The sequence below is a fragment of the Streptomyces sp. NPDC047000 genome, from assembly GCF_040644295.1.
GTDB lineage: Bacteria > Actinomycetota > Actinomycetes > Streptomycetales > Streptomycetaceae > Streptomyces.
Genome location: NZ_JBEYWE010000007.1, coordinates 170,508 through 228,178, shown reverse-complemented (window position 1 = coordinate 228,178; position 57,671 = coordinate 170,508). Strand labels below are relative to the sequence as shown.

Annotated in this window: 34 protein-coding genes and 1 pseudogene (2 of these 35 cut by a window edge); 10 read left to right on the top strand and 25 right to left on the bottom strand. The window is 73.2% G+C overall.

All coding sequences use genetic code 11. The annotated features are described in order from the left end of the window. A protein-coding gene (locus ABZ862_RS14590; RefSeq protein WP_360957094.1) for an aminotransferase class I/II-fold pyridoxal phosphate-dependent enzyme crosses the window boundary here: on the top strand, positions 1-452 show its final stretch. Its footprint begins 766 nt before the window's first position; the window shows 452 of its 1,218 coding nt (coding positions 767-1,218); the start codon falls outside the window, past its left edge; the stop codon is at positions 450-452. Positions 453-519: 67 nt separating this feature from the next. On the opposite strand, the gene ABZ862_RS14585 is transcribed toward ABZ862_RS14590, so the two are convergent. The 10 genes from ABZ862_RS14585 to eccD form a co-directional block, all read right to left on the bottom strand. Then, on the bottom strand, positions 520-1,668 hold the full coding sequence (locus tag ABZ862_RS14585; RefSeq protein WP_360957091.1) for an RICIN domain-containing protein: 1,149 nt from the start codon (positions 1,666-1,668) through the stop codon (positions 520-522). A 60-nt stretch (positions 1,669-1,728) separates the two neighbouring features. Then, a complete protein-coding gene (locus ABZ862_RS14580) occupies positions 1,729-16,656 on the bottom strand; it encodes an EndoU domain-containing protein (RefSeq protein ID WP_360957088.1) in 14,928 nt (4,975 codons plus the stop codon). 6 nt (positions 16,657-16,662) lie between these two features. Further along, positions 16,663-17,016 carry a hypothetical protein gene (locus ABZ862_RS14575; protein WP_360957085.1) on the bottom strand — a complete coding sequence of 118 codons (354 nt, stop codon included), beginning with the start codon at positions 17,014-17,016 and terminating at the stop codon, positions 16,663-16,665. Further along, entirely contained in the window at positions 17,009-17,437 is a 429-nt protein-coding gene (locus ABZ862_RS14570; protein WP_360957367.1) for a YbaB/EbfC family nucleoid-associated protein, read from the bottom strand. The genes ABZ862_RS14575 and ABZ862_RS14570 overlap by 8 nt, the downstream gene beginning before the upstream one ends. Before the next feature lie 89 nt (positions 17,438-17,526). Next, a complete protein-coding gene (locus tag ABZ862_RS14565) occupies positions 17,527-20,349 on the bottom strand; it encodes an AAWKG family protein (RefSeq protein WP_360957082.1) in 2,823 nt (940 codons plus the stop codon). 79 nt (positions 20,350-20,428) lie between these two features. Continuing rightward, positions 20,429-20,875 carry a type VII secretion system-associated protein gene (locus ABZ862_RS14560; RefSeq protein WP_360957080.1) on the bottom strand — a complete coding sequence of 149 codons (447 nt, stop codon included), beginning with the start codon at positions 20,873-20,875 and terminating at the stop codon, positions 20,429-20,431. Positions 20,876-20,955: 80 nt separating this feature from the next. After that, entirely contained in the window at positions 20,956-21,279 is a 324-nt protein-coding gene (locus tag ABZ862_RS14555) for a WXG100 family type VII secretion target (RefSeq protein ID WP_360957077.1), read from the bottom strand. 40 nt (positions 21,280-21,319) lie between these two features. Further along, positions 21,320-21,658, bottom strand: coding sequence for a hypothetical protein (locus tag ABZ862_RS14550; RefSeq protein ID WP_360957074.1), 339 nt, complete (start codon positions 21,656-21,658; stop codon positions 21,320-21,322). 343 nt (positions 21,659-22,001) lie between these two features. Further along, on the bottom strand, positions 22,002-23,558 hold the full coding sequence (gene eccB, locus ABZ862_RS14545) for a type VII secretion protein EccB (protein ID WP_360957071.1): 1,557 nt from the start codon (positions 23,556-23,558) through the stop codon (positions 22,002-22,004). Between the two features lie 63 nt (positions 23,559-23,621). Continuing rightward, positions 23,622-25,022, bottom strand: coding sequence for a type VII secretion integral membrane protein EccD (gene eccD, locus ABZ862_RS14540; protein ID WP_360957069.1), 1,401 nt, complete (start codon positions 25,020-25,022; stop codon positions 23,622-23,624). Between the two features lie 221 nt (positions 25,023-25,243). On the opposite strand from eccD, the gene eccCa reads away from it, so the two are divergent. Beyond that, positions 25,244-29,188 carry a type VII secretion protein EccCa gene (eccCa, locus tag ABZ862_RS14535; RefSeq protein WP_360957365.1) on the top strand — a complete coding sequence of 1,315 codons (3,945 nt, stop codon included), beginning with the start codon at positions 25,244-25,246 and terminating at the stop codon, positions 29,186-29,188. 46 nt (positions 29,189-29,234) lie between these two features. On the opposite strand, the gene ABZ862_RS14530 is transcribed toward eccCa, so the two are convergent. After that, the gene (locus ABZ862_RS14530) at positions 29,235-30,443 is read right to left on the bottom strand and encodes a S8 family serine peptidase (RefSeq protein ID WP_360957066.1); all 1,209 of its coding nucleotides are present in this window, start codon (positions 30,441-30,443) and stop codon (positions 29,235-29,237) included. Between the two features lie 279 nt (positions 30,444-30,722). Between ABZ862_RS14530 and ABZ862_RS14525 the strand changes: the two genes are divergently transcribed. Both ABZ862_RS14525 and ABZ862_RS14520 read left to right on the top strand, forming a co-directional pair. Beyond that, the gene (locus tag ABZ862_RS14525) at positions 30,723-34,058 is read left to right on the top strand and encodes a right-handed parallel beta-helix repeat-containing protein (RefSeq protein ID WP_360957063.1); all 3,336 of its coding nucleotides are present in this window, start codon (positions 30,723-30,725) and stop codon (positions 34,056-34,058) included. Between the two features lie 501 nt (positions 34,059-34,559). Next, positions 34,560-37,550, top strand: a complete 2,991-nt coding sequence (locus tag ABZ862_RS14520) for a glycosyl hydrolase (RefSeq protein ID WP_360957061.1) — start codon at positions 34,560-34,562, stop codon at positions 37,548-37,550. A gap of 78 nt (positions 37,551-37,628) precedes the next feature. Here the strand turns inward: ABZ862_RS14520 and ABZ862_RS14515 are convergent, their stop codons facing one another. The 3 genes from ABZ862_RS14515 to ABZ862_RS14505 form a co-directional block, all read right to left on the bottom strand. Continuing rightward, positions 37,629-38,084 (bottom strand): hypothetical protein, encoded by a 456-nt coding sequence (locus ABZ862_RS14515; protein ID WP_360957362.1) that lies wholly within the window; start codon positions 38,082-38,084, stop codon positions 37,629-37,631. A 201-nt stretch (positions 38,085-38,285) separates the two neighbouring features. After that, positions 38,286-39,533, bottom strand: coding sequence for an FAD-dependent oxidoreductase (locus tag ABZ862_RS14510; RefSeq protein ID WP_360957058.1), 1,248 nt, complete (start codon positions 39,531-39,533; stop codon positions 38,286-38,288). Positions 39,534-39,625: 92 nt separating this feature from the next. Further along, positions 39,626-40,285 (bottom strand): DUF4383 domain-containing protein, encoded by a 660-nt coding sequence (locus ABZ862_RS14505; protein WP_360957055.1) that lies wholly within the window; start codon positions 40,283-40,285, stop codon positions 39,626-39,628. A gap of 100 nt (positions 40,286-40,385) precedes the next feature. Here ABZ862_RS14505 and ABZ862_RS14500 point away from each other — a divergent pair. After that, positions 40,386-40,553: pseudogene (locus ABZ862_RS14500) on the top strand (cryptochrome/photolyase family protein); the annotation flags it as partial. Between the two features lie 69 nt (positions 40,554-40,622). On the opposite strand, the gene ABZ862_RS14495 reads toward ABZ862_RS14500, so the two are convergent. After that, positions 40,623-41,204, bottom strand: coding sequence for a TetR family transcriptional regulator (locus tag ABZ862_RS14495; RefSeq protein ID WP_360957053.1), 582 nt, complete (start codon positions 41,202-41,204; stop codon positions 40,623-40,625). 95 nt (positions 41,205-41,299) lie between these two features. Here ABZ862_RS14495 and ABZ862_RS14490 point away from each other — a divergent pair, with 95 nt between their 5' ends. Further along, complete coding sequence (locus ABZ862_RS14490; protein ID WP_360957050.1) at positions 41,300-42,352, top strand: NAD(P)-dependent alcohol dehydrogenase; 1,053 nt, start codon at positions 41,300-41,302, stop codon at positions 42,350-42,352. A 25-nt stretch (positions 42,353-42,377) separates the two neighbouring features. Here the strand turns inward: ABZ862_RS14490 and ABZ862_RS14485 are convergent, their stop codons facing one another. The 4 genes from ABZ862_RS14485 to ABZ862_RS14470 form a co-directional block, all read right to left on the bottom strand. After that, a complete protein-coding gene (locus ABZ862_RS14485) occupies positions 42,378-42,806 on the bottom strand; it encodes a VOC family protein (protein WP_360957047.1) in 429 nt (142 codons plus the stop codon). 233 nt (positions 42,807-43,039) lie between these two features. Beyond that, positions 43,040-45,574 carry an ABC transporter permease gene (locus ABZ862_RS14480; protein ID WP_360957044.1) on the bottom strand — a complete coding sequence of 845 codons (2,535 nt, stop codon included), beginning with the start codon at positions 45,572-45,574 and terminating at the stop codon, positions 43,040-43,042. Between the two features lie 3 nt (positions 45,575-45,577). Beyond that, positions 45,578-46,321: an ABC transporter ATP-binding protein gene (locus ABZ862_RS14475; protein ID WP_360957041.1), complete on the bottom strand. Its 744-nt coding sequence runs from the start codon at positions 46,319-46,321 to the stop codon at positions 45,578-45,580. After that, positions 46,318-46,560: a hypothetical protein gene (locus ABZ862_RS14470; protein WP_360957038.1), complete on the bottom strand. Its 243-nt coding sequence runs from the start codon at positions 46,558-46,560 to the stop codon at positions 46,318-46,320. The genes ABZ862_RS14475 and ABZ862_RS14470 overlap by 4 nt, the downstream gene beginning before the upstream one ends. 197 nt (positions 46,561-46,757) lie before the next feature. Here ABZ862_RS14470 and ABZ862_RS14465 point away from each other — a divergent pair, with 197 nt between their 5' ends. The 3 genes from ABZ862_RS14465 to ABZ862_RS14455 all read left to right on the top strand — a co-directional run bounded on the left by ABZ862_RS14465 (position 46,758) and on the right by ABZ862_RS14455 (position 50,909). Next, positions 46,758-48,029 carry a sensor domain-containing protein gene (locus tag ABZ862_RS14465; RefSeq protein ID WP_360957035.1) on the top strand — a complete coding sequence of 424 codons (1,272 nt, stop codon included), beginning with the start codon at positions 46,758-46,760 and terminating at the stop codon, positions 48,027-48,029. Between the two features lie 70 nt (positions 48,030-48,099). Beyond that, positions 48,100-48,759 carry a response regulator transcription factor gene (locus ABZ862_RS14460; protein WP_360957032.1) on the top strand — a complete coding sequence of 220 codons (660 nt, stop codon included), beginning with the start codon at positions 48,100-48,102 and terminating at the stop codon, positions 48,757-48,759. Between the two features lie 173 nt (positions 48,760-48,932). Continuing rightward, entirely contained in the window at positions 48,933-50,909 is a 1,977-nt protein-coding gene (locus ABZ862_RS14455) for a sigma-70 family RNA polymerase sigma factor (protein ID WP_360957029.1), read from the top strand. Positions 50,910-50,988: 79 nt separating this feature from the next. Here ABZ862_RS14455 and ABZ862_RS14450 read toward each other — a convergent pair whose 3' ends face one another. From ABZ862_RS14450 to ABZ862_RS14425, 6 genes are all read right to left on the bottom strand, one after another. Beyond that, positions 50,989-51,402, bottom strand: coding sequence for an ATP-binding protein (locus tag ABZ862_RS14450; protein ID WP_360957026.1), 414 nt, complete (start codon positions 51,400-51,402; stop codon positions 50,989-50,991). Further along, a complete protein-coding gene (locus tag ABZ862_RS14445) occupies positions 51,392-53,740 on the bottom strand; it encodes an anti-sigma factor antagonist (protein ID WP_360957023.1) in 2,349 nt (782 codons plus the stop codon). The genes ABZ862_RS14450 and ABZ862_RS14445 overlap by 11 nt, the downstream gene beginning before the upstream one ends. After that, the gene (locus tag ABZ862_RS14440; RefSeq protein ID WP_360957021.1) at positions 53,737-54,957 is read right to left on the bottom strand and encodes a SpoIIE family protein phosphatase; all 1,221 of its coding nucleotides are present in this window, start codon (positions 54,955-54,957) and stop codon (positions 53,737-53,739) included. Before ABZ862_RS14440 ends, ABZ862_RS14445 begins: the two co-directional genes overlap by 4 nt. Before the next feature lie 135 nt (positions 54,958-55,092). Further along, on the bottom strand, positions 55,093-56,184 hold the full coding sequence (locus ABZ862_RS14435; protein ID WP_360957018.1) for a zinc-binding dehydrogenase: 1,092 nt from the start codon (positions 56,182-56,184) through the stop codon (positions 55,093-55,095). A 33-nt stretch (positions 56,185-56,217) separates the two neighbouring features. Continuing rightward, positions 56,218-56,685 carry a DUF4334 domain-containing protein gene (locus ABZ862_RS14430; protein WP_360957015.1) on the bottom strand — a complete coding sequence of 156 codons (468 nt, stop codon included), beginning with the start codon at positions 56,683-56,685 and terminating at the stop codon, positions 56,218-56,220. Between the two features lie 43 nt (positions 56,686-56,728). Continuing rightward, the gene (locus tag ABZ862_RS14425; protein WP_360957012.1) at positions 56,729-56,905 is read right to left on the bottom strand and encodes a hypothetical protein; all 177 of its coding nucleotides are present in this window, start codon (positions 56,903-56,905) and stop codon (positions 56,729-56,731) included. Between the two features lie 82 nt (positions 56,906-56,987). Here ABZ862_RS14425 and ABZ862_RS14420 point away from each other — a divergent pair, with 82 nt between their 5' ends. Then, positions 56,988-57,671 carry the 5' portion of a glycoside hydrolase family 76 protein gene (locus tag ABZ862_RS14420; RefSeq protein WP_360957009.1) on the top strand. The gene runs 777 nt beyond the window's last position, so 684 of the gene's 1,461 nt are visible here — the first part of the coding sequence; its start codon is at positions 56,988-56,990; its stop codon lies off the right edge, out of view.

Genomic DNA, 57,671 nt, shown 5'->3' with positions numbered 1-57,671 from the left:
CCGGTCTGAAGGCGGCGGTCGCGGTAGCGGGCCCTGGCGCGGGCGAGGATCTCGCCCGTGTTCCGTCCTGGGTGCAGGACGGTCCCAGCCATCTCGGGATCATCGCGCACACCGCGGCGCTGCGGCACGGCGGGCCGTGGCTCGACGAGCTGCTCGCCGGTCTCGCCGCCAACCGGCGGCTGCTCACGGAGCTGCTCGCCGCGCGGCTGCCCGGCGTCCGCTACCGGCCCGGCGAGGGGACCTATCTCGCCTGGCTGGACTGCCGTGCTCTGGGGCTGGGTGACGATCCCGCGGCCGTCTTCCTCGATCGCGGCCGGGTGGCCCTCAATTCCGGGCCGTCCTTCGGGAGCGGCGGGGCCGGGCATGTACGGCTCAACCTCGCCACCTCGGCCGAGCTGCTGACCGAGGCGGTGCGGCGGATGGCCGCGGCGGTGGCCGCCGAGGGGCGCTGAGGTTCCGGGCCCGCGTGCCCGGGGCCGGTGCGGTCACGTCGCCGTACCGGCCCGGCAGGCGCAGGGCTCAGTTCTTGGCCCACTTCTGGTTGCCCTGGCCGTTGCAGTCCCAGAGCTGGAGCCGGGCGCCGTTGCCGGTGCCCTGTTCCACCACGTCCACGCACTTGTCGGACGCCGGGTTGACCAGATCGTACGAGGAGTTGAGCCGGAACTGCTGCGCCGAGGAACCGTTGCAGGTGGCCACCTGCACCCTGGTGCCGTCGGAGGTGCCCGCGTCGGCGGCGTCCATGCACAACCCCATGGCACGGATCGTGCCGTCGGACAGGAACCGCCACTGCTGCTGCGGCGATCCGTCACAGTTCCAGATCTGCAGCTGGGTTCCGTCGCCTCCGCCGCTCGGATCGTCGATACAGCGGCCCGAGACCAGGCCGTGCACGGACACCGCCACGACCGCGGTGGTGCCGCCGGTGGACGAACTGCTCTTCTTCGCGGACTTCTTGGTGCCGGACGACGTGCCCGAGGATCCCGAGGTGCCGCTCTTGCCGGACGAGGACCCCGACGACGAGGACGTGCCGCCGCTCGCCGGCTTGCCGTCGGACGAGCTTCCTCCGCTTCCCGAAGCCCGGTGGTCCGATCCCGCCTCGGTGCCGGCAGCGCCGTCCGTCTTCGCCCCGGCTGTGTGCTTCTTCACCGAACCGGCCTTCGCCGGCTGCGCGTTCGGCGTGGGCGAGGCCGATCCGACGGCGCCGATCCCGCTCCCGTCCAGGTCGTCGCCCAGCACCGATCCGGGTGTCGCACCGGCCGACGCGTGGGCGCCGTCCCCGTTCTCGCCGGTCACCAGGAAGGGGACCGCGATCAGCAGGGCTCCCGCGACGGCTGCTCCGGCCAGCACGCTCTTGTGGGGTCTGCCCGGTGCGGCCGCTCGCGCCGCCGCGGCCTCCGGTGCCGCGGCGCCCGACTCGGCCGTCTCCGGCTCGGCGGAGGCGGCTTCGCCGGTTCCACCGGCTTCGCCCGGGTCGGCCTCGTCGGCACCGGCCGTGGCAGGCGCCGGTGCGGGCCCGTCGGCGCCGGTCTCCCCCGCCGCCGCTGCTCCGGCCGCGCCCGTCCCGGCGGCCTCCTCCGGCTCGGCCCCGGGGGCGGTTGCTGCTGCGGAGGCCACGGCCGGGGCGGCCTGAGCCGCCGCGTTCTCCGGACCCGGCGCCTGTGGGGAGGTCATGGGTGCCCTTTCTGGTCTGTGGTGGTCCCGTGAGTGGGGTGGGTCGTCGTCGGGGGGCCGTCAGTCCGGCTGCGCGGAGGCCCCGGTCAGCCGCTGGAATCCGGTGCGCACCGCCTCCGGGAAGAGTTCCGGGTGCCCGCTCAGCAGGGTCACCAGGTCCTCCCGGCCGAGGCGCAGGTCTCCCAGCGGCAACGCGATGTCCTCCAGCATCCAGGTGGCCGCGGCGCCGGAGGACCAGCCGAGCCCCGCCACGTGATCTTGACGCACCAGGGTGGAGAGCAGTTCCCGGGAACCGAGAAGTTCCTCCAACTCCCGCTCGGTGAAGCCCGGTTGTGCCGCTTCGGACTCCGTCTCCCCGGTCTCCGGTTCGTGGGGTCCGGGTTCCTCGGTCGCCGGTCCCCCGTCGTCGGCACCCGGGTCGGTGGCCGGCAGGGCGGCCGGGACCGTCGGCGACGGACGGATGTCGACGACGAGGCCGTCCTCGACGGTCAGATACAGGTCCAGGGTGCCGAAGGTGCCGTGCACGGTCGTCGTCCCCGTGGGCGCGAGGGGCACAGCGGAGGTGCGCAGCGCCACGTACGCGGCGTAGCGCAGGTCCCGCCGGGTCCATCCGCCGGGGAAGGCGCCTTCGGGGTGGTCGGTGCGGGGCGCCTGCGGGGCGAGCACCCTGGCGACGGCCGCGTCCACCTCGTCCTGCATCAGCGTGACGACGTGCTCCTGGTCGCCGGTGTGGGCGGGATCGGGTTCGCGCAGGGTGGTGGGTGTGCCGAGCGGGTCGGACAGGGCGAGGGCCCGGTGGAAGGCGGTGCGCCCCTCCGTCCCGTCGGCGCCCGTGAGCGGTGCCCAGTCGTCCGGGGCCGGTCCGTCACCGCCCAGGTCACGGGCGGCGCCGGCGAGATCCGCACCGGTGGGCCGCACACCGAGGATCTCCGGGAGCCGGGCCAGGATGCGGTCCCGGTCGGTCGCCGGGTCCGTTTCCAGCCGGATCGTGTGATGCGCCGCTTCCGGACCGTCCACGAAGACCGGCGAGATGCGCACCAGTGGTGCACCGTCGGCTCTCGTGACCGCGGAGTAGCGCCTGATCATCTCCGCCCGGACGGCGCGCCGGACGTCGGCGGTCCGGTCGGGGCCGTCGGGAGAGGGCGCCAGGTGGATCCGGACGGCCAGGACGAGCCCCCGCCGGCCGTCGGCGAACAGCACATGGCGGACGTCGAAGCCGAAGGTGCGGTCTCCGCGCGTGAGGTGCCCGGGGCCCGCTGTCGCCTCGCCGACGGGCTCTTCCAGGGGCCAGGGGCCGTCGGAGCGGGGCGGCAGGGTGAGGGCGTGCTCGATCGCGGTGCGGGCGGCCGGTCCGTCCTGAGTGCCGCGGGGCGGCAGCCACGCGGTGGGACCGGGCCGGGTTCCGGTCAGTTCCTCTCCCGCCCGCACCAGTTCGGCGGGAACCGGCGGCACTCCGAGGAGCGAGCCGTCGCGTACGCCGTCGAGGACGTCCGGATCGACCGGGACGACGTGGTGCGGCGCCTGGTTCCTGCCGACCCGGACCAGACGGACCAGAGGCGCCCCGTGCACCTGGTTCGCACCGCCGTAGGTCTGGAACACCATCCGCTGCAGATACGCCCAGACCTTGTCGGCCATCACGTCACCGGGCGGGGCGTCCAGATGGACGCGGGCCGTCAGTTCGAGGCCGCGGTGCCCGTCGGGGAACAGGAAGTGCCGGATGTCGAAGCCGTAGGCACGGCCGTCGCGGGTGAGCACCGCCGGCACGGGCGCCGTCTCGCCGACCGGGCGCAGCGCGGGCCAGCGGATGTGCGGCTGGACCGGCGTGGGCCGGTACGCGACGTGCTGTCCGTCCCTGACCAGACCTTCGATACGGACCCCCGCGGCCTCGCCGACCCAGTGGTCGGTGCGCCCGTCGGGCAGCCGGCGCACCGTGCCCGCGGCGACGGCGGCGGCGTGAGCCTCTTCGACCGCGCTCAGTACCCGGTGCGGTGACCAGAAGGCGGGGAACATGACGTGATCGGTGCCGTCCCGGTGCAGCCGCCAGCGGGACGGCACGGCGGACCGTGTGTCGCTGACGGCGACAGTCGGGTCGAGGAACCAGACCGTGGCGCGGTAGGTGCCGTTGTCGAAGGCCTCGCCAGGCTCGATCCGCAGGCCGTGCTTCGCTTCGTGTCCCTGGCCCGGTGCGTGGTGGACACCGGTGCGGGTGCCCCGGTCACCGAACCGGGCCACCTCCTCGACCCGGGAGCCGAAGCCCGGCCGGGTCGCCGGGACGACGGCCGGAGCGGGCACATAGCCGGGCGGGGAGACGTCCGGCTGGTCACCGGAGGGCCGGAAGCCGGTGAACTCCCCGTGCGCCAGGGTTCCTTCGATCCTCACCCCGCCGTACTCACCCACCCAGGCGAAGACACCCTCACGCCCGTCCACGGGTGTGACGGTTCCCGTCCGCAGCGCGTCCAGATAGGCCTGCTCCGCCGCGTACACCGCGTCGTCCTCGGTCCAGTACGACGGGAACATCACCACATCCCGTGTCCCCGGCACCGGACGCGACCCCACCGCGAGATCACCCGCCGGCGGATGCGACACCGTCTCCGAGAGCGCACCCGGACCCGGCACACCCGGATACACCGCACGGAACGTCCCGTTCCGCCGCTCCGACCACGCCACCCTCACCGGCCGCCGGCGCGACGACAGACCGCTCGGCGGAAGAAGACCTCCCTCTGCCGGATCCCCGTTCCCGTACAGCACCGACCGCCGCACATCGAGCGGGAACACCGCACGCGCCGGCAGCCCGTCCGACCGGGGTGCGAGCGTGTCACGGCCGGTGAAGGTGTCCTGCCCGTCGAAGCGCGTACCTCCCGGACGGCCGCCCAGAGCGGCGTCGACGGCCGAACCCAGCTGTCGCAGATGGCGGGGCGGTATCCAGGCGCGTCCCTTCGTCCTCGTCGGGTCGAGGCCGGGGTGGTCCGTGTCGACGTCGGGGCGGCCCCGGCTGTCCACGTGTGCGGGACCGTCCATGAGGGCGCCGTCGTGATGGACGGGGCGTGCCCCCGGCGCCGCGCCCTCGCGGTACTCGTCGCGCAGGCCGAGCAGGTGGCCCACCTCGTGGGCCAGCACGGTGGCGTCGAGAGCCGTCGACCAGTTGCGGAAGTCGGCGCGTCCGAGCGACTCGTGCACCTGGACGACGTGGGCCCGGGCCTCCGGATCGGACACGAACTCCAGGTCGACCCGGAGCAGGTCGCCGTTGGGCAGACGCGAACCCTGGTTGTAGTGCGTCTCGACACCTTCCCGGGCGAGTGCGGCCACCCGGTCCAGACGCTCCGGGTCCATGGGGCCGGTCGGTTCCAGCCGTACCCGCACCCGCAGACGGGTGGCGGTCCGCCCGTCGGCCAGCACGAAACGGCGGGCCTCGTAGCCGCGCGCGCCGGCCTGGACGAGGGTGCCCGTGCCTCCCCACCGCCTCAGGTTCTCGCCCGGCGGCACCACCTCACCGCGGGCCACCTCCACCGCGCCGTCGAACACCGACGCGGCGACGGGGGACGGCATCCCCTGCGGCTCCGGCCCCGGCCCCGGGTGCAGGACGGCGGGGCCGACCCCGGCCCCGTCGACGGCGCCGGGGTCGGTGCCCGGCCGCGGTGCGGGCGGGGCGGTGGCCGTCGTGCGGTGGTCCACCGCCGGGGTCACGTCGCTGCCCGGCGCGCCGCCCTCCGCCCCGGCACCGTCGCCGGCGTCCAGGAAGGAGAGGAAGCCACCGAGGTCGAAGGCGAGGTCCTCCGCCTCGCCTCCCGGAGGCGGTGAGGGGGGCGCCCAGCCCGCGGCGGCCCAGTCCTGAGGTGCGGGCGCGGGCTCCGGCCCGAACGGGAGCTGGGGCGGCGCGGCGTCCTGAGCCTGGAACAGTCCTCCCCCGGCCCCCGCGAGCCACCCCTGTTCCGCGGCACCGAAGTCGTGTCCGGCCGCTTCGGGGTCGTCGACGTCCAGTTGCCCGGGCTGCCATTCGACCTCCTCGGTCAGCGGGTTCCAGGTTCCGGTACGCCGTTCCCGGGAGTCGTAGACCGTGACCACCGCGGCCGGGTCGACGCTTCCGGTGAAGGCGACCTCCTGCTCGGTGGAAAACGGGCTGGGCACGGCCATCTCTTCGAAGGTGGCGTTGACGTCGACCCCGGTCGGGTCGCCGTTGCGCGACGCGTCGATCTGGTACCGGTAGCGGCTCTGCAGGAACCAGAGGCGGGGGCTGCGGGTCGTCGACACGTAGGGACCGTCGCCGAGGGCCTGCGCCCAGTTCCGCAGCGTGACGACGACCTGGGTGTTCCTGGCCCGGAAGCCTCGTGCGAAGACCGTCTCCGGGGGATCGTCCGTGAAGCGCCAGAGGGTCTCGTCGGCGCCGCTCAGCACCAGGACGGCGTGGTCGGCCGGGTGCACCTGCCGGTAGTTCACCGCCACCGCCCGGTCGGACGCGGAGGCGTGGAGAGCGGTCGGACCGTCAGTGGTGACCTGACCGTGGTGGATGTAGGGCGCGAGGACGTCCGCGATCTGCCGGAGGTGGTCCGAGGTCAGGACGAACCGCTGCTCGTGGGGCGCGGTGAACACGCCCATCAGGCTCGACTCGTCGTCGGTGAGCACCTGTTCGCCCCGGCCGCCGGGGGTGAGCAGGGCCCGCGGGTCGGCATCGTCGTCGATCACACCGAGCCCGTGCACGATCTCGTGGACGTACGCCGCCGGGTGCACGCCGGTGTACCAGGTGTCCTGGCGCATGGTCCTGCCGTCGGGCAGACCGCTTCGCAGCCGGACCACACTGTGCGCCTGCTCGGGCGTGTCCACGAACTCGACCGCCACCTCCAGCCGGGGGCCGGGGCCCTTCGGGGCGGACCCGAGCGGCAACCGGTGGCCGCGGCCGTTGACCAGCCGGTCCAGCTCGGCCGTCAGCCCGCTGCGCAGCGCGGCAACCTGCGCCGGGTCCGTGTCCCCGGTCACCAGGTGCACCCGGCGGGTCATCCGTACCGTCTCCCGCGCCCGGTCGTCGCGCAGCAGTTCCCAGCCGTAGCCCACCTGGGTGCGCTCGCCCGAGCCGGGCCGCCGCCGGATCCGCGGCCGCCCGCCCTCTTCCAGGGTGATCTCGAAGGAGTCCCTGAACGGGATCCACCGATCGGTCCCGACCTGCCCGGATGCCACCGGCGCACCCTGCGGCACGGGGGCGGTGCGGTCCCCGCCGCCGGGCCCGGGAACGGGGTCCGGGGTGCCGGCGTCGTCCGGCGGCACCGCCAGGTCCGCCTCGCCGGGAAAGACGGCCTCGGGCCCGCCGGCCGGTGCGGAGAAGACCGTCGTCCCGGCCGGCTGGGCCCCGTCCTCGCCCGGGAGCGGTTTCGCTGGTACGGGAGCGTCGGTCGCGGCCGGGGCGGAGGGCGGCACATGCTTCACCGCGGGCGGCGGTGTGCTCTCCTGCGACGTGCGGACAGCGGCCTCCCCTCCGATCTCAAGATCCGACCCACCGCTCAGGTCCGACAGGTCCGACAGGTCCGAGACATCCGAGAGGCCGCCCGTGTCGTGCCCCGCCGCACCGAGCAGACCGTCCAGGCCCGCGACACCGGCCTCGCTCAGTTCGCCGGAGTCCTCGATGCTCTCCTTGTCGTCCTCGAACGGTTCGCCGGCGTATGCCGGGTCCGGTTCGCGGAGCGTGGTGGGACGGCTGAGCGGATCAGCGAGGTCGAGAAGGCCGAGGGCATGCCGGATGTCCGCCTGCCCCTCCTCCGGGTCGGCATCGCCGGGCGGCCGCCACGCGTCGGCGGCCGGCGCCGCGGCGGCCCGCAGTTCCCGGACGAGGTCCTCCAGTTCGTCGGCGCCGGGCAGCACGTCCAGGACGGAGTCCGGCAGTCCGCTCAGTTCCTCCGGCCCGGCGGGGAACGAGTGGTGCGCCGCCTCGGCAGTCCCGGCACGGGCCAGCGACACGCGAACCAGCGGTGCTCCCCCCGCACCCGCCACACTCGGAAGGGTGCCGTAGGCGTCGGCCACCTTCTGCCGGAAGAAGTCCCAGACCATGTCCAGCAGGGGGCCGTCGGTATCGGCCGTGCCGGCCAGGTGGATCCGGATCGTGAGGTCGAAGCCCGGCTGCCCGTTGGCGAACAGCACCTGCCGGACCTCCAGGGGAAGGGTCCGCCCGTCGCGGGTGACCGAGGCCGGCGCGGCAGCCGCCTCACCGACCGGCTCGTGCCGGGGCCACCGGGGATGAGGCTGCATCTGCGTGGGCCGGTACGCGACATGCTGGCCGTCCCGCACCAGGCCCTCGATACGGACACCCTTCGCCTCGCCGACCCAGTGGTGGGTGCCTCGGTCGTCCAGCTGCCTGAGCGCTCCCGCGGCGGCACCCGCGGCGTGCGCCTGCTCCACGGCCTCCAGGAGTTCCTGGATCTGCCACCGGTCGGGAAACATGACGTGCAGGTCACCGTCCTGGTGCGGACGCAGGCGGGACGCGGCGCCTGTCGTCAGGCCGGGACGCAGCGCCGGGTCGAGGAACCAGACGGTGGCCTCATAGGTGCCGTTGTCGTGCTGCGCGCCGGGCTCGATCATCAGGCCGTAGAACTTCATCCGCTCGGCCGGCGTCTTCTTGGGCGCGTGGTAGGCACCGGTGCGGGTGCGGCGATCGCCGTACCGGGCGAGGTCCTCGACCCGCCGGCCGAAGGCCGGACCCGGGCGGGGCACGGTCGGCTGCGGGAGGGGGGCGTAGGAGGGGGCGGCCAGACCGGTGGGTTCGCCCTCCGTCCGCCCGGGGCGGCGGTCGGCCTGAGCGGTCTGGTCGGCGGAGGGCCGGAATCCGGTGAACGAGCCGTGCCTCAGCTCCCCTTCGATCCGCACCCCGGCGTACTCGCCCACCCAGGTGTGGGTTCCGGCCCTTCCCATGGCGGGGAGGACCCTCCCCGCGCGCAGGGCATGCAGGTAGGCCTGCTCGGCGGCGTAGACCGCGTCGTCCTCGGTCCAGTGGGCGGGGAACATCATCTGCCCCCGTTGCCTGGCATGCAGGTCGCCCGCGACCGGGTGCGACCGTTCCGCCGACCGCCCTCGGGCCGTGGCGTACTCGGCACGGAACGTCCCGTTGGGCCCGGCCGGCCCCAGTGCGACCGGCCGGGGGCGAGCCGACATGCCGCTGGGCGGCAGGTGCCCGCCCTCCCCGGTGCGGGGATCTCCGTACAGCGCCGCTCGCCGGGTCTCCAGGGTGAAGTGGGCCCGGGTCGGCAGCCCGTCCGCCCGGGACCGGACATCGCTGGAGAAGACGACATCCTCGTCGGCCCGGAGGCGGGCCGTGCCCAGGGCGGCCTCGATGGCCGATCCCAGCTCACGCAGGTGGCGGGGTGGAAGCCATCGCCTGCTCGGGCCCGCGGAATACGACATGTGGTCGGTGTCCAGAATCGGGCGTCCCCGGTTGTCCACGTGCAGGCCGCCCATCAGGGCGCCGTCCGTGTAGACGGGGCGCAGGCCGTACTGGGAACCCTCGCGGTACTCGTCGTCCAGGCCCAGCAGGTGCCCCACCTCGTGGGCGATGACATGTCCCTCCGTGCCCGTCGCCCAGTTGAGGTGATCCTCCCTTCTGGAGGCGGCGTGCACGTGGACGACGTGGTGAGCGTCCCGGCGGTCTCCCACGAACTCCACCTCGACGCGGAAGAGGTCTCCGTTGGGAAGACGTGAGCCGCCGTTGTACCGCTCGTCGACACCGTCCCGGGCGCGCTGTGCCAGCCGGCCGAGTGCCTCCTCGGTGACGGCCGCGTCCTCGGCCGGGCCGGTGCCCGGGGAGGGCGGGGTCACCGGGTCCAGCCAGATACGGACCACCGCACGGGTCTCGAACTCCCCGTTCGGCAGCAGGTACCGTCGGGTCTCGAAGCGCCTGATCAGCCGCGCGTCGTAGTAGCGCTCCCGGAAATCCGCCCAGGCCTCCCCGAGTTCCTTCTCCAGGGGCTCCACCTCGCCTCGGGCGATCTCGACCGCGTCGGCGTCCGCCGGTCGGCCGGGCTCGGCAGACCCGGCAGACGACCTCTCGAGCAGGATGTCGGGTTCCCACTCCACGTCCGACTCGGGCGGCGGCATCTCCGTGGGACCCGACACGGAGTCGCGATTCGGGATCCGCCGGTGCAGCCAGTCCGCGACAGCCCCCAGAAAACGTCCGAACCAGTCGAGCGCGGCCGTGCCCAAGCCACGGACCGATGCCCAGATGCCCCTGAGCGTCTCCGCGAAGCGCTCGGTCCAGGAAGGGGGCGACGGGTCGGGCGACGCTTCCCGGGCGTCGGGTCCGTCCTGGTCCCGCGTGCCGGGCCCCTCGGCGTGCACCGGTACGGGCCCGGTGCTGTCCGGACCGGCCCCGGCTTCGTCCGGCCGCGTCTCCTCCTCGCCGATGTCACCCACCGACGCCTGCCGGTGGTCGTCCTGGTCCGCCGTGCGGTGGTCCACGGCGGGCGCCACGTCGGCCGCCGCCGGTGCACCGGCCGAGGGGCCGTCCGTCCCGCGGGGGACACCGCCGGACGACGTGAGCGACGGCGCGGCCGGCGCAGGGGCCGTATGCAGGCCCATCGAGGCCATGGGCCCGTACAGCCCCCCGTCCGAGTCGTCCGAGTCCGAGCCGCCCAGCTCCGGCTCCCACATCTCCGGCTCCGGATCGGACTCGGACCCCGATTCCGACTCCGAAGAGCTCCCCCCGCCGGCGGCGCCACCCTGCCCGGCTCCCCCGGCAGCCGGGACGTCATGGACGCCGGCCCGCCACTCGACCTCTTCGGTGTCCGGGTTCCAGACACCGGTCCTCCTGCCGATCCGGTCGTAGACGCTGACGACGGCCCGCGGATGGACGGAGCCGGTGAAGGCGACCTCCTCCTCGTCGGGGTAGGGGTGCTCCCATCCCTCGACGAAGGGGACGCGGTGCTCGCGTTCCACGGCGATGGTGGCAGTGACGTCGACGCCGGTGGGATCGGGGTTGAGAACCGAGTCGATCCGATAGCGATAGCGCTTTCTCCGGCCGTCGACATTCGCGAACCACAGGTCGTGATCACGGGTGGTCGCGACGAACGGCGCGTCGGGGTTGTCCTGCACCCATTCCCGCAGGGACACGACGTTGTCGAGGCTGTCGGCGTGAAAGCCGCCCCGGAAGATCTCCTCCGGATCACGGTCCGAGAACCGCCACAGCGTCTCCCCGCCACCGCTCTCCACCACGAAGTCGCGTTCCTGCCCGTGCACCAGCTCATACCTCACCGCGGGCGCCACATCGGGTGCGGCCGCATCACCGGCCGGCGCCTCGTCCACGGTGCCGGGGGAGACAGCGCCGTCCGCGACGCCCGGACCCGCCGCGGACGACGGCGGCGTCCGCGGCGCCGCACCGCTCGTCCCGCTCCGGTCGCCACCGCCTTCCTCGGCCTGTCGGGGGGCGGTCAGGGGTTCCGTACCGGGCGGAGCCAGGTGGGCGGGGACGAGTCCGGGAATGCCGTAGAGGTCGGTGACGTCCCCCTGCAGGGCCTCCGCCTCCTCCGGTGAGGTGACGTCGGCCAGATGAGCGGCACGGATGATCTCGAACAGCGAGTGGTCCTGGCCGGGGAGCATCCAGCCCATCAGCGCCTTGCGGAAGTCGGTGGCGGACGTCTCCGGGACGTTCAGCCATTCGAAGGCCCTCAGCATCCTCAGGGTCGTTCCGGAGACACCGGCGACCAGGGGCATGCCCTTGCCGACATGCCAGTGCTGGTACCAGGGGGAGTCCTTCCGGAGGTCCCAGTACGCGATCCCCTCGACCCAGCCCAGCGGGAATTCCGGTCCCTGGCCGCCGTCGGGGGTGAGGTCACCGGCCCGGAGGTTCTCCGCCACGACGGGCACGCGTTTGACGGCGAAGGCCCTCTCGACCGGGCGCAGTGCCGGAGCAGGAGCCCCGCTTTCCTGCTCCGACGCGGCGTCCTCGGGCAGCGACGGGCGCTGTACCTCCACCGCCACGACGCCTGGCCGCGCCAGAATGCCGGTGACGTCGGGTTTGCCCGTCACCGGGTCGAACTCCAGGGTGCCGAGCGGGATCTCCTCGGTCTCGAAGCCGGTCAGGGACAGCGGCCGCTCGTGGTACCCGAGGAAGATCCGTTCCCGGCCCGTCAGCGGGGCGCCGAGGTAGGCGTAGTCACGCGGCGACTTCTTCGCCGAACCGATGGCGTGCCGGTCGGCCGGGCGGGCCGTACGCGACAGCTGGCTGCGGACGATCTCCAGGGGGTCCTTGGCCACGCCCCTCGTGCTGTGGGCGGCGAGGCTGCCGAGCGCGAAGGGGTCGGACCGGTCGAAGAGGTAGGCCCCGTCCCGTGTCGCGGGATCCGAAGCGACCGTTTCCTGGAGCTCTCTGCGGGCGTCACCGTTCAGGAACGCCGCGTAGGTCTCCAGAGCCGAGCGGTCGAGCCCCAGCTCCTGGGCGAACTCCATTCCGGGGGCGGACACCCCGGCGTCGTCCCCGGGCCTCAGGACCGGCGTGACCACGCCGCTCAGCGAAGGCACCTCCGCGTCCCCTTCGTACAGCGCCTTCTTTCCCACGGCGTTGAAGAAGGCGGTCATCAGTTCGCGTACGGATCCCGTGGCCAGCAGCCGGTCGAGCCAACCGGTGTCGGACGAGGCACCCAGGGATCCGACCTGGCCCGCGCTGGTCGGATCGGTCGTGAAGAACGAGGCGTCGATGACCTCCTGGCTGTGCCGGGGGTATGCCGCCCGCAGCACGGTCCGCAGCCGCACCACGGCCGAACGGGCGGCCTTCAGCGCCGCGGGGTCGGCGTGGTAGTGGGCCCCCAGCCGCTGCTCGAAGACGGCACGTTCCCGGGCGAGTCGCGTCGTGGAACCCGTCTCCGCGGCCGCCGGCTCCGCCGCGTCCTCCTGGTCGTCCTCGGCCGCGCGGTACACGACGGCCGGCGCCTGGTCCGGCTCCCCGGCGTCCCCTTCCCTCTCCCGGGAGTCCGTGTCCGCGGACTCCCCGGGCCCGGTCTCCTCCCCCGTCCTCCGGCTCCCCTCCGGCAGCCTCCTCGCAGGTTCCGGCTCTCCGGCCGGGTGCGCCGCCCCCGGGTCCACGGCAGGCGGCGCGTCGTGGTGGAGGTACGGGGACAGGACATCGGCGATCTGCCGGAGATGATCCGGGGTGAGGACGAAACGCGGTTCTCCCGCGCCCTCGAAGGGCCCCATCAGGCTGGAGTCCCCCTCGGCAACGACCTGTTCGGCGCGACCGCCGGGCGTGAGCAGCACCCGTGGGTCTGCCGCGTCGTCACGGACCCCCAGGCCATGGAGTATCTCGTGCACGTACGCGGCCGGATGCACGCCGGTGTACCAGACGTTCTGCACCATGGGCCGCCCCGGACCGGGCAGGCCGCCACGGACCTGGACCACCGTGTCGGCCTGGTCCGCGGAACCGACGAATTCCACATCGACCTGGAGCAGCGGGCCGGGCTGCCGGGGACCGGTCACCTGATCGGGCTGGAACGGCGGCAACCGGTACCCCCTCTCGTTGACCACCCGGTCCAGGGCCCGGCGAAGGCTGCCCTGCAGAGCCGCGGCCTGCGTCTCGTCGGTGTTCCGCGCATCGATATGCACCCGACGCGTCAGGCGGACCGTGTCCAGCGCCGGCGTCTCACCGCGATGCCACGTCCAGGCGTAGCCGACCTCCGTCCGCTCACCTGACGGACCGTGAGGGCGCCGTACGGCGGGGGCCCGGCCGTCGCCACCGGCCGTGAACTCGAACGCCTCCGGTCCTCTCGGCCGTCCGCCGTCCGGCCGCCCGGTGCCGGGCGCGGAACCGAACGGAATCCAGCGGTCGGTGCGCACTTCGCCCGAACCGAGCAACTCGCCGCGGGCAGCGGCCTCACCCGTCGCGCCGTCCCCCGCGGACCGGGCAGCGGGCCGCACAACGGACGGTGTCAGGCTGACCGTCCCTTCCTCGGGGCGGTGCGGGGGCGGGAGTTCGGTGGCCGCCTGCTCCTCGTCGCCGGCGGAGCGCCGACCGGTCCGCCCGGCGTCCCGTTCCTCCGGGCGCGCCCCGTCGTAGTCCACCGCGGGCGCCGCGTCGAGCGCCGCGCGGCCGCCGTCCGGCTCTTCACCTGCGGTGAGCCGGTAGCGGTGGCGCCGGAAATAATCAGCGATCCAGGGGTCGTCGGCGCGCCGCATGGCCTCCGCAAGGGCGTCCGTCTCCGGCAACTGCTGGAGATGGGGAACGGCGAAGAAGTAGCCCGCGGCGTCCGCCGACATCGCCGCCTGGTGGGCCTCTTCGCTCTGCGGCAGGAGTCCCCCCGGAACCCAGTCGATCTCGTTCGCGCCCGGATTCCAGGTGCCGGTTCGATTCTCCTCTTTGTCGTAGACGCTGACCACGGCCGGCGGATCAACGGAACCGGTGACGACGATCTCCCTCTCGCGAGGGTAGTAGTTCCTCCAGGTCCGGGGGACTACGCCCCTCTCCATTTCCAGGCCGATAGTGGCGTTGAGGTCTATTCCGGTGCGGTTGGGTTCGGAGTTGCGGGACAGGTCGACCTCGTAGCGATAGCGGCTGTTCTTGTACCACAGCCCGGGATCGCGGGTCGTCGCGACGAACGGGGCCCCGCCGTTGTCGTTGTGGCCCCACCACATCAGCGGGGTCGTGGCGTCGCGGACATCGGCTTGGAAGCCCCGCTGGAAGACCTCCTCCGGAGGATGGTTCGAGAACCGCCAGAGCCTCTCGCCGTCGCCGCCCTCCACCACATAGTCACGGTCACTCTCGTGCACCATGCGGTAGTCCACGGCCGGCGCCGCGTCGGGCGCCTCCCGGCTGTCGCCGCTGCCGTCGCCGGCCTCCGGGGTGCGCTCGCGATGCGGTTCGCCGACCTTCCGGGCGAACGACACGTCCGGGGCGACGGTGGTGACCGGGGCGGATCCTTGCTCCGAGGGCGCCGCGAGCAGCTGCTGCGGTCCGCGGGCCCCGCCGTCCGTTCCGTCCTGACCGGCTCCCGGCCGTAAGGACGTCTCCTCGCTCCCGGGCGCACCGGGGGCCGCGCCCCCGGCTGTCCCGGCGACGGTGTCCACGCGGCCCTCACCGGCCGGAGGGCCCGACGAGGTGCCGAGGGCGCCGGGCTGCGGGACCTCGGTCTGCTCGGTCTGCTCGTCGTCGGAGGTGCCACTCGTACCAGCGGACTCCGACACGGTGGAGACCCGGCCGGGGGAGGCCGGCGGCTGTTTCCCGTTCGGTCCGGAGACCGCGGCCGGGGTGGCGGTCCGTGCTGTCGGAGCGGGGGAAGCGACGGCGTCCCGTGAAGGGGCGGCGGAAACCCCGTCCACCGTGTGGATCGGCACGGCGGGCTGCCCGTCCGGGACGGTCTCGCCCGTCCCCGGACGGTTCTCCTCCGCCGCCGGACCGTCGGACGTGGTCCGGGTGGAACGGGGCACGGGCCCGGGACCGTCCGGGGCGGACGTGCCGGGATGCGAAGGAGTGGCGACGGTCGTACCGGGCCGGGCCGGGCCGGCGGTGGCCGGGATGAACGGCGTCTGCGTCACGCCGGTGTCCTCAGGGCTCCCGGTGCTCCCAGGGCTCCCAGGGCTCCCGGTGCTTTCACCGAGACCGCCCCGGTCGGCGTCCTCGCCGTCCCCGGTGGCGGTACGGGTCCGTCCGGCGCCGGTACCGGGCACGTCTCCGCCCGTGCTCACCGTGTGCGGCTGCACGGACGTCCCGGCCGGGTCGTGCTCGCCGGAAGCCGCGTCCGCGGTGTCTCCGTCGGACGACGGCAAGCCGCCCGAGGGCGTCGTGCCCACGGTCGTGGTGTGTGTCCGCGATGCGGGGCCGGTCCCGTCCCCGTCGGTGCCGGCGTCGACGCCGGTGGCCGCTTCGGCCCCGTCCGCGTCCCCGCCCTCGTCCGCGCCGTGGCCGCTGCTCACGGCGGTGACCGGCACACGGGTCTCGTCGGCGTCCCCGCCGGCGCCGCTCGTGTCCGGCCCGGCTTCCTGCGGGCCGACCGTCGGAGGCGGGGCCGTGAAGGTGAAGCCGTTGATCCACTCCCCGGCGTTCTCCGCACCGTGGTGCAGCGACGTCCCGACCTTGTCGCTGATGCCCGCGCCCACGAAGGTGTCCCAGGTCGTCGTCCAGTTGCCGGTGAAGAGCCCACCGCCCAGGACCTCCGCCAGTGCCTCCGAGCCACCGCCGGCGATGAAGGAGTTGACCTCGTGGGGCGCCGCTCGGACGGTGGCCTGCGGGGAGAGCGACGTCGTGGAGGGCAGTGGCGGCGTCGTGTTGCCGACCTTGGAGGTGACGTCGCCGACCACGTTCTTGAGCGCCGGGCTGTGCTTCATGTCCTGCTTGAGGGCGTTGATGAGCGCGCCGCCACCGCCGCCCAGGATGCCGAACAGCCCGGCGGCCAGGCCGCCGAACGCGGCCTCCTGCGCGAGCGCCCCCCAGTCGAAGGTGCTGGGGCTGAACTCGCCCGACGTGAAGGCGATCATGGCCAGTCGCACGGCGAAGGCCTCGAAGGCCTCTTCGAACGCCTCACTCGCGACGGGCAGCAGATGTGTCCTCTTGAGCAGTGTCTCGAGGACGGTCAGCACGACGACACGGCTGCGCGCCTTGGCCACGGCGATCCTGCCCGCACTGGCGCCGGCGCTGAAGACGGACATCGCCATGATGACGGCCAGCTCGGCCAGCAGCCGGATGAGTTCGGCGATGATCTGCCACTTGGCTTCGGTGATGTTCCACGAGGTCTTCAGCCGGCCGTCCGCGATGTCGTCCACCTGCCGCGCGAACTTCCGCAGGTACCCCGTACCGCCCTCGTCCACGAACATGTGCATGGCACGCCGGTAGTCGTTCCCCACCTGGGGCGGCAGCGCCTTGCTCGCGTTGACGACCGAGTCGTCGATGACGTCGGACAGATCACGGAGGTCCTGGGCCAGCTGCCGGTACGGAGCGTGGCTGCTGCGGGCCAGATCCTCGTTCGCCTGCATCAGCTTCTCGCCGATGAGGACGAACAGCAGTCCGTTCAGTGTCTTCGATGCCTCGATCGCCATGGCGTGTCAGTGCCTGCCGCTGGTGCCGCCGTCGGCCGTCACCGACTGCTGGATCGCGTCCAGGTTCGTGGCCTGCGTGGTCAGGATGTTCACCGCGTTGTCGGTGGTGCCCTTGGCGATGGCCATGATCGCCTTGCCCAGCGCCCGCGTGGTCTCCGTCGTCGTCGTGCGCTCCCGTGTCTCGATGGGGCGAGTCGACTTGGCGAAAGTGTCGTCGACACCTTCCCAGCCACGTGTGACGGCGACGCCGCTGACGAAGTTCAGCAGCAGTTTCTGGGATGCGGCGCTGATCCGGTCGATCTGCTGGGCGCTGGCGTGGACCCGGGCCGGATCGGCGGTGTAGGTGTCGGCGTCAGACATGGCGGTCCTCGTCCTCGGTGTCCTCGTTGATCTCGTCATGCAGCCGGTTGCGGGTGCTGTGGTCCGGCGGGACCTGCCGGTCCTCCAGGACGGCGGGGCCGAAGACCTCGGCCCAGTCGATGTCCACCCCCGTCAGCTCGGGTACCGCGGCGCTCGGGCGGGTGAAGGGCTCGAACGTCTCCATCACGCGGCGCGACATCCGCATCCGGGCGCGCTCCGCCGCCTCCAGCACGCTGGCGGCGAGCTCGCCGGCCGCCATGGTGCGGTATCTGCCGTCCAGGAACCTGAGTGCGGCCAGCTCGCCCTGGTGACCGACGGTCACCTCCACGGCCCGGTCCCTGGACCGTACGGTGACCGAGGCGCGCCGCAGTTCCGTCTCGGCCCGGGCCACCGCGGCCTGGACCGTCTCCAGCTCGGTCATCGCGTCGGCCAGCCTCCGCCCCACCGACTCCAGCGGGTCCACCGTCCCCTCGGGCCCGGCTGCCCCGGTCTCCTTGCCGTTGCCGCCGCTCACCGTCCGATCACCGCCGGGGATCCTCCTTCGTCCGTGCCCCATACGTCGTCGTCCTCCGGCAGCCAGCTGGAGCGCTCACGGTCGCCGCTCTCCGTGGAGCGGCCGGCCTGGGTTCCCTGGCCGCCCACGGGCAGGTAGGACGAGGACCCGGTGGTGGGCACTCCGCCCCGGGTGAGGATCACGTCCTCTTCCTCCTCGTCCTCCGCCGAGGCGGCACGTGACCGTGACCGCGACCTGCGCAGGGCGGCGCCGTCGCTCTCGCTCAGCACCGTACGGACCCGCTCGTTGTTCGACTGACCCCCGCCGCTTCCGCCCATGCCGCCCATACCACCCATCCCGCCCATGGCCCCCATGCCGTTCATCGCTGCCGCGGGGTTGAGCGACACGCCCCCGGAGTCCTGCGCGCCGGCCGTGGAGCCGGCCGTGTCGGTGACCGGTGCGCCGAGCGAGCCGCCGTTGTACGGGGTGCTGTCGTACTCCTCGTACGAGGTTCCGTCGCCGCCGGCCGAACCACCGGCTGAGCCGGAGGACCCAAGGGACCCGGAGGGGGAGGAGGAGAGGCCCGAGAGGCCGGACGGGGAGGAGGAGGGGACGCCACCGCGGTCGGGAGAGGTGGTGGGACCGTTCGTCGTGGTGTCGGGCCGGGTGGTGGTGACGGTGCCGTCGGGCTGGGTCGTGGTGATCGTGCCGTCAGGATCCAGGGTCGTTCTGGTGCCGTCCGGGTAGGTCGTGGTGACCGTTCCGTCGGGGTTCAGGGTCGTGGTGCTGCCGTCGGAATTGGTGTACGACAGCCCCGGGCCGTTGAGGCTCCCGCCGCCTGTCGTGGTGTCCGTCGGAGCGGTGCTCGTCGTCGGGTCGAGCCGGTCGGTGGTGACCGTGCCGTCGGGTTGCGTGGTGACCGTGCTCCCGGTCGACGGATCGACCACCGTGCTGCTCCCGTCCGGGTACGTCGTGGTGAGCGTCCCGTCCGGGTTGAGGGTCGTGGTGGCGCCGTCCTCGTCGGTGACCGTCTCTCCCGGGGCGAGCTTCCGGCTGCTCGTCGTCCCGCCGGGGGAGGTCGTGGTCAGGGCACCGGTGAGCGGATCGAACACGCTCAGGCTGCCGTCCGGGTAGGTGGTGGTCAGCGACCCGTCGGGATTGAGCGTGGTGATGCTGCCGTCGGGGTTCGTCAGGCTCGCGGTGCCGTCCGTGCCGGTGTTCAGGTCACTGACGTCGGTGACGGTACCGTCGCCCGGGCCGGAGCCGGTGTCCACCGTCGTCGACCCGTCACCCAGGTCACCCAGGCCGCTGTTGAGGGCCTGGAAGCTCTCGCCCAGCCCCTGGCCCAGGTCGGAGAAGTTGTCCCCCAGCCCCTGACCCAGGTCACCGAGTCCCTGGTTCAGGTCGGTGAAGCTGTTCCCCAGCCCCTGACCGAGGTCACCGAGTCCCTGGTTCAGGTCGGCGAAGCTGTCGCCCAGCCCCTGCCCCAGGCCCGCCAGGCTCTCGTCCAGCCCGCTGCTCAGGCCGTCGAGGCCGTCTCCCAGTCCTTCGAGTGCGGCCTCCATGTCCTGCTGGCTCTGTTCCGCCTCCTCCTGACTGCGTTCCGCCTCCTCCTCCTGCCAGTCCTCGGAGAGGGTGGTGGTGTCCCTGATCTCCGGTGGCTGTTCGAAGATCTCCGCGACGTCCCACCATTCGCTCTCGAGGCCCTTGAGTGCCTTGTCCCCCCAGCCCTCGAGGTCTGCGTCGACGTCGCCGTTCCACTGGTCCACGGCGCTCACGCCGATGTTCTTCCAGGTCCCGATGTCCGAGAGGTCTCCGTAGGTGGGATGGATCTGCGAGAAGCTCTCGGTGCTCCAGTAGCTGCGCTCCTCGCTGCTCGTGGGAGCACTGCCGGTCGAGGTCCAGGTTGTCTTGGTGCCTGCCTTGATCTGCGTGATGTTGTGGGTGAACGTCCACCGGTACACCTCCTGCAGTTTCAGCAGGAGTGCGCCGTGCGGGTGGTTGGCCGCCTGGTACTGGAAGAAGCGGTTCCACCCGTAGCGGAGTTCTCCGGTCCTCTTGCGGAGGTTCCGCTGGGCCTTGGCGAGAGCGTCACCGAAGGTGGACGTCGGTGAGTAGCCGTCGATCATGGTGTGGCCGGCCTGGTAGTTCTTGCCGCCGCACTGCTCCACGTAGCTCTCGTAGTTTTTGTTGATCTTGACAATGAGGTCACGGAAGACCTCGGCCGCCTGCCCCTTCCACGACGCCTGCTCGTCGCCCAGCGACTTCACCCACTGTTCCAGCCTGCCGCTCTCGTCCTCGAAGAATTTCTTCGTCCGGTCGAACGCCTGGGCCGTACGCTTGAACGAGACGAGATCGACGGCATCGGCGTCCGCCACACTCAGACCGTCCGAGTGGAAACCGCGCGTGCTGTAGTCGTCGAACAGCGCGTCGAGCGCCGCTCTGCCACCGTAGATGTACTGGGCCAGCGGCGTGCCGTCCCACTGCGTGCCGTCCTCGTCCGTCCCGGTGGCCCCGTGGTTCGAGCTGTCCGGAAGACCGATGAGCGTGATCGTCGCCCGGTGCATCGTCACGCCGCCGCTGACGCCCTGCCCGCTGCCGGCCGTGTAGAAGACGAAGCTGTACTCCTGGTCGCTCACCACACCGTTGCTGATGGCGTCGTAGTCCCGGAGGTCGATCGCCCTGACGTCGATGGTCTCGAGCTTCACGCGGAAGAGCGGAATGCCGTCGGAGCTCTTGAGCGTGTCGAAAAGGGTCTTCCTGCTGGGCATCGGGTATCCGGTGAACTGGTACACCGCCTGTGCCCAGGCGTCGTCGGCGTCGGCCTGGCTGTCAGCCACAATGGTGCGCTCCTGGATGAGAGGGGCAGGAGAAAAGAAGGCGGCGGAAGGACTCGTACCCGCCTGCCGGGCGGGGCCGCTACTGGGTCGAGCCGCCCGACTCGGACGTACTGCCACCGCTCAGGTCGTCGTCGAGGGGCGCCACGAGATCGATCAGCTTCTGGCCGTCGATGGAGACCAGGCTGCCGTCCTGGGTGTCGAGCAGCGTCGTGATGGTCACCCCCAGCACGTCCTGGATGTCGGTGCCCAGGGTGATCTGCGCCTTCAGGGTGTTGTCGATGCTCGTGGCGCAGGCGGCGACCTGTTTGGGCAACCCGGCCTTGAGGTTCTTCAGCAGGCCGACGGCGAGGAAGGGGTCTTCCCCGGAGTGTCCGGTCAGGGAGTCGCTGACCAAGGTCCGCAGCGCCGGCACACTGCCGCCCTTCGTGTCCTTGCGGATGTCCTTCGCGTCCTGGATGAAATCGGCGACGTCGTGGTCGACGAACGCCTTCAGAGTCTTGGCGTCGAGATGGGTCAGGTCTGTCACCGTCTGGCTCCTGGTCTGCGAGTGCGCCGTCCGGCGGAGCCGGACGGCGCTCGGCGAAGCGAAGGGGACCGGTCGGCCGCTCAGCGGCCGATGCTGACGTCGGACCACATCTGGGACAACGAGTTCTCGCTGTACCTGTAGCTGCCGTGGATGTCGTTGAGCAGGCCGGCGTGCGAACTGAGCAGCCGCTCCATGTTGCCGACCGCCTGGTCCCAGGCCTGCTGCTTCTGCCGGTAGACGTCGGCGTCGGAGCCGTACCACGTCTTCTTGAGCTCGGCGAGTTCCGCCTCCAGGTTCGCCAGGGTGGCGGCGATCGCCTTGGTCTGCGTGACCATGTCGTCGGCGGCGTTGTCCATGTGGTTGTAGTCGACGTAGATGTAGCCGTCGGTCAGGTTCTCGGACATCGGAAGACCTCTTCTCGCGTCGTGGGGCGGCGGGAGCCGGTCAGCCGGCCAGCTGGTCGAACGCCGCCTGGGCCTGGCCGTACGCCTGGTTGATGGAGTCGCTGGCCGACCCCTGGGTCTTGTTGTGCTCCGCCAGGCTGCGGTTGAGGGCGTCGACCATCTCCTCGAGGTTCTTGAGGATGACGTTGGCCTGGTGGTCCCATGCCTCCAGCAGCTGCCCGAACGCATTCCCGTCGGTGCCCTGGTAACCGGTCGCCAGGTGCGCACGGGTGGCGTCCACGTCCTGCCTGCACTTGAGGATGCCGCTGAAGGCCATCTCCAGCGCCTGGACACCGTTGCGCGTCGATACTTCGCTTGACTGCTGTCCGCCGCCTGCCATGGGCCCGCTCCTTGGTCTATGACTCACATGGAGAACCGGCACGAGAATAGCCACAACTCCCGTGAGAGCGCTCTCAGTTAAGGTGAATTTCAGCTACCGGTACGCGAACTTCGGCACACAGAAGAGGTGTTCAAGGACCTGACGGCGCTTCGAGACGCCGTTCAGGGCCGGCTCCGGGAGGTGGACACCGCCGCCGGGGACTGCTCTTCGACAGTTGTCCATCCCCTGTCATGGGCCTGCCATCCATTGCCGGGTGAGTCGCTCGTGAAACCCTTGATCCGGATCGTACGCATGAACTCCCTTACGGGAAAGCTCTCTTGGGTGTGACCTGACCTGCCCGCCCTCACTGCGCACCGCTATTTGTACGTTTGTCCTGACCATCCGGCCCCACGCCCTGCGCCAGGCCCGGTCCGGCTCCGGGCGAGGCGCCCGCGGAGGCTCGCCCGCCGCCGTTCCCGCAGCCCGGAGGCGTGACCGAGACCGACGCGTCACCGGCGGCGGCGTCCGGGTCGAGGTCCGGCCCCGACGCGAGCATGGACAGCAGCGGCGAGGGCAGCGCCACCGCATCGGCCTCCGTGTACCCCAGTGCCTTCAGCGCCGCCGCGGACGGCACCCGGTACTTCACGCCGTCGTCGGCCACGAAGTACGTGGTGGCGCCCACCCTCGCCCCGCCCGCGCCGAGCACCCGCACCAGCGCGCCGTGACCCGGCCGGACCACGACGGCGTCCACCGGCACACACGCCGTAGACGACTCCCCGGACGCCGCCTGGGTGACCGGGGCGAGAGAACTCCGCGGGACCAGCACCGTGGTGACGCGGGTGAACCCGTCGCCGGGCTGCACACGCGCGCAGGCGGCCGTCCCGTCCGGCACCACGACCGCTCGCGGCGGGACGTCCGGCAGCCCGGCAGAGGCCGTGGACCGGCCCTCGCGCCCGGGGGCCAGACGGTCCCTGAGGACGTCGGCGCCGAGCGCCCCGGCCGTGGGTGCCGCGCCACCGTACGCCTTCTTCCGGGTGGCCGGATCGCCCAGCACCAGTGCGGCGCCGGTGGCGGTGAGCGGCACCAGGCCCTCCTTGCGCAGCAGGTAGTACTGCCGGTCCGAGCCCGGCACCTGCACCAGGAAGACCTGCCCGATCGTGCTCCTCCGGCCGTCCATCGACGGTCCGGCGGCACCCCGGCCGGGCACCTCGGGCGAGGCCAGGTCCGGGCCGGACACCAGGGCGTCCAGGAAGGCCGCGGACACCGGACGCGGTGTCACGGAGCCGTAGCCGAGGGACTCGGCCGCGCCGGAGTCCTCGTCCAGCCTGAGCCTGCTGCCCTGCCAGACCAGGTACGTCGCCCTGTCCGGACCTGCCACGACGAGTGCCTGGCCGGCCGCCACCGCCCGGCCCTCCACGGGGGCACCCGCGACGAGGGTGGTCGCCCCGGTCGCGGAGGCGGCGGTGGAGCAGACCTGCCAGGGACCGCCGTCCAGGTCGTCCGCCGCCGGAACGGAGTCCGGGGCACCGGAGATACCCACCGGCGCCCCGACGGGCGTGCCGCGCAGCGAGGCGGTGCGGACATCGGTGGTCGTCAGCTCACCCGCGCCGATCAGCAGGGCCGAGGCGTAGTTGCGGACCGGCCTCAGACGGCCGTCGATGTACAGATAGCGGGCTCCGGTCTGCCGGTTGACGATCAGACTGTCCGAGGTCCGCCAGGAGGTGTTGCCGCCGGGCGAGACCAGCCCGTACACCAGCGCGCCCGCCGAGACCAGAACACACACGACGAGGCCGATGAACGTGCCACGGGTGGTGCGGCTCAGGGGGCTCTCCGGGGAGTCCGGGTCGGCCAGCAGCATGCCGGAGGTGAGTCTGCCCATGACAAAGGTGTGGGCCTGGACCTGGTCGCGTTTGGACTGCATGGGATCGGGTGTCTCCCGGTTCTCGCCTGACCGCTCGTGGACAGGCCTGTGGTCAGCCGATGGTCAGCCGTTGATCGCCCGGAGGGCGCCGAAGACGCCGAGCACCCACAGCGTCAGCGGCAGCAGCGCGATCGCCAGGAGTGAGTGCAGCAACTCGGCGGCACGGCCCCAGTAGGGCAGCATACGGCGGCCCGGGACCGTCCAGGAGGCCACGGCCAGCCCTGCGGCCAGCGCCAGCAGCCCTGCGGCCAGCGCCGGACGGTCGGCCGGGGCGAGCGCCGCCGCGCGGCGCAGGACCAGCAGGAGCACGCCCCACACGCCCGGCACCACCAGAGCCAGACGCTGCCGGACGTTGACCATGCCTCGTCCGTGCAGCAGCAGGAGCGCCGACAGCACCCCCGCGGTGAGCGCCTCGGGAAGAGCGGGCTGCCGGACCAGGGCGAGCAGGCAGCCGGCGGAGACGAGGCCGGTCGCGGTGTACAGGGCGGTCATCCACCCGCCGGCCAGTTCGGTACGGACGGCGACGTCCCGGCCGTCGTAGGGATCGATGCCCTCCTGCAGCTGCTGCGGGCTGGTGGGCAGCGGCGGCATCCGCAGGCCGGCGAGCCGGAAAGAGAGCACGGGCACGAAGCCACCGATGACGACGACCACCGTGGTGACCACGGCGGCGGAGCCGTCCAGGGTCACGTCCAGCAGGCTCATGAGCGCCCCGGCCGCGGCGGTGGCGGCCGCCACCAGGGCGGTGGCGACGAAGAGCGGGGTGTACGCCGCCGTCGCCGCCACCGCCAGCACCGCCGCGCCCGCGCCGGCCGCACCGGCGGCCAGCAGTCGGGCGCCGAGCACATGGTGGACGTCCGGGCCGGACAGGGCGCCGCCGGGCAGCAGCCAGCCGGCCAGGGCGAGGGACGGCGCGGCCAGGAGGCCGAGTGTCGCCCCGGCCGCGGTGTCACCGACCGCCCGGCCGGCCGAGGCGGCCCCGGCCAGCAGCAGCAGTCCGGTGACGCCCGCCGTCACGGCACGGGCCGGGACAGGGCCGCCCGGCCAGGCGAGCATGCCCAGGGCGGCCAGCACCGCGACCACCGTCATGCCGCGCAGCAGGCGGCGGCCGGCCGCGGGGCTCCAGCCGTGCAACCGCTCACGGGTGACCTCGGCCATCCCGTCCACCAGGTCGTCGAGCCGGACCTCGGGCAGGGCGTCGGCGTGCGGCCGCAGATAGAGGACCTCACCGTCCTTCAGGTCCAGCCCCGCCAGGGTGTTCTCCTCGTCCAGCGGGCGGTCGCCCAGCCGTTGCAGCACCCAGCCGCCGTGGTCGAGACCGTTCTCCTCCAGGCTCTCGCCCGAGTAACGCAGCACGGTCGGCAGGAGGTCGGTGACCGGCACGTCGGCTGGGACAGCCAGGTCGATGGTCTTGGCGGGGGCACGCACGGTGAGGTGGCAGAGTCCGGCCACCGAACTGTCAGTCATCGCGAAAGGACCACGCTTCCCAGGAATGTCATCGCTCAACTTGGCTCTGGGTATTGATCAGATGCAGACTACAGAGGCTCTGGGTACGGCGTTGCCCCGGAGATCCTTTCGCTCTCGGCCCCGTCCCGTGTGCCCGGCCCGCGTGCCCGGCGCCACCGTTAAGGAGCCCCTTCTTGAGTGTCGTGCTCTTCCGCCGCCCTGCCCGCCGACGCGGCCCGGACATGCCCGAGGGCGAGCTGAGCCTCCAGGAGCCACCGACCCTCCCGGAGACGGTCCCGGACAACTCCGCGGTGTGGACGTATCTCCCCATGGCGATGATGTCCGCCTCCATGATGCTGGTGTTCATCCGGCCCGGCGGGACCGGCGGCGTCCTCACCTACGTCGCTCTCGGCATGATGGTCATGGCCTCGGGAGCCATGATGATCGGCCAGGTGATGCGCAGGAGCAGCGATCGCAAGCAGCGCCTTCGCGGTGAGCGCCGGGACTACCTGCGCTACCTTTCCCAGACCCGGCGGCGTGTCAGGCGGGCGGTGATCGACCAGCAGTTGGCGCTGGCCTGGCGCCATCCCTCGCCGGTGACGATGCGTTCGCTGGTGCGCACGACCCGGCTGTGGGAGCGCCGTCCCAAGGACGACGACTTCGCCGAGGTGCGGATAGCGGTCGGCGACCAGCAACTGGCACTGCGGCTGTCCCCGCTGTCCACGAAACCCGTGGAGGACCTCGACCCGATATCCGCGCACGCGCTGCGGCGTTTCGTACGGGCCTACAGCACGGTGCCTGATCAGCCGATCGCGCTGTACCTGCGCTCCTGGAGCCGGGTGCTGCTGCGCGGCGACGAGCCGGCGGTACGGAACATGGTGCGTGCCGCCCTGTGCCAACTGGCTCTCTTCCACGCACCGGAGGAGCTGCGGATCGCGCTGTGCGTCAGCGACGGGCGCCGGGGCGAATGGGAGTGGATCAAGTGGCTGCCGCACAACCTGCATCCGCACGAGCAGGACGGTGCCGGACCGGCCCGGATGGTGGCGTCGGTCTTCAACGGCATGGAGGACCTGCTGGGTCCGGAGTTCACCGAGCGTCCGGCGTTCGATCCCGAGGCCCTGCCCGGCCGGGACGAGCCGTTCACCGTGCTCGTGGTGGACGGGGTCCAGATCCCGGCCGGACACCGGCTCGACGGTCAGGGGTACCGCAACGTGGTCGTCCTCGATCTCTCGGACACCCTTCGGTGGCGCCCCGGGCGCGTCACGCTGCGCCTGGACGTGCAGCCGGACGGGGTTCGCCTGGTGCGGACCGACCGGAGCCGCAAGGAGCAGTCGACCCTGCTGGGACGCCCGGACGCGGTCGGTCCGGCCGGCGCCGAGGCACTGGCCAGGATGATCGCTCCGTACCGCATGAGCCTGACCGCCGACGCCGCCGAACCGCTTTCCACCGACGTCCAGTTGACGACTCTGCTGGGCATTCCCGACCTGTACCGGCACGAGCCGGCCGCCCTGTGGCGGCAGAGCGCCGGCGCGGGCCGGCTGCGGGTTCCGGTCGCGGTGGGCGCCGACGGGGTCCCCGTGGAGCTCGACATCAAGGAGGCGGCGCAGGGCGGCATGGGACCGCACGGCATACTGATCGGTGCTACCGGCTCGGGCAAGAGCGAACTGCTGCGCACCCTGGTGCTGGGTCTGGCGCTGACCAACTCCTCACAGACCCTCAACTTCGTCCTGGTGGACTTCAAGGGCGGTGCCACCTTCCTGGGCCTGGACGAACTGCCGCACACCTCCGCGGTGATCACCAACCTGGCGGACGAGACGGCCCTTGTCGAGCGGATGCAGGACGCGCTGCACGGTGAACTGATACGCCGCCAGGAACTGCTGCGGGCGGCCGGCAACTACACCTCGGCGCTGGAGTACGAGAAGGCGCGCGCCGCGGGGACACCGCTGGAACCGCTGCCGAGCCTGTTCATCGTGGTCGACGAGTTCAGCGAACTACTCGCTGCGCACCGGGAGTTCATGGATCTCTTCGTGATGATCGGCCGACTGGGCCGCTCCCTGGGGGTGCATCTGCTGCTCGCCTCGCAGCGCCTGGACGAGGGGCGCATGCACCAGTTGGAGAGCCACCTGTCGTATCGCATCGGTCTGCGCACCTTCTCGGCCATGGAGAGCCGCGGGGTGCTGGGGGTGTCGGACGCCTACCAGCTGCCGTCGCAGCCGGGCTCCGGTTTCCTGAAGAGCGGGGTGGACGCGCTGACCCGGTTCCGGGCGGCCTACGTCTCCGGGACGTACCGGCAGCGCCGGGGCGCGGCGGCACGGGCCAGGGTCGCCAGCCAGGTCGTGCCCTGGACGACGGGCTATGTGGTGCCGCGGGCGCCGGCCCAGCTGCCCGACCCGGGCCCGGAGACCGAGGAGGAGAACGAGAACGGTCCCTCCCTGCTGTCGGTGGCCGTGGAACGGATGCGCGACGCCGGGCCGCCGGCCCTTCGGGTGTGGCTGCCCCCGCTCGGTCTGCCGCCCGCCCTGGACGAGCTGCTGCCGGATCCGGCCCCGGACCCGCGGCGGGGGTTCTGCTGCGTCGGCTGGCCCGGGTCCGGCAGGCTCGTGGTACCGGTCGGGCTGGTGGACAAGCCCTTCGAACAGCGCCGCGACCCCTTGGTGGTGGATCTGTCGGGCAGCGGCGGGCACCTGGCCGTCGCGGGCGGTTCGCAGAGCGGCAAGTCGACGGTGCTGCGCACCCTGATCGCCGCGCTCGCCCTGACCCACACTCCTCGCGAAGTGCAGGTCTACTGCCTGGACCTGGGCGGCGGCACGCTGGCCGGGCTGGCCGGGCTGCCCCATGTCGGCGGTGTGGCGTCCCGGATCGAGACCGAGCGGATCCACCGCACGGTGGCCGAGGTCATCGCGGTGCTGGACCACCGGGAGCAGCTCTTCCTGGACGGCAACGTGGACTCGATGGCCACGTACCGCAGGCGCCGCGCGGCCGGGGAGTTCCAGGACGAGCCGCACGGTGACGTCTTCCTGGTGGTGGACGGCTGGAGCACCGTACGCCAGGACTTCGACTCCCTCGTACCGGCGTTCCACCAGATCGCGGCCAGAGGCCTGAACTACGGCGTCCACCTGGTGGTCTCCACCGCGCGCTGGGTGGAACTCCCGGCTCAGGTCCGCGACCAGGTGGCCACCCGCCTGGAACTGCGGCTGGGGGACGCCATGGATTCCGTGATCGACATCCGCAAGGCGGCCACCGTACCGCGCAGCCCCGGGCGCGGCCTGACGGCCGACGGCAAGCTGCACTTCCTGGCGGCGCTGCCGCGCATCGACGGCAGCGCCGGCACGGACGACCTCGCCGACGGTGTCGCCGGACTGGTGGAACAGGTCGCGCGGCACTGGGACGGTCCCGCCGCGCCCCCCGTGCGGACGCTGCCGCACCGGCTGCCCGCCGCACAGCTGCCACGGCCGGAACTGGCGGACGGGCTGCGGGTTCCGCTGGGCCTCGACCAGGAGACGCTGTCCCCCGTCTGGCACGATTTCAGCCGCACGCCGCACCTGATCGGCGTCGGCGACACCGAGAGCGGGAAGACCAACCTGCTGCGGCTGGTCGCCGAGGCGGTCACCGCCCGCTACAGCCCGGCCGAAGCCCGTATCCTCGTGGTGGACTACCGGCGCGGCCTGGTCGAGGCGGTGCCGGAGGAGTACCGGCTCGGGCACGCGGTGGCGCTCGACGCCCTGCGGGAACTGGTGAGCGGATCGGCCCGTGCCCTCGGTACCCGTCTCCCCGGCCCGGACATCACCCCGGCCCGGATGCGCCGTGCGGACTGGTGGACCGGGCCCCGGCTGTTCGTTCTGGTGGACGACTACGACATGGTCGGCGGCAACACCGTCTCCCACCCCTTCGAACCGCTCTTCGACCATCTGGCCCTGGGGCACGAGGTGGGCCTGCACATGGTGGTGACGCGGTCCGCCACCGGCGCCGGGCGGGGCCTGAACGACCCGTTGCTCAGGCGTCTCGACGAGGCCAACACCCCGGCCCTGCTGCTGTCCTGCCCGCCCTCGGAGGGCTACCTCTTCGGCAGCGTCAAGCCGCGCAGCCTCCCGCCGGGCCGGGCGCTGCACATCGCCCGCCGCAAGGCCGTGCTGGTCCAGACGGCCCTGGCGGAGGGAGGACCGGGAGCGGAGCCGGACGGAGCATGAGCCGGCGTCCGGGACCGGGGCGGCGGGAGCGGGGCCGGAGCCGGGCTCAGTCCGCCGGCGCCCCGCCGCGCGGCGGGCGCCATCCGCGGGCCCGGCCCCGGGGCACGATCGCGGCGGCCCAGACGACGGCCAGGACCACGCCGCCGCCCGTGCCGGCCAGCAGCAGAGCGCGTCGTGTCGCGCGGGCGCCGGCCTCGTCCCTCGCCAGACGCACCGGGGCGGAGCCGTGCTCCGGCGCCACCGGGCCGGCCGGGGCGCCGGTCACCGAGGTGAGGGCGGCGTACGGATCGAGCCGGGGGACGTCCGCCGGGTAGGCGGTGGTGGTCAGCCACCGTCCGGTCTGCGCGGCGGTGAGGCCGGGGTGGGCGGACCGCACCAGGGCGGCCGCCCCCGCCGCGTAGGCAGCGGCGAAGGACGCGCCCGAGCCGATGAAGTGTCCCTTGCCCTCGGGCCCTGTGCCGATCACTCCGTCACCCGGCGCGGCGAGGTCGGCGCTGCGGGGCCGGTACGCGCCTTCCTGCCGCTCGCCGTCGACGTCGACGTCCACCACGGACAGCACCCGGGAGTCGGCCGCGGGCCAGTAGTCCCCGGCAGGCGGCGCGGAGGACGTGGCGTCCCCGGGGGCGTCGGGGACCGCGGCGGCCACGATCAGGGCGTCGTGACCGACGGCGTACGAGACGGCGCTCCTGAGCCCGGCGGAGTCCCGGGTCAGGGCCGGGGACACCTCGATGACCGCGGCCCCCGCGTCCACCGCTGCCCGGATGCCGTGTGCCACCGTGGCGTCGGTCGCCGTGCCCCGGGTGTCCGTGCCCCGTACGGCCAGGATGCGTGCCTGCCGGGCCACGCCGGCGAAACGGACGCCCTGCGCGGGGGCGGCGGCTATCAGACCGGCCACGAAGGTGCCGTGGCCCACGCAGTCCTCACCCGCGGCACCGACCGCGGTCACCCGCCCTGCCAGCGCCGGTGCCTTCAGCGACACACCCGTGTCGACGACGGCCACGGTCACCCCGGCGCCGCTCCCGAACTGCCAGGTCCGGGTGAGCTGCAGGTTCTGCTGCTCCCACGGCATCGCCGAGACCACCTGGGCGGACCGGCCGGTGCACGCGGTCCCGGCGGACAGCCGTGAGGGCATCACGGGCAGTTTCACGGTGCCGCCGGACGCCGCGGCGTCCGCTGCCCCCGCGAGCACGGCCGCGGAGACGGACAGCAGGGCGAGAAGGGCCAACGGCGTGTTCCTGGACCGGGGACGGCGCATGGCAGGCATCGTAGGCCAGCGGCTGCGACGGCCGTCCCGTGGTGATCGCGGAGCGGTGCGGCGTCCGGGGCGCGCGGGCGGTCCGGCGTCGCGGCCCGCAGGCGGGAAAACCGGCTTCGGGAAACTCGCCGCACCGTCGCCCGCGGGGCCGGGGATCGCCCCAACCCGCCTTTTCGCTCACGCCGTTGGATCGTCACGTCGACGCCCGGCATGATTGTGCTGCCCGTCCCCGGCACCCGGTCCCGTGGCCCGGTGGTGCCAGAAAGAGGAGGTAACCGCGTGTCACGCCAGGTACTCACGGTCGACCCGGACCGACCGGGGGGCTTTCGGACCATCGGTGAGGCTCTGGCCAGGTCGCGCAGCGGCGCCATCATCAGTGTGGCTCCCGGTACCTATGCGGAGAACCTGACGATCACCACGCTGGTCACCATCGTGGCGGAGCAGTCCCGCGGCACGGTGGAGATAGCCCCGCGGCACGGCAGTGCGATCGTGCTCAAGGGGGAGGCCGCGATGCTCAGCGACCTCGTGCTGCGCGGCCGTGACGAGGAACTGCCGGTCGTCGACGCCCCGCGCGGGCAGGTGGCACTGGAGGGCTGTGAGATCACCGGCTCGGCCTGGACCGCCCTGCTGGCCCGTGGCAACGGCTCGCTCGCCCTGCGGGACTGCCGGGTCAGCAATCCGCGCGGTGCCGGAGTCGTGGCCACCTCCGCCGTCGGCAGTTCCGTCGAGTCCTGCACGATCGAGAACCTCGGCACCTCAGGGGTGGTGATCAGCGAGCACGGCAGGATCACGCTGCGGGGCTGCACCATCCGCGACGCCCGCGGCAACGGCGTGCTCGCCAACGCGCAGGCGCAGGGCTCGGTCGAGGAGTGCGACATCGCCTCGACCGACAAACCCTCCATCGCGCTGGAAGGACACAGCACGACCCAGGTACTGCGCACCGTCGTGCACGACACCAGCACGGGCGTCCAGCTCACGAGCCAGGCCCGCACGCTGCTCGACGACGTGCGGGTCACCGGCACCACCGGCGTCGGCATCGTGGTCAGCGGCGGCAGCGATCCGCTGCTGCGCCGTTGCCGTGTCACCCGGTCCAAGGGCCATGGGCTGCTGGTCACCGACCGCGCCCGGGGCACGTTCGAGGACTGCCGGCTGGACGCCGCGCAGGCCCCCGCGCTCAGAGTGGCCGGTCTGGCGTCACCCATACTGATCGGCCTGACCGTCCGGGACTGTGCGCACACCGCCGTGCTGCTGGAAGAGGAGTCGGTGGCCGAACTGGACCGGCTGGAGGTCGTCGACGCGCTGGGAACCGGTGTCTCCGTCCGGAGCGGGGCCAACCCCCTGCTGCGCCGGGCGCGCATCGACGCTCCGCGCGGTCACGGTGTGGAGATCACGAAGGACGGGCGGGGACGGCTGGAGGACTGCGTCGTCGAGCGGGCCGGCCGCTGCGGCGTCAGGGTCGAGGACGGCGGCAACGTCTACATCGGCGGCGGCACCATCGGCCTGCCGGCCGAGACCGGCCTGTCGGTCGGCGACGAGTCGGTCCTGACCGTACGGGATCTGGAGATCACCGGGGCCAAGGAGCACGGGATCGCGGTCGGCCAGGGCGGGGAGACGACTGCCACCCGTGTCCGGGTGGGCGGCAGCGGCCGGCACGGCGTCCTGATCGCCGACGGCGGCCGCGGCTCTTTCAGCACCTGCGAGATCAGCGACTGCGCCGAGGACGGCTTCCGCGTCGAGTCCACCGACCCCGTGTCCGTCGTCAACTGCAGCGCCCGGGACAACGGCGGTGGCGGGCTCGTCCGGTCCCGGCCCGGTCAGCGGCTCGCCGTCGAGGGGCTGGTGAGCACCGGCAACGCGAAGCAGGACACCTGGGGCGCCGGTGAGGCGGAGGGCGCCGGTCCTGCCGGGGACGGTGACCCGGCGGCCGGCGACACCCGGCTCCCCCGCGAGGACGGGCCGCTCGCCGCCCTCGACGCCCTCATCGGCCTGGACAATGTGAAGCAGCAGGTCCGGACGCTGGTCAATCTGACGCAACTGGCCCAGCGCCGTGCCCGGCTCGGTATGTCCGCCCCGCCGATGGGCCGCCACCTGGTGTTCGCCGGGCCGCCCGGCACGGGCAAGACCACCGTGGCCCGGCTGTACGGCACCGTCCTGGCCGAACTCGGTGCACTGCGGTCGGGACATCTGGTCGAGGTCTCGCGGGCGGACCTGGTGGCCCAGGTCATCGGTGGCACCGCCATCAAGACCACCGAGACCTTCAACCGTGCCCTGGGCGGTGTGCTGTTCATCGACGAGGCGTACACCCTGCTGTCCGACGGCCGCGGGTCCGGCGCCGACTTCGGACGGGAAGCGGTCGACACCCTGCTCAAGCTCATGGAGGACCACCGCGACGACGTGGTGGTGGTCGCCGCGGGCTACTCCGCCGAGATGCAGGCGTTCCTGGCCTCCAATCCGGGCCTGGCCTCGCGCTTCTCCCGCACGGTGGAATTCGAGAACTACTCGGTTCCCGAACTGGTGGCGATCATGGAGAGCATGTGTGCCGCACACCAGTACATGCTGGACGACACCACCCGCGCCGCACTCACCGCGCACTTCGAACGGATGCCGAAGGACGCCGCCTTCGGCAACGGCCGCGCCGCGCGCCAGGTGTTCGAGCAGATGGTGGACCGGCAGGCGTCGCGGCTGGCCGCGCTCGCGGACATGACCGAGCAGGACCTGCAACGGCTGCTGCCCGAGGACGTCGGGGAGGAGGCCGCCCGTGCGGTGTCCGGTGAGACCGCGACCGGGAAACCGGACGACGACCCGCTGGCCCGGCTCGGCGACATGGTGGGCATGGCCGGTGTCAAACGGGACATCACCGACCTCGTGAACCTGCTGTCCATCGCCCGCCGGCGGGAAGCGGCGGGGCTGCCCGCGCCGCGCATCAGCCACCATCTGGTCTTCACCGGCCCGCCGGGCACCGGCAAGACCACCGTGGCCCGGCTCTACGGTGGGCTGCTGGCCTCCCTGGGTGTGCTGCCGCGAGGACAACTCGTCGAGGTGGCCCGCGCCGACCTCGTCGGCCGGTACGTCGGCCACACCGCGCAGCTCACCCGGGAGGTCTTCGAACGCGCTCTGGGCGGTGTGCTGTTCGTCGACGAGGCGTACACCCTCACCCCGACGGGACCGGGCGCCGGTGCGGACTTCGGACGGGAGGCGGTCGACACCCTGCTGAAGCTCATGGAGGACCACCGCGACGAGGTGGTGGTCATCGTCGCCGGCTACACCGGGGAGATGGAGCGCTTCCTCTCTTCCAACCCGGGCCTGTCCTCCCGTTTCTCCCGCCGGGTGGAGTTCCCCAACTACTCCTCGGACGAATTGGTCACCATCGTGCGGCAGCACGCGGCCGCGGCCGGGTACGAGTGCGGACCCGGTACGGGCCAGGTGCTGCGGAAGTACTTCGACTCGCTGCCGCGGGACCGCTCCTTCGGCAACGCGAGGCTTGCCCGGCAGGTCCTGGAGGGCATGATGACCCGTCAGGCGGGCCGCCTGAGCACGCTGCCCGCTCCCGGGGTGGAGGACCTGCGGCTGCTGCTCCCGCAGGACGCGGTACAGCGGGCCGCGGTACCGGAGTGACCGCCACAGGACGCCGGCACGCCCGCCGGTGCCGTCCCGGCCCTCGTCACCGGGGACGCGGGGCCGCACATCGGCTCGGCGCCCGGCGGCCCGGTGGCCGCCGTCGCCTTCCCTGACCCGCGCTCGCCTCCGGCTCGCCTGGCATCCGCCGTCCGCGGCAGGGACGTCGGGGACGGACGGTACCGGCATCATGCCGGACGGGACGGCATGGGCCAGTGCCGGTCCGGGAGTTGGTCAGAACAAATTGAACCGTTCAAATCATCAGCCTTTTGACCGCCCGGAACCGGCTCGGAGACATTCCCGGAAATTTCCTCTTGCACGTGGGTTGTTTCTCCTCATCACTGTCCCTATGGTCAACGATCACCCCGGGAAAACACACCCCTGGGCGGATTGTTTCGCTTATGAATCGATTCAATCCTTGTCGGCGACGAAGCCGATGAACAGAAAGGCGTGATCGTGTTGAGCCGTAGAAGACCGTCGTCCCGACGTCCTGTCAGAGGCGTGATCCCGGCAGCCCTGGCGCTGCTGGGCAGCGCGTGCGTCGGGATCACCGTGCCGGGCGGCACCGCACAGGCGGCCGCCGGGAACGGCGCCTCGCCGGTTCTCGGAGCGCGACTGACCGCGGCGTCGTTCAGGAACCCGGGCGCGGCGGACCGGCCGTGGGTCCGCTGGACCCTCGCCCCCGGCGCCTCCACCGCCGAACTGCAGGGCGAGCTGCGGGACATGGCGGCGGCCGGGATCGCCGGCGCCGAGATCGGCCAGGGCTCCTTCCCCTCCACCGGCCAGCTGGCCGCTCTCTACTCCACCGCCAACTCCCTCGGCATCACGCTGAGTCTGTCGCACGGGCCGGTGAGCGCCCCGGACGGCTTCTCCGTCAACGACGACCAGGCACGCAAACAACTCGCCTACGGTTCCTCCGTGGTCGGCGGCGGCTCGGCGTTCAGCGGTGCGCTGCCCAAGCCGGCGACGGCCAACCGCACCACCCTGGTCGCCGTCCTCGCCTTCAAGTGCTCCGGCACCTGCGCGGCGGACGGCCAGACCACCCTCGACAAGGACTCCGCCGTCGACCTCACCTCGAAGGTGAAGAACACCGACACCGCCGGTGTCGGGGGCGGCACCACCACCGGAACCCTGGACTGGACGGCCCCCGCGGGCGGTGACTGGGCGGTCCTGGCGTTCTGGAGCGTCGGCGTCCAGGCGCAGCCCGACCTGCTGACCAAGGCGGGCACCAAGGTCCTCACGGACAACATGGACCAGCAGTTCGCCCCGGTCAGGCAGCTGATGCGGGCCAACGGGGGCGACTTCTTCTACGACTCCCACACCGCGGACCGCGGCAGCCCGACGGACACCTGGAGCAACACCATGGCGGCCGACTTCCGGCACGCCAACGGCTACTCCGTCACCGACTACCTTCCGCTGCTGGTGAATCTGCCGGCCGTGGGCTTCGGCGCCGCGAAACCCGCCTTCCAGTTCGACGCGGCGACCTCGGCCAAGTTCCGCAACGACTTCTACCGGACCCGCACCGACCTCTGGCTGGACAACCAGGTCAAGCCGCTGAAGAAGTGGGCGAAGGAGACGTACGGCTACGCGGTGCGCCTGCAGCCCTACGGCGACAACGGGGCGGCCGTCGACTCCATCCAGGCCGCCGCGAACCTCGACCGGCCGGAGACGGAGACGCTCTGGTTCGGCGACGAGGCGGACAACTACCTGCCCGAGGCCTCCGCCAACCACATGACCGGCACCAAGTGGTACTCGATCGAGGGCTCCGCGGCACTGAACCAGGCCTATGCGCAGACCTTGCAGGACCAGGTGATCCGGATGAACAAGGCGTTCGCCGGCGGTGTCACCAAACTCGTCTACCACACGTATCCGTCCGACACCGGCACGAGTTCCCTCTGGCCGGGCTACTCCCTGTTCCCCTCGAGCTTCTCCGGCTCCTGGGGCCCGCGTAACCCGGACTGGGCGGACGCGAAGGCGTACAACGACTACTTCGCCCGCAACCAGCTCGTGCTCGCCCAGGGCGGCGCCCGCACCGACGTCGCGGTCTACATGCAGAACTACGTGTACCCGCAGCCCTACACCCAGGGGAACCTCCAGTACTGGTCCGACCCCGCCCTCGCGGAGAACGGGTACACCCGCGACTACGTGAACCCGACCCTGCTCGACCTGCCCAACGCCACCGTGCGCGGCGGACGGCTCGCCGCGGACGGACCGGCCTACAAGGCGCTGGTCCTGGACAGCACGCAACTGCCCGTCTCCGCCCCGTCCCGCACCAGCATCCCGGTGGCCACGGCCGAGAAGATCCTCGGCTACGCCCGGGCCGGCCTGCCGGTGATCGTCGTGGGGTCGGCCCCCGGCACCGTCCCCGGCCTCGACGCCAAGGGCGACAGCGACCTCCAGCCGGTGGTGGCCGCCCTGCTGAAGCAGCGGTCCGTGCACGTGGTGAAGGACGAGGCCGCCGTCCCGGCCCTGCTCGCCGGCCTCGGCATCCGACCCTCGGCCGAGCCCGCCACGCCGGGTCCGATCGTCTCCGTCCACCGGTCCGACACCGACACGGACTACTACTGGCTGTACAACCAGGGCTCGGTCACCAACACCACCGAACCCGCCACGCTCTTCGACCCGAACGCCTCGGCGAAGCCGGTCGACACCGACATCACCCTCCAGGGCCACGGCACCCCGTACCTCCTGGACGCCTGGACCGGCGCCGTCACCCCCGTCGCCCAGTACACCCGGCACGGCGACCGCGTCACCGTGCACGTGTCGCTGGCCGGCGACGACACGCAGATCGTCGCCCTCACCACCGACCCCGGCCGGCTGACCGGCGGCCGTCCCTCCTCCGCGGCGCGTCCGCACGTGGTGTCCACCACCGCCGACGCCGCCGTCGTCCGCGCCGACGGCGGCATCGCCGTCCGGACGTCCGAGGCGGGCACCTACACCACCCGTCTGAGCAACGGCCGTACCGTCAGGACGACCGTGTCCTCCCCCGGCCCGGCCGTCGACCTCACCACCCGGTCGTGGAGCCTGGACGTCCAGGACTGGAAGCCCGCCGCGCCCTACGGCACCACGGGGGCGGACGCGACGCGGACCAGCAAGGACACCGTGCACGTCGACCTCGGCAAGCTCACCCCGTGGACCGGCGTCCCGGCGCTGAAGGACACCTCCGGCATCGGCACCTACACCACCACCGTGACGCTCCCGCCGTCCTGGAAGAAGGGCACCGGAGCCCGGCTCGACCTCGGGCAGGTCACCGACTCCTACACCCTCACGGTCAACGGCAGCCAGGTCCCCACGCCGGACCAGCTGGGCGCGACGGCCGACATCGGTGATTACCTGCACGCCGGTGACAACACCGTCACCGTGCGGGTCGCCACGACCCTCATCAACCGGCTGCGCACCCTCTCCGGTGCCCTGGCCGCCCGCCCTGCCCAGGCCAACGGCCTCGTCGGACCGGTCACCCTGACCCCGTACAAGGAGACCGAGGTCCGCTGACCCCGTCCCGTCCGTCGTGGAGAGAGGAGCGGATCCTCTCCCCACGACGTACGCGCGGTGGGAACGCCGGGCCGGGCCCTAACTCCGGACGCTGCGGGCCAGCCACGGGGTGAGGACGCCGCGGAAGACCATCTCCTTGTACGTCTCGTCGCCGGGCAGGGAGACGATCAGCCAGGTGCCGGGCGGGAAGAGACGCCGCTTCACATGGGCGCGACCGTCGTGGACGGCGCGCAGGAAGGCCGGGACGGAATCGCGGGGAACGTCGTCGAAGACGACGCCGTCCACCGTGATCTGCGCGTCGTCCTCCGGGTAGATCCGGACGGTGAGGGACGGGGAGCCGCCCAGTTCGACGAACGCCTCGTGCGGCAGCGAGCCGTCCGGGTCCAGGACCGTGAACGCGCCGGCCGAGGTGCGGCGGGACGTCTGGTCCGCCCCGATGTCGTCGGTGACGGCCGTCTCGAGGCGGTACTCGTGCGCGAACTCACGTATCGCCGTGACGGCGGCCTCGGTGGTCGGCAGATGCGGGTGCTTCATGATCCCGATCATGCCCCGGTCCTCACCCGTCCACCACCGGCCGGACCGTTCCCGGGAGTTCGAGCGGTCGCCCGCCGGGATCCGTCAGGGGCGCGTGCGGGTGCGTGGGGGCGCGCCGGTCTCCGGTCGAGGGTGCTGCCGCCGCCGCACCACCCGCCGCCCACGCACCGGACGCGCCGCGTTCCCGGGCCGGGCGGTCGTTCAGCGGGAGGCCAGAGCGGCCGCGACCTCGCGGGCCGCCCGCGCGCCCGAGGCGAGGGCGCCCTGCACCGAGCCGGTCGCCCGGTGGTCGCCGCACACATGACGTCCGGTGCCCACCCGGGTGCGGCGGCTGAGCGGCAGGCCCGGCGGCATGGCGGGCAGCGCCTGCGCCACCGTGCGCACGGTCAGCAGTTCCCATCCCGCGGTGTCGGCCTCGTAGCACTCCGCCAGAGCCGACCGTACGGCTCTCTCGCGTCCGGGGTGGTCCCCGCCCAGGACGGAGGTCGCCACGAGTGCGTACCCGCGCGGGGCGTGGGCGGGCTGTACCTCGGTCAGGACGCAGCTGTTGACGAAGCGGCGGCGGACGTCCGTCAGCAGGGTCGGCTCACGCAGCGGTGAGCGGACCGCGAGGTGGTAGTAGGTGGTGACGGAACGGTACGGCGGGACGGTGAGGCCGGGCAGCAGCCGGGCGCTCGTGCCCGGCCCCGCCGCCACCACGACGGCCCGCGCGGCGACCTCGCGGTCGTCGCCGGTCCGCACACCGTCCGCGGTCAGGGCCGTCACCGGCGTCTCCAGCGCGACCGTCCCGTCCGGCAGGCCGGACGCCAACAGCGCGGGCACGGCGCCCGCGCCCGCGGCCGGCAGACAGAGGGTGCCGCGGGACATGCTGCGCCACACCAGGTGGAAGAACCGGCCGGAGGTCTCCAGGTCCTCCTCCAGGAACACCCCCGAGAGGAACGGGCGGAAGAACCGCTCGACGAAGTCCCCGGTGAACCCCGCCGAGGCCAGGGCGCGCCGGGTGGAGGTGTCCCGGGCCCGGCGGACCAGCGCGGCCGGTGCCAGCGCGTCCCGGGCGGTGAGCACCGCCAGGGCGGCCAGGTCCCGGGGGCCGGCGAGGCCGTCGGCAAGCCCGCGCAGCGCGGGCCCGAGCGCCCGGGTGGGGTCGGCGAACCGCAGCCGCCGGTCTCCGGTGTGGGTCAGGACACCGGGGGTGAAGGGCCGCAGCCGCAGCGCGTCCAGGCGCAGTCTCCGCCGGACCTGCGGGTAGGAGGTGTTGAACACCTGGAACCCGTCGTCCACCACGCAGCCCTCCACCCGGTCGGTCCGCATCCTGCCGCCCACCCGGTCCCCCGCCTCCAGCACCCGTACCCGCAGCCCCGCGGCCGTCAGGTCCCGGGCGCAGGCCAGGCCGGCCAGCCCCGCGCCCACGACCACCACGTCCCACCGGCCACGGCCCGTGCCGCCCACGTCGCCACCCTCCTTCGTCCGTCCGTGCGGCTGTCCGCCCGTACGCCTGAGTCTCCGCGCCGTTGTGCCTCCGCGCCGCTGCGCCGCTGTGTTCAGTTCCCTCGGGGGCGTCCGCCGGAAAGGCCTCCCCGGACGACCGTCATGCCCTCCGCCGTCCTGGCCGTCGTGCCCGTCCCGGGCCCGGAGGCGGTGAGCGAGGGGCGGCCCGGTGCGGTTCCGGCCGGGACGGCGACGGACGGACGGCCGCCGCCCGCGGCCAGGCGCCGGGCCGCGAGCCGTTCGCGGGCCGCCTCGCGTGCGTGCCGGCGCCGCCAGTAGGGGTTGTCGTGCGGCAGACCGCCGGAGACCCGGCCGTACATGCCGAACGTGAGGATGATCAGCCCCATGACGAAGCTGAACAGCACGTTGCTCATGCCGAAGTCGAGGATGTTGGCCGGCCGCTCCAGGACGGCGAGGTGCGCGAACCCGCTCAGCAGGAACAGGGTCCCGACGGTCATGTTGAGCGTCGACGCGAAGTTCCCGCCGACGATCGCGCCGCCGACCAGGGCCAGGCCGACGACGACGGAGACCAGGCTCAGCACGCCGTTCGTGGACATTCCGGCGATGCTCCTGCCGTCCGTGCTGAACGGGCTGAGCTCGTCGGCGAAGCCGAGCACGCCGAAGACGAGCAGGACCACTCCGCAGAGGGCTGCGCCGTACCGGTAGACCGAGGCCAGTCCGTGGTCGACGGGCAGCTCGTCCTTGAGGTTCATCGCCGGTCCCTTCGTCGTACCGCACGCGGCCGGGCCGGGAGCGGCGCGGCGCATTGACCTTGCACCCGTCCTTTCTCCGCGAAACGGGCACAGGGATGCAGTGGCTTCGCCGGCCGGCGATCGGCCCGGCCCGCGCTTCCTCTCCCCGGCCGGCACCGGCCACGAGGGACCCGACCGTGACGCGCCGGTGGTGATGATCGAGGCGCTGTCGGTCTTCCGGCGCCGCCGCTTCCACCGCGCCAGGGCGCATCCGGTGTTCTCCGCGATACTGCGCCCGGAGGCGGAACGGGGCGGCACGCCGCCCTGAGGACCCGCCGGAAGGACGGTCGGCGGGACGTCAGGGTGCGATCGCGCGTGCCACGCAGTCATGGAGCAGGGCGCGGCGGCGGTCGTGGTCGGCTTCGGGCTCGTCCGCGGTCGCCGCGTAGACACCGCTGGCCGGTGACCAGGCACAGGCCATCGCGATGACCAGGGTCAGCAGGTCGAAGGGGTCGCCCTGGCACAGCCTGCCCTCGGCCTGGGCCACGGCGATGGCCCTGAGCTTGGGTTCGTGCTGGACGGTGCCGTCGAACCACCGTCCCGTCGGGCGCCGTTCCAGCCGGATCCAGGCGATGAGCCGGACCAGATCGGGCCGGCGCAGATTCTGGTCGTAGAGGGACACCGCCCAGCCGGGCAGGTCGTCGGCGTCGAAGGGGAGGGCGTCGGTGCTGCGGCCGACGCTGTCGGCGACGACCGCGTCGAACAGGCCTTCCTTGCTGCCGAAGTAGCCGTACAGCTGGGCCTTGTTGGTGTGTGCGGCGGCGATGATGCGCTCGATCCGGGCGCCGGCGATGCCGCGGAGCGCGAATTCCCCGGTGGCCGCGTCGAGGATGCGCCGACTGGTCGCGGCGCCGCGCGGCGTGGTCGGCAGTTCGGGCATGGTCCGAGGTTATCAGACAGAACAGTTGGTTTGCTTTCCGGCGGGCGGGGGCTAACCTCTGACAGACAGAACAGTCTGTTTGGAAGGATCGGTCCATGCGTACCACCACGGGTTGGCAGAGCAGGGGCGACGGTTCCACCGTCCTGGAACGGGTCGAGATCGGGCGCCGGGAGCTGCGTGACGACGACATAGCCGTACGGGTCGACTTCTGCGGCGTGTGCCACAGCGACCTGCACCGGATCCGGGGCGCGCTCGGTGAGGGCGTCGTGGTCCCCGGCCACGAGTTCACCGGCACGGTCACCGAGGCCGGCCCGGGGGTGACCGGTCTCGCCCCGGGCGACCGGGTCGCGGTCGGCACCGTCGTCGACTCCTGCGGGGCCTGCCCGATGTGCCGGGCGGGGCAGGAGAACTTCTGCTTCGAGGGCCCCGTCACCACCTACGGCGGCAGGGACCGCACCGACGGCTCGCCGACCCTGGGCGGTTACAGCCGCGAGTACGTGCTGCGCGAGTCGTTCGCCTACGCCCTGCCGGGCACGCTCGACCCGGCCGCCGCGGCCCCGCTGATGTGCGCCGGGATCACCATGTGGGAGCCCCTGCGGTCGGCCGGCGTGGGCCCCGGCAGCCGGGTCGCCGTGGCCGGTCTGGGCGGACTCGGGCACCTCGGTGTGAAACTGGCCGCCGCGCTGGGCGCCGAGGTGACCGTGCTGAGCCGTACCCCGGACAAGGCCGGTGACGCCCGCCGGCTCGGGGCGGCGGAGCTGCTGGTCACCACCGACGACCGGCGGACCGAACAGGCCCGGGGCCGCTTCGACCTGGTGCTGGACACCGTCGCCGCCCCGCACGATCTGTCCCCGCTGCTGCGGATGACCGCCATGGAGGGCACGCTGTCCGTGCTGGGCTACCCGCTCGAGACCTCGGTGCGGATCATGGACCTGGTCCAGGGCCGCAAGAATCTGAGTTCCTCCGGCACGGGCGGCCGGCGTCACACGGCGGAACTGCTGGCCTTCTGTGCCGAGCACGGCATCACCGCGGACGTCGAGACGCTCCCCTCCGCACGGGTCGCGGACGCCCTGGACCGGCTGGGCCGGGGCGACGTCCGCTACCGCTTCGTGCTGGACATGTCCGACCTGGACGAGCCGCGGTCCTGAGTCCCGGCCCGGACCGTGCCGGTGCTCAGCGGGCCCCGGGGACCTCTTCGGTGACACCGTCGAGCGGCGAGGAGGGATCGCTGCCGTACGGGCGGGTGAAGACCTCCAGGCCGTGTCCGGCCGGGTCCCGGAAGTACACGCCGCGTCCGCCGTCGTTGCGGTTGATCCGGCGCGGATACCTGCCGTGCGGGTCGGCCTGGATCGGTACCCCGGCCGCCAGGAGGCGGGCGAGCACCTGGCCGAACTCGTCCTCGGACACGAGGAACGCGTAGTGCTGGACGGGGATGTCGGTGCCGGCGGTCGCGAAGTCCAGTGTGACGCCGTTGGCGGTCGTCACCGGCAGGAACATCCCGGCGGGTTCCCCGACCTCGAGGCCCAGGAGACCGGCGAGGAAATGAGCGGATTCCTCCCGGTCACGGGACAGCACGATGGTGTGATTGAACGCGACGGACATGGGTCGATGCCTCCACGGGCATGTCCGCGGCACCTCCATGCCTCACCCGGCCGGTGACCGGCACGCGACGCCGCGACGGCGATCGTAGACGTGGGCGTCCGGGGGCGTCGAGCCCCCGTCCGGGCCGAGGCGACGCCGTCCCGCGCGTGCGGTCCGGACCACGCGCGCGGTCGGGACCGCCGCGCGGTCGGGACCGCCGCGCGGTCGGGACCGCCGCGCGGTCGGGACCGCCGTCACACCGCCGCGCGCAGTGCCTCGGCCGGTGCGGTGCGCAGCAGCGTCCGGGTGGGGAACTCGACGGCCAGGAAGGACGCCGCCACCACCGTGACCAGCACCGCGGGCAGCAGCCAGAGCGGGCCCGCGGGCCAGGGGCGGCCGAGGAAGCCCTGGCCGAGGAGGGCCAGCGGGAGGGCCGACAGCAGCAGGCCCGAGACGAGCGCGGCGGCGGCGGTCAGGGCGGCCTCGCGGCGCGTCATCGCCCGGATCTGCCGGGGTGTCGTACCGGCCAGGCGCAGCGCGGCGATCTCGGTGCGGCGCTGGGCGGTGGCGGCGACGAGCTTGTTGACGATGCTCAGCAGCAGATAGGCGAGCAGGACGGCGATCGTCACCAGGTTGATCCACATCTCCGGCGGGATGCCGGGGTCCCGTCCGGGGCCGGAGCGCGCGCCGGTGTCCTCCAGGACCAGACCCGGGCGGTCGGCCGTGAACCGGGTCAGCCCGTGTGCGGCGGCGGCCGTGCCGTCGGTCCTCACGAACAGGCCCGGGGCGAGGCCGGACGTGGTGTGACCGGCGACGAGGTCGCCGGAGAGCACCAGCGGGCCGAAGCCGAGCCCGCGGTCGTAGACCGCCACGACCTTCGCCCGCACCCTGGTGCCGTCGCCGAGCAGCAGCCCGATCCGGGCGCCCGGTCCGGCACCGCGTGAGGCGGCGGCGTCGCTGCTGACGGCGACGGTGGCGCCGGTGAGCCGGGCCAGGGTGCCCCGCCGCACGCCGAGGTCGAGGACGTCGGCGACCGCGGGCGGGGCGACGAGCGCGGCGGCGGACTCGGTCTCGGTGTCGCCGAACTGCCGGTACGACCACACCACGGTGGTGCTGCCGACGGGTACGGCGGCCCGTACGCCGGGCAGCCTCCGTACGGCGGCCCGGGTGTCCGCCGGCAGTCCACCGAGGGCGAGGGCGCCGATCCGGTACTGGGCGAGGGTGCCGTCGCGGCGGTCCTGGCCGGTGGCGGCGAGCAGCGTGGTCTGCGCGAGGGTGTACGTCAGTACGAACACGACCGCCATGGCGAGCGGGCCGACCACTCCGGCGACCCGCAGCGCGTACGCCCGTACGTTGGCCACGGCCAGCCAGGTCGGCGCGGTGACCTGGGCCCGCAGCCGCCGTGCGATGCCCCTGCCCGCGACCTGGACCAGGAGCGGGCCGCACAGGGCGAGGCCGATCGCGGCGACGATCCCGGCGATCGAGGTGGCGGAGGCCCCGATCACGGTCCGGGACAGCAGCGGTGTCACGGACAGCGCGGACGCGGCGGCGATCAGGAGGAATCCGGTCAGGGCCCGCCCGGTGGAAGGCCTGCGCGGCTCGCTGCGGGACTCGGCGACGGCCTCGGTGGCCGGCATCCGCGAGGTGCGCCAGGCGGCGGAGCGGGCCGCCACCTGCACGACGGCCGCGATCAGCACCAGGGTGGCCACGGCGGGCAGCGGGCCGTAGGTCAGCGGGAGTCCGGACGGCAGCACTCCCCGGTCGGCCAGCAGGGCCCGGAACCGGCCGGCCAGGAGGTAGCCGAGCGCCGTGCCCGGCACCACGGCCACGGCGGCCACCGCCGACGACTGCGCCGCGGCCAGCCGGCGGATCTGCCGCGGGGTCGCCCCGACCGCCCGCATCAGCGCGAGGTCCCGGCGCTGCCCGGCGACCGACACGCTCAGCGCGCCCGCCGTGACGAACCCGGTGATCAGCAGGACGATCCCGCCGAGTGACCCGGCGAGCAGCACCAGCAGCGAGCGGGCGGCGCCGGTGCCGGGTGACACGGCCTCGCCGATGTCCGCCCCGGTGCGCACCTCCAGCCCCGTCCCGGCCAGCTGCCGGCGGACGGCGCGCGCGACCCACCGGTCGGTTCCCGGCCTGGTGGTCAGGCCGATCAGGTCGGCGGAGGCCGCGTCGCCGGCGCCGCGTCCGGCCAGCCGTACGGCGGTGGCGTCGGCGAAGTAGACCCCGGCGTCCGGCGCGTCGACCACGGCGGTGACGCGGTAGCGCGCGGCGGGCCTGCCGTTCGCGACGGCCCGGACCGTGTCGCCCGTCCGCAGGCCGCTCACGGCGGGTACGGCGATCTCGGCCGCCCCGTCGGGGGCCCGGCCGGTGATGCGGGGGCGGTCGAGCAGGTGGGTCGAGGACCAGCCGTGCCCGGCGGAGACGGGGTCGTCGGCGGTGGGCACGATCCGGCCGCCGGTACCGGTGAGGGCGGCGGGGAAGCCGATGTCGGCGACGGCCGCGGTCACGCCGGGCAGCCGGGCGAGCCGGCCGGCGAGCCGGGCCGGGACACGGGCCCGCTCGGGGAGCGCGAGAGCGGGTTCGGGACCCGGACGGTACTCCTGGCGGGCCGTGACGACGACGTCCGCGCCGCCGAGCCGGCCGGGGGGCAGCGTCGAGCGCAGCCCCGACTCGGCCAGCACTCCGGTGCCGGTGATCAGGGCGGCCCCGCCGAGCACCGCGCACAGCACGGCGAGCAGGGCGGTGATCCGGTGGGCGGCCGTCCGCAGGGCGAGGGGGAACATGGTCTAGCGCTCCCCCAGCATGACGAGCCGGTCGGCGAGTCGCGGTGCGGTGGGACGGTCGAGGGTCTCGACGACCCGGCCGTCGGCCATCACCAGCGCCCGGTGCGCGCGGGCCGCGGCGGCCGGGTCGTGGGTGACCATCACGACCGTCTGGCCCAGTTCGTCGACCAGGCCGCGCAGCAGTTCCAGCACCTCGTGGGCGCTGCGCAGGTCCAGGGCGCCGGTCGGTTCGTCGGCGAACACCACGGCCGGCCTCGCGGCCAGCGCGCGGACGACGGCGGCGCGCTGCTGCTGGCCGCCGGACAGCTCGGCGGGCCGGTGGTCCAGCCGTCCGGCCAGGCCGACCCGCTCGGTCAGCTCCCCGATCCACCGTCGGTCCGGCCTGCGGCCCGCCAGGCGCAGCGGCAGCGTGATGTTGTCGCCGATGCTCAGCGAGGGGATCAGGCTGTACGCCTGGAACACGAATCCGACGCGCTCGCGCCGCAGTTCGGTGCAGCGGGCCTCGCCGAGCCCGGCGATCTCCGTGCCGTCGACGCGGACGCTGCCCGAGGTGGGGGTGTCCAGGCCGGCCGCGCAGTGCATGAGGGTGCTCTTGCCGGAGCCGGAGGGGCCCATCACCGCGAGGAAGGTTCCCGGGGCGACGGTCAGCGACACGTCGTCCAGGGCGCGGATGCCGCCCGGGTAGGTCTTGGTGAGGCGGGCCAGCGCGATGGCGGGGGCGCGGACCGCGGTGGTGGCGGGGCTCATCGGCGGCCCTTCAGACGGTGCACGACGAGGACGGCGGCGGTGACCGCGGAGACGGCGCCGCAGACGAGGTGGACGCCGAGGCCGGCGCCGACGTAGGAGGCGACGGTGTTGGCGACGAGGCCGAGCACCAGCAGCAGCCACAGCAGGAAACGGGCGACGTCGGCGCGGCTGACGCCGGACCGCGGACCGTCGCCGGACGGGGTGCGGGGGCCGGTGAGGCGGTAGGGGTCGGCGGCCATGGGGGGCTCCTTGTCGGCGGGTCGGCTGATGTCCCCGACGCTAGGGACCGCGCCCCCTTCCGGCCCATCCCGCCGGCCCCCCGATCAGAGGTACAGCAGGCTGTACTTCACTCCGCCGCGTCCCGCGCCGTAGGGTCGTCCGGGCCGGTGACCGCCGTCGGGACGGTGACCGCGGCAGAGCAGGAGCGGAGGCGCCCATGAGGACCCGGGCAGCGGCGACCGGGCCGGCCGGCGACCGCCCCGCCGACGTCCTCGTGCGGGCCGTGCGGGCGGCCGGGTCCGCGCTCGCGCAGCTCGTCGGCGGGTTCGGGACGGCCGTGCCCGCGCTGGCCGTCCTGGTCCTGCTGGTGGTGGCGGCGCTGACCGCGCCGCTGGGCGCGGGCCTGCTCGCGGCACCCGTCGTCGTACGCGCCCTGCACGCGCTGGCGGAGCGGGAGCGCGGCCGGCTGTCGCGCCGGGGACCGGAGATCGTCGCCCCGGACCCCGCGCCGACCGGGCTGCGGCCCGCCCTCGCCGACCCCACCACCCGGCGTGAGCTGCGCTGGGCCCTGCGGCACGCCACCTCCGGGCTCGCCCTGGGGTTCCTCGGCCTCTGGCTGCCGGTCGCGGCCTTCCGGGACTGCGTGTTCCCGCTGGTGTGGCCGTTCGCTCCCGCGGACACGAGCAGTACGTCGCTCGGGTTCGGCGTCGCGCACTCCTGGCCCGAGGCGCTGTCCGTGAGCCTCCTCGGCGTCGGCTGGATCGCGGTGATCCTCGGACTCACCCCCGCCATGGCCCGCCTCCAGGCGCGCCCCGGGCGGACGTTCCTCGCGGCGGGCCCGGACACCGACCTGTCGCTGCGGGTCGCCGAGCTGACCGCCACCCGGGCCGCCGCGCTGGACGCCCACGCCGCCGAACTGCGCCGTATCGAGCGCTCGTTGCACGACGGCACGCAGAACCGGCTGGTCACGGTCACCGTGCTGCTCGGCGCCGCCCGCCGGATGGCCGCCCGCGATCCCGGTCGCGCCGACGAACTCCTCGAACGCGCCCAGAGCTCCGCGGAACAGGCGCTGGCCGAGCTGCGCGCCGTCGCGCGCAGCATCCTGCCGCCGGTGCTGGCCGACCGGGGGCTGGCCGGGGCGCTGGGCGGGCTGGCCGCCGGGTGCGCGGTGCCGTGCCGCACCGATGTGGACGCCCCGCAGCGCTGTGCGGCGTCCGTGGAGGCCACCGCGTACTTCGTGGTGGCCGAGGCGCTGACGAACATCGCCCGGCACAGCGGGGCCACCGGGGCCGCGGTGACCGTCCGCACCGGGGGCGGACGGCTGCGGCTGCGGGTCGAGGACGACGGCCGGGGCGGCGCGGACGAGGAGGGCGGCACCGGGCTCACCGGGATCCGCCGCCGGGTGGCGGCCCACGACGGTACACTCCGCGTGACCAGCCCACCGGGCGGTCCGACGGTCCTCGAGGCGACCCTGCCGTGCGGCACCTGAGACGTGCCCCGCGGGCCCCTGCGGGCGGCCGGGCCCGTGCGCCGTCCCGTCAGCCGAGCGAGTGGCCCGTATGCGCATAGTGTTGGCCGAGGACGACCCCCTGCTGCGCGAAGGGCTCGCCCTGCTGCTGGGCGCGGAGGGCCTCGACGTGGTCGCCAGGGCGGGGACGGCGGACGAGGTCCTGGACGCCGTCGACGAGCACCGGCCCGACATCGCCGTCGTCGATGTGCGCATGCCGCCCGCCCACACCGACGACGGCATCCGCGCCGCCGTCGAGGCCCGGCGGCGCCATCCCGGTCTGGCCGTCCTGGTGCTGTCCGCGTACGTCGAGCAGAGCTTCGCCACCGAGCTCCTCACCGGCGGGGCGGCGGGCCTCGGCTATCTCCTGAAGGAACGGGTCGGCCGGGTCGAAGAGTTCCTGGACGCGCTGCACAGGGTGGCGTCCGGCGGCACCGCCATCGACCCGGAGGTCGTCGCCCAGCTGTTCACCCGGTCCCGCCGGGACACCCGGCTGGACCGGCTCAGCCCGCGCGAGCACGAGGTGCTCGCCCTGATGGCCGAGGGGCTGGGCAACAGCGCCGTCGCCGAACGCCTGGTCGTGACCGACGGCGCGGTCCACAAGCACATCCGCAGCATCTTCGCGAAGCTGGACCTGACCCCGACGGACCGCGTGGACCGCCGGGTGGCGGCGGTGCTCAGCTATCTGGGGGATCCGCGCCGCAGGCTCTGAGGACGGACCCGCGCCGGGCCGGGCCGGCCGGAAACCGCCGGGTGCGGCATTTTCTGTTGTCGCGTCCGCGCCGCCGCGTCTCCCCCGGTGAGGCCGGACGAGGACCGCCGGGTCCCTGTCCGCCTCCGCAGGCAGGAGAATGCCTGGGACGTGAGATGAGGGAGAGACGGTTCATGCGCACAGACCACGGGCGTGATCCCGCCATCGGCCTGGTGTCCGCCGCCTGTTCGGGCGATCCGCGGGCCGTCGAGGGGCTGGTGGCACAGTCCCTGCCGCTGGTCTACAACATCGTCGGCCGCGCGCTGGGCGGGGGCCAGGACGTCGACGACGTCGTGCAGGAGACGCTGCTGCGGGTGGTGCGCGGCCTGGACCGGCTGGAGAATCCCTCGTCGTACCGATCGTGGATGGTGGCCATCACCGTGCGTCAGATACGCGACTGGATCCGGGGACGTGTGAAGGACCGGGAGACCCGCGAGAGCGTGGAACTCGCCGCGCAGGTCCCCGACCCCGCCTCCGACTTCGCGTCCCTGACGGTCCTGCGGCTGCAGCTCGACGGTGACCGGCGCGAGGTGGCGGAGGCGACGCGCTGGCTGGACGACGACGACCGGGAACTGCTGTCGCTGTGGTGGCTGGAGGAGACCGGGCAGCTGGAGCGGGCGGAGGTGTGCGAGGCGCTCGGCCTGTCGGGCCGTCACACGGCCGTGCGCATCCAGCGGCTCAAGGAACAGCTCGACGTCGGCAGGACCGTGGTCCGGGCGCTGGCCGCCCGGCCGCCGTGCCCGGAGCTGTCCGCGGTGACCCGGTCGTGGGACTCGGCGCCGAGTCCCCTGTGGCGCAAGCGGACGGCGCGGCACATCCGCGGCTGTGCCCGCTGCGGTGAACGGCGGGAACACCTGGTCCCCGTGGCGGGGCTGCTGACGGGGCTTCCGCTGCTCGTCCCGCCCGCCGGTCTGCAGCAGGCCGTATGGGCGGCGATCTCACCGATGGTGCCGGCGGCGGGAGAACAGGCGGCCGGCGGTACGGGGACGGGGACGACCGGGCACGCGGGCACGCGCCCCCGTGGCACCCACGCCGCCGGGCGGCCCGCTTCCCGGCGCCGCACGGCGGGCCGCGCCGGGCACGCCAGGACGGTCACCGCGGCGGTCGCGACGGCCGCGGTCGTCCTCGGCGCCTTCGCCCTGGTGCACTCCCAGGACACCGGCCGCGCCTCCTCGGCACCGGCGGGTGCGCCGACGGCGGCCGGTGTCCGGACGGCCTCCGCTCCGGCCCCGAGCGCCCCGGCCTCCCCCAGCCCGTCGGCGACGAAGAAGGAGAAGAAGACCGGGCCGTCGGCGTCGGCCGGCGCCACCCAGGCGTCGCGTTCGCCGAGCACCAGGGCCGCCGCCGCACCGGCGGCAGCGGATCCGGTGGTCTCCTCCCGCCGGAAGGGGGTCGGTGTCTGGTCCTACTCCGCGATGTCCGACGGGCTGAGCCGCTCCGGTGCCGGCTGGTACTACACCTGGTCCACCGCGCACCCCGGCATCGCGGCCTCGGCCGGCACGGACTTCGTACCGATGATCTGGGGTGCGAAGAGCGTCACCGCGCAGGCGCTGTCGGAGGCGAAGGCGGCCGGTCCCTATCTGCTCGGCTTCAACGAGCCCGACATGAGCGCCCAGTCGAACATGACGGTCGACCAGGCACTCGATCTCTGGCCACAGCTGCAGTCGGCCGGCGCCACGCTCGGCAGCCCCGCCGTCGCCTACGGCGGTGACCGGGCGGGCGGCTGGCTGGACCGCTTCATGAGCGGGGCGAAGCAGCGGGGCTACCGCGTGGACTTCATCGCGCTGCACTGGTACGGCGGTGACTTCCGCACCGCGGCCGCGGTGGAGCAGCTGCGCAGCTATCTGAGCGCGGTGTACGAGCGTTACCACAAGCCGATCTGGCTGACCGAGTTCGCCCTCATCGACTTCTCCCAGGGCACCCGCTACCCCACCGACACGGAGCAGGCGGCGTTCCTCACGTCGGCCACGAAGATGCTGGCCGGGCTGCCCTACCTGCAGCGCTACGCCTGGTTCGGCCTGGGCACCGACGAACCGGGCCCGGGAACGACCCTGTTCCGCTCGGGCTCCGCCCTGACCCCGGAGGGCAGCGCGTTCCGCTCGGCACCGTGAGCCGGCCGCGGGGCCCGGGGCGGGGCATGCCGGGTGACCGCCCGGTGTGCCCCGGGGTCCGCCGGTGCGGGGACCCGCGTCACGCAGGACGGCGGGCGGCGATGACGTCCCAGTGGTTGACGCCCGCCGTGCGCGCGTAGGTGACGCTGTCCACGGCCGCCCGGGCCAGGGCCAGGCCGCGACCGCTCTCGGCGGCCGGGCCGGGCAGCGCGGTGGCGTTCACCCCCGGCGGGGCCGGGGCGCCGGTGTCGGTGAAGCGGGCGTGGGCGCGCTCGGGGGTGATCGTCACCAGGAACCGGACGTCGACGGGAAGGTGCGCCGCCGTGTGCTGGAGGATGTTGGCCGCGACCTCCGCCACCGCCGTGTCGAAGAGGGCCCGCTCCTGGGGCCCGTGCGGCAGGAGGGCCCACGCCGCGTCCAGGCAGCGGTGGACCTCGTCGAACATCCCGGGCGTGGCCGTGCCCGACCAGCCGGCGGTCCGGTCAGCGGTCACGGCACGCCGTCCCCACGTCGGCGTAGCAGTGCAGGACCCGGTGCATGTTCGTCAGCTGCAGGACCGTCAGGACCTGCGGTCCGCAGGAGGCGATGCGCAGATCGCCCCCGGCCTGCCGGGCCGACTTCAGACCGCCGACGAGCGCGCTGAGGCCGGAGGAGTCCAGGAAGCCGGTGCCCGCCAGGTCGACGACCACGTGGGGATGGCCGTCGCGCACGACGGTGTCTATGGCCGCGCGGATCTGCGGGGCCGCGACCAGGTCCAGGCGGCCGCTCGGGCGCAGTACGGCGATGCCGTCGGGGGTGACGTCGATGGTGAGGTCCATCAGGTGCTCTCTCCGGGTGCTCTCTCGGGTGTGCCGGATCCGTAGCCCCCGTACCGGGCCGCCCTGACCACCACGCCGAGCAGGAGGAGGTCGTAGCCGACCCAGACGAGGTTGATCACGGTGCCGGTGACGGACGGGGTGAGGCCGGTGGCCGCCCGGACGGTCCCCGCCACCGCGGCGAGGACGAGGAGGGCCATCGCGGCCAGCTGCCACTTCATCAGCCGCCACGCGGGGGGCGTGTGCCTGCCGTGTCTTGGGGGTGACGACGAAACCCAGTGGTCGGCCGAACGCGATGTTGGCCACCGCGGTGACCGTGGCCTTGATCCAGAGGGGGAACAGGGCGAGCGAGTACTGCTGGCCGCGCCAGGTGCGGACGCCGTGGCTGACCACGCTGAACAGGATCTGGTTGACGACGAGGTACGGGATCAGGTGCAGCAGGAAGCTGCTGCCGAAGCTGTGTACGGGTTTGACGCCGAAGCAGAGGTAGATGACAGGCGCGGCGATGTAGACGAGGGCGGCGTAGCCCGAGAGGTAGCTCCACATCGTGGCGAAGTACATCAGGCGCTGGGCCGGGGCCAGCCCGCGCAGGGTGAGGGGGCTTTCGCGGAGCATGACCTGCAGGGTGCCCTGGGCCCAGCGCAGCCGCTGGTGGAGCATGGATCCGAGGTCCTCGGGCGCCAGGCCGTGGGCGAGGATCTCGTGGTGGTAGACGGTCCGCCAGCCGGCCGCGTGCAGTCTCATGGCCGTGGCCATGTCCTCGGTGACGGAGATCGTCGACAGGGGCATCACCGGCTGGGCCTCGTCGGCGCGGTCGACGTCCACGGCGCGGATCAGGGTGCGTACCGACTCCACCGCGCCCAGCGGTGACCAGGCGCGGTCGGCGAGCCGGCGCAGCGCCGCCTCGTCGGTCTGCCCGGGGGCGATCACGTCGCCGGCCCCGAGTTCCCGCAGGGCCTCGAGGTCCCCGGCCGGCTGTCTCAGGTGGGAGGCCGTGAGCCGGCCGCTCGCGGCGTCCGCCGCCCGCTGGAAGCGGTGGGCGAGTTCACCGAGAGGCACTCCGGCGGCGAGTTCGGCGCGGGCGCGGCGGGCCGCCGTCCGGACGTCGTCCAGGGCCTCCGTGGCGTCCGGTCCCTGGGCGCGTGCCGCGGCGGACGCGTGGCGCAGGATCCGGCGGACGGCGCCGAGGGCGGCGGAGACGGACTCGTGGACGGCGCGGACGTAGCCGCGCAGGCCCAGCTGCATGAGGGCCTCGCGGCGCAGCACCACGTTGGATCCGCAGAAGAAGGCCGCGTTCCAGCCGTCCTTGCCCTGCTGGATGGGGCCGTAGAAGAGAGGTGCCTGGCTGCCGAGCGGATCGGCGTCGTCGACGTCGGTGAAGTACTGCGGGGTCTGGACGAGGGCGACCCGTTCCTCCCGGAACCAGCCGAGCGTGTGCTCCAGCAGGGCCGGGTCGGGCACCTGGTCGGCGTCGAGGACGAGCATGAACTCGCCGTCGGTGCGCATCAGGGCGGCGTTGAGGTTGCCGGCCTTGGCGTGCCGGGCGTAGCCCTCCCATTCGGCCCCGCGGGAGAGGTACAGGGCGCCGGTCTCCTCGGCGGCGCGGGCCATCGCGGGCCGTGCGCCGTCGTCGAGCACCCAGGTACGGTGCGGGTGCCGCATGGCGACCGCGGCCCGCGCGGTCCGGGCGACGAGGTCCACCGGCTCGTCGTAGGTGGTGATGAAGACGTCGACGGTGGCGTCCTCGGGCGGCGGCGGTGGGCGTCCGCGCACCTTGAGGCGCCACACGGTGAGGCTGAACAGCAGCCCGTCGACGAGGCTGTAGGTCTCGGCGAGCACGAGGGGCAGGGCGATCCACCACACGCTCCACTGCACCGAGTACAGCCAGCGCCAGGACAGGTAGGAGAGGCCGAGGACGGGGGCGAGCAGGGCGAGGGCCTTGATGACCCGGCGGCGGCCCGGACCCGGTGAGACCGCGACGTCACGCGGGTGGGACTCCACGCCCCGCGCGGTCACGCGGCTTCCCGGTGGGCCACCAGGAGGGTGATGTCGTCGGTGGCCTGTGCGGGTGACACCTGGGCGGCGAGCAGGGCGACCGCCTCCTCCGCGGTGGCGCAGGTGTGCACGCGCGGGACGGTCTCCTGGCAGCGGGTCAGGCTCGAGTCGAGGGCGTCGAGGAATCCGTCGCTGACGCACACGATCCAGCCGCCGGGCGGGACGTGCGCGGGCAGCGCGCTCCAGCCGCCGTCTGCGGAGATGCCGAGGGGCAGGCCCTCGGCGTGCAGCCAGATGGTGGTGCCGTCGGGGGCCACGGTCCAGGCCAGCCCGTGCCCGGCGTCGGCGTACGTCAGCCTGCCGGTGGGCAGGTCGGCGGCGGCGTGGAAGACCGTGACGAACGTGCCGGTCTCCGAGAGGTCCGCGAGGATCCGCCGGGAGACGTCCGTGAGGACTTCCCGCACGTCCCCGGACCCCCATGCGCCGCGCACCGCGGCCCGGACCCCGGCGGCCATCAGGGCGGCGCCCGTGCCCTTGCCCATGACGTCGGCGACCACCAGCCGCAGCGTGGTCCCGTGCAGCGACCAGTCGTAGAAGTCGCCGCCGACCGCGCGGGCGGGGACGCAGGACCCGGCCACCTCCCAGCCGCCGGTGCGCAGCGCGGCCCGTGGAAGCAGCTGTGCCTGTACGGCGGCGGCCCGGCGCAGGTCGTCCTCGGCGGCCAGTTCGTTCTCCGCCCACTGGGCCAGGTCGCGCAGCAGGCGGCGCTCGTCCTCGCTCATCTCCCGGGGCCGGGAGTCGGTGACGCACAGCATTCCCACCCGGTGGCCGTCGGCCGTCCGCAGGGGGTGGCCCGCGTAGAAGCGGACGGCGGGGTCGGCCCGGACCAGGGGGTTGTCGGCGAACCTCGCGTCCCGCAGGGCGTCGGCGACGACGAAGGTGTCGTCCTGCCGCACCGCGACCGAGCAGAAGCTGTCGGTGCGCGCGACCTCGGTCAGTCCTTCGCCGTCGTGCGACTTGGCCCACTGGCGTGCGTTGTCCAGGAGGGTCACCGCGGCCGTGGGGACGCCGAAGAGCCGTCGCGCCACGCGGGTGATCCGGTCGAAGCGTTCCTCGGGAGGGGTGTCCAGGATCCCGAGCCGTTCCACCGCCTGCTGCCGGGCGGTCTCCTCGGCCTCCCGGACCGCGCGACGTGCGTGTTCGCGTATCGGCTCATCGTTCGAGCTGCTGTTCCCCACGGTCACATCCACAACCACAGTAGGACATTTACGGATCAAACACCCCCCCATCATGCCCGAGGGGGTGTGCCGCCGCCCAGCCGGCACCCGGGCCGCCCACGGCCGGGGCCGACCCGGCCCTGTCGTCCACGGGACTCAGAAGGACGTGATGACGACCCGTGCCACGTCCGGGTCGCGCAGCGCGGCGTATCCGGCGTCGATCTCGTCCAGGCCGATCCGCCAGGAGACGAGTCCGTCGAGATCCAGCAGCCCCTGCGCGCAGAGGCCGGCGTAGCGGGGGATGTCGCGCCGCGGGTGCCCGGAGCCCATGATCAGGCCCTGGATCCGTTTCTGCTCCAGCAGCAGCCTCGGCAGGGACAGCGTCAGCCCCGGGCCGCCGGCCGCGAGGCCCACCACGTACACGTCGCCGCCGAGCGCGGCCATGGCGAGCGCCTGCTGCGCCGTCACCGCCGTGCCGACGATGTCGAAGACGTGCCGCACCCCGCCGCCGGTCAGCTCGCGCACGGCCTCCGCGGCGTCCACCGCCGCCGAGTTGACGATGTCGGTGGCTCCGTGGACCTGCGCCCGGCGCAGCTTGCCGTCCTGGACGTCGACGGCGACGATGCGCGAGGCGCCGGCCAGACGTGCCGCGCTCACCGTGTTGAGCCCGACACCGCCGACGCCGATCACCGCCACGCTCTCCCCCGCCTTCACCTTCGCCCCGTTGAAGACCGATCCCATGCCGGTCAGCACGCCGCAGCCGAGCAGGGCGGCGGACGCGAAGGGCAGGTCGGGCGGTACGGCGGTGAGCTGGTTCTCGTGGACCAGGCACCACTGGGCGAAGCCTCCGAGCCCCATCCCCTGGGCCACGGGCCAGCCGTCCCTGCTGAGCCGTGGTCCGTGCCGGGGGTCGCGCAGGGTGCTCGCGGGCCGGGTGCACTGGTACGGCCTGCCGTCGAGGCACGCCGGACAGCCGCCGCACCACTGGACGAGGCAGCCCACCACATGGTCCCCGACCGCGAACTCGTGCGCCTCCGGGCCGAGTCCGGTGACGACTCCGGCGATCTCGTGCCCCAGGACGACCGGCGGGGCGTAGCCCGGCGGGGTACGGCCGGCGAGCGTGAAGTCGGTGTGGCAGAGTCCGGACGCCCTCACCTCCACCAGTACCTCCCGGCCGACCGGCTCGGCGACCCTGATGTCCCGGACGACGAATCCGCCGCCCGCCTTCTCCACCACTGCGGCTCTCACTGATCGCTCCTCCCCCACGCGGCTCCGTCCGGCTCAGGCCCGGTCGAGGATGAAGTAGAAGAAGGGCCCGTCCCCGGGGACGCCCTTGCCGTTCATGATCCCCATGAGGGTGCGGTCGTCGACGGCCTTGAAGTGGTCGAAGACCGGCTGGCCGTCGTAGACCATGGTCGCCGTCGACTCGCCCCGGAACTCCACCATCCACAGACTGGCCTCGCCCTTGCCCAGTTCGGTGTCCGAGTACAGCCGGCCGTCCTGACCGCGCATGATCAGCGGCTTGGCGTCGGCGGCCGAGAGGAATGTCTTGCCGTACCAGCCGGCCTTCTCCAGGCGCCCGTTGAGCGGATGCCCGGTGTCGAAGGCACTGCCCCGCCACTCCCCCAGGATCTCCTCGACCCGCACCGGGGGCAGCGCCGCCCATACGGCGTCGAGTTCCTCGGGCAGGACGGCGGAACCCTTGCCCCGCAGGTCCGCGAACCGGGAACGCGCCTCGTCGGTCTCCATCGGCCTCTCCTCCTCGGTGAGAAACAAACAGTCGCAGTATGTATCACCGTCTCTCGCGGGAACAGAGGGCGGAAGGTGACGGATCCAGCCACTCCGCCCGTCCGGCCCACGCGGCCCGCACCACGCACACCGCCCGCACCGCCCACACCGCCCGCACCGCCCACACCGCCCGCACCGCCCGCACCGCCCGCACCGCCCACACCGCCCACCTGATTGACATGCCCTCAACCAAGCGGCACGCTGAGAGCGCTCTCGCACAGGTCCGTACCAGACTTCACCCGCTCACCCACCGGAGGTGGAGAGTGCCCGGCAGACTCACACGCCGCCCCGCGGCAGCGCTGGCGTCGGCGGCGGCCGTCCTCGGCACGCTGCTCACCTTCGGCGCACCGCCGCCCGCGGACGCGGCGGCGGCAGCCGGCGTCTGCAACAAGTACTGCGACACCCGCGACCCCTCGGCGGCCACCTCGGACCGCGTCCCCGTCAGCAGCACCCTCTACGGCCGCACCGTGTCGCTGCACCTCTCGGACAACGATGTCATGGGCTGGGCGTCCATCGACAACGGCAGCCCCGGCGACGAGGTCTGGGTGGACCGGAGCTTCGACGGCGGCCGCACCTGGTCCGACGGCAGCAAACTGGGCGACACCACGACGCCCTCGGGCTACCGCGGCTGGCGCACCCTCATGTACAACGTCGACGACTGGAACACCACCGGCGTCGGAGCGCTGCGCGCCTGCGGCAAGGCCGGCGACCGGCCGGAGATCACCTGTACGGGCTGGGCCCGGGTGAACTGGAACGCCTGGAGCCGGGGCACCGCCGCGGCGACCGCGCTGATGATGTCGTACGACCGCGGCACCGGACTGTTCGGCGGCAACGGCTGGTGGACCGCCGCCAACTCCCTGACCGCCGTCCTCGACAACGCCCGGGTCAGCGGCATGCCGAGCTACCGGTACGCCATCGCCTCCACCTACGACAAGAACATCGGCGCC

Excerpts from the sequence above, each read along its gene's own strand:
- ABZ862_RS14585 (WP_360957091.1), bottom strand. The coding sequence starts at position 1,668 with ATGACCTCCCCACAGGCGCCGGGTCCGGAGAACGCGGCGGCTCAGGCC.
- ABZ862_RS14580 (WP_360957088.1), bottom strand. The coding sequence starts at position 16,656 with ATGGCGATCGAGGCATCGAAGACACTGAACGGACTGCTGTTCGTCCTC.
- ABZ862_RS14575 (WP_360957085.1), bottom strand. The coding sequence starts at position 17,016 with ATGTCTGACGCCGACACCTACACCGCCGATCCGGCCCGGGTCCACGCC.
- ABZ862_RS14570 (WP_360957367.1), bottom strand. The coding sequence starts at position 17,437 with ATGACCGAGCTGGAGACGGTCCAGGCCGCGGTGGCCCGGGCCGAGACG.
- ABZ862_RS14555 (WP_360957077.1), bottom strand. The coding sequence starts at position 21,279 with ATGTCCGAGAACCTGACCGACGGCTACATCTACGTCGACTACAACCAC.
- ABZ862_RS14550 (WP_360957074.1), bottom strand. The coding sequence starts at position 21,658 with ATGGCAGGCGGCGGACAGCAGTCAAGCGAAGTATCGACGCGCAACGGT.
- eccB (WP_360957071.1), bottom strand. The coding sequence starts at position 23,558 with ATGCAGTCCAAACGCGACCAGGTCCAGGCCCACACCTTTGTCATGGGC.
- eccD (WP_360957069.1), bottom strand. The coding sequence starts at position 25,022 with ATGACTGACAGTTCGGTGGCCGGACTCTGCCACCTCACCGTGCGTGCC.
- eccCa (WP_360957365.1), top strand. The coding sequence starts at position 25,244 with ATGCCCGAGGGCGAGCTGAGCCTCCAGGAGCCACCGACCCTCCCGGAG.
- ABZ862_RS14530 (WP_360957066.1), bottom strand. The coding sequence starts at position 30,443 with ATGCGCCGTCCCCGGTCCAGGAACACGCCGTTGGCCCTTCTCGCCCTG.
- ABZ862_RS14515 (WP_360957362.1), bottom strand. The coding sequence starts at position 38,084 with ATGAAGCACCCGCATCTGCCGACCACCGAGGCCGCCGTCACGGCGATA.
- ABZ862_RS14505 (WP_360957055.1), bottom strand. The coding sequence starts at position 40,285 with ATGAACCTCAAGGACGAGCTGCCCGTCGACCACGGACTGGCCTCGGTC.
- ABZ862_RS14495 (WP_360957053.1), bottom strand. The coding sequence starts at position 41,204 with ATGCCCGAACTGCCGACCACGCCGCGCGGCGCCGCGACCAGTCGGCGC.
- ABZ862_RS14490 (WP_360957050.1), top strand. The coding sequence starts at position 41,300 with ATGCGTACCACCACGGGTTGGCAGAGCAGGGGCGACGGTTCCACCGTC.
- ABZ862_RS14485 (WP_360957047.1), bottom strand. The coding sequence starts at position 42,806 with ATGTCCGTCGCGTTCAATCACACCATCGTGCTGTCCCGTGACCGGGAG.
- ABZ862_RS14480 (WP_360957044.1), bottom strand. The coding sequence starts at position 45,574 with ATGTTCCCCCTCGCCCTGCGGACGGCCGCCCACCGGATCACCGCCCTG.
- ABZ862_RS14475 (WP_360957041.1), bottom strand. The coding sequence starts at position 46,321 with ATGAGCCCCGCCACCACCGCGGTCCGCGCCCCCGCCATCGCGCTGGCC.
- ABZ862_RS14470 (WP_360957038.1), bottom strand. The coding sequence starts at position 46,560 with ATGGCCGCCGACCCCTACCGCCTCACCGGCCCCCGCACCCCGTCCGGC.
- ABZ862_RS14465 (WP_360957035.1), top strand. The coding sequence starts at position 46,758 with ATGAGGACCCGGGCAGCGGCGACCGGGCCGGCCGGCGACCGCCCCGCC.
- ABZ862_RS14460 (WP_360957032.1), top strand. The coding sequence starts at position 48,100 with ATGCGCATAGTGTTGGCCGAGGACGACCCCCTGCTGCGCGAAGGGCTC.
- ABZ862_RS14455 (WP_360957029.1), top strand. The coding sequence starts at position 48,933 with ATGCGCACAGACCACGGGCGTGATCCCGCCATCGGCCTGGTGTCCGCC.
- ABZ862_RS14430 (WP_360957015.1), bottom strand. The coding sequence starts at position 56,685 with ATGGAGACCGACGAGGCGCGTTCCCGGTTCGCGGACCTGCGGGGCAAG.
- ABZ862_RS14425 (WP_360957012.1), bottom strand. The coding sequence starts at position 56,905 with ATGTCAATCAGGTGGGCGGTGTGGGCGGTGCGGGCGGTGCGGGCGGTG.